54 protein-coding genes and 1 tRNA gene (1 of these 55 running past the window's edge) are annotated in these 57,671 nt (G+C 36.2%); 14 read left to right on the top strand and 41 right to left on the bottom strand.

What is annotated here, in order from left to right:
* Positions 1-1,884 carry the 3' portion of a DUF1430 domain-containing protein gene (locus tag HF969_RS07410; RefSeq protein WP_090290216.1) on the top strand. The gene continues 147 nt to the left of window position 1, outside the view, so 1,884 of the gene's 2,031 nt are visible here — the last part of the coding sequence; its start codon lies beyond the left edge, outside the window; the stop codon is at positions 1,882-1,884.
* 1 nt (position 1,885) lies between these two features.
* A complete protein-coding gene (locus tag HF969_RS07405; RefSeq protein WP_090290215.1) occupies positions 1,886-2,530 on the top strand; it encodes an ABC transporter ATP-binding protein in 645 nt (214 codons plus the stop codon).
* Between the two features lie 557 nt (positions 2,531-3,087).
* On the opposite strand, the gene HF969_RS07400 is transcribed toward HF969_RS07405, so the two are convergent.
* Complete coding sequence (locus HF969_RS07400) at positions 3,088-3,720, bottom strand: ATP-binding cassette domain-containing protein (protein WP_090290245.1); 633 nt, start codon at positions 3,718-3,720, stop codon at positions 3,088-3,090.
* A gap of 1,341 nt (positions 3,721-5,061) precedes the next feature.
* On the opposite strand from HF969_RS07400, the gene HF969_RS10065 reads away from it, so the two are divergent.
* Positions 5,062-6,471 carry an MATE family efflux transporter gene (locus tag HF969_RS10065; RefSeq protein ID WP_168427184.1) on the top strand — a complete coding sequence of 470 codons (1,410 nt, stop codon included), beginning with the start codon at positions 5,062-5,064 and terminating at the stop codon, positions 6,469-6,471.
* Between the two features lie 120 nt (positions 6,472-6,591).
* On the opposite strand, the gene merB is transcribed toward HF969_RS10065, so the two are convergent.
* From merB to pdhA, 5 genes are all read right to left on the bottom strand, one after another.
* Positions 6,592-7,155 (bottom strand): organomercurial lyase, encoded by a 564-nt coding sequence (merB, locus tag HF969_RS07385; protein ID WP_090290214.1) that lies wholly within the window; start codon positions 7,153-7,155, stop codon positions 6,592-6,594.
* A gap of 126 nt (positions 7,156-7,281) precedes the next feature.
* Complete coding sequence (gene lpdA / locus HF969_RS07380) at positions 7,282-8,688, bottom strand: dihydrolipoyl dehydrogenase (RefSeq protein ID WP_090290213.1); 1,407 nt, start codon at positions 8,686-8,688, stop codon at positions 7,282-7,284.
* Positions 8,689-8,695: 7 nt separating this feature from the next.
* A complete protein-coding gene (locus HF969_RS07375; RefSeq protein WP_090290212.1) occupies positions 8,696-10,405 on the bottom strand; it encodes a dihydrolipoyllysine-residue acetyltransferase in 1,710 nt (569 codons plus the stop codon).
* 73 nt (positions 10,406-10,478) lie between these two features.
* Positions 10,479-11,456, bottom strand: coding sequence for an alpha-ketoacid dehydrogenase subunit beta (locus HF969_RS07370; protein ID WP_090290211.1), 978 nt, complete (start codon positions 11,454-11,456; stop codon positions 10,479-10,481).
* Positions 11,457-11,458: 2 nt separating this feature from the next.
* The gene (pdhA, locus tag HF969_RS07365) at positions 11,459-12,568 is read right to left on the bottom strand and encodes a pyruvate dehydrogenase (acetyl-transferring) E1 component subunit alpha (RefSeq protein ID WP_090290210.1); all 1,110 of its coding nucleotides are present in this window, start codon (positions 12,566-12,568) and stop codon (positions 11,459-11,461) included.
* 291 nt (positions 12,569-12,859) lie between these two features.
* On the opposite strand from pdhA, the gene HF969_RS07360 reads away from it, so the two are divergent.
* Positions 12,860-12,933: transfer RNA gene (locus HF969_RS07360), tRNA-Arg, on the top strand.
* Positions 12,934-13,176: 243 nt separating this feature from the next.
* Positions 13,177-14,136: a sulfurtransferase gene (locus HF969_RS07355; protein WP_090290209.1), complete on the top strand. Its 960-nt coding sequence runs from the start codon at positions 13,177-13,179 to the stop codon at positions 14,134-14,136.
* A 136-nt stretch (positions 14,137-14,272) separates the two neighbouring features.
* On the opposite strand, the gene efp is transcribed toward HF969_RS07355, so the two are convergent.
* From efp to HF969_RS07280, 15 genes are all read right to left on the bottom strand, one after another.
* Positions 14,273-14,836, bottom strand: coding sequence for an elongation factor P (efp, locus tag HF969_RS07350; RefSeq protein ID WP_090290208.1), 564 nt, complete (start codon positions 14,834-14,836; stop codon positions 14,273-14,275).
* Positions 14,837-14,930: 94 nt separating this feature from the next.
* The gene (gene def, locus HF969_RS07345) at positions 14,931-15,497 is read right to left on the bottom strand and encodes a peptide deformylase (protein ID WP_090290207.1); all 567 of its coding nucleotides are present in this window, start codon (positions 15,495-15,497) and stop codon (positions 14,931-14,933) included.
* 12 nt (positions 15,498-15,509) lie between these two features.
* Positions 15,510-16,751, bottom strand: a complete 1,242-nt coding sequence (gene hflX, locus HF969_RS07340; protein WP_090290206.1) for a GTPase HflX — start codon at positions 16,749-16,751, stop codon at positions 15,510-15,512.
* Entirely contained in the window at positions 16,748-17,701 is a 954-nt protein-coding gene (gene miaA / locus HF969_RS07335) for a tRNA (adenosine(37)-N6)-dimethylallyltransferase MiaA (RefSeq protein ID WP_210727905.1), read from the bottom strand. Before miaA ends, hflX begins: the two co-directional genes overlap by 4 nt.
* 11 nt (positions 17,702-17,712) lie before the next feature.
* Positions 17,713-19,437 (bottom strand): DNA repair protein RecN, encoded by a 1,725-nt coding sequence (gene recN, locus HF969_RS07330; protein ID WP_090290204.1) that lies wholly within the window; start codon positions 19,435-19,437, stop codon positions 17,713-17,715.
* 20 nt (positions 19,438-19,457) lie between these two features.
* Positions 19,458-20,273, bottom strand: coding sequence for a TlyA family RNA methyltransferase (locus HF969_RS07325; protein WP_090290203.1), 816 nt, complete (start codon positions 20,271-20,273; stop codon positions 19,458-19,460).
* A gap of 10 nt (positions 20,274-20,283) precedes the next feature.
* Complete coding sequence (locus tag HF969_RS07320) at positions 20,284-21,165, bottom strand: polyprenyl synthetase family protein (protein WP_090290202.1); 882 nt, start codon at positions 21,163-21,165, stop codon at positions 20,284-20,286.
* The gene (locus tag HF969_RS07315; protein WP_090290201.1) at positions 21,162-21,407 is read right to left on the bottom strand and encodes an exodeoxyribonuclease VII small subunit; all 246 of its coding nucleotides are present in this window, start codon (positions 21,405-21,407) and stop codon (positions 21,162-21,164) included. Before HF969_RS07315 ends, HF969_RS07320 begins: the two co-directional genes overlap by 4 nt.
* A gap of 3 nt (positions 21,408-21,410) precedes the next feature.
* Complete coding sequence (xseA, locus tag HF969_RS07310; RefSeq protein WP_245694850.1) at positions 21,411-22,778, bottom strand: exodeoxyribonuclease VII large subunit; 1,368 nt, start codon at positions 22,776-22,778, stop codon at positions 21,411-21,413.
* A gap of 149 nt (positions 22,779-22,927) precedes the next feature.
* Positions 22,928-24,703 carry a DUF1002 domain-containing protein gene (locus HF969_RS07305; RefSeq protein WP_090290199.1) on the bottom strand — a complete coding sequence of 592 codons (1,776 nt, stop codon included), beginning with the start codon at positions 24,701-24,703 and terminating at the stop codon, positions 22,928-22,930.
* 158 nt (positions 24,704-24,861) lie between these two features.
* Positions 24,862-25,302 (bottom strand): transcription antitermination factor NusB, encoded by a 441-nt coding sequence (gene nusB / locus HF969_RS07300; RefSeq protein ID WP_090290198.1) that lies wholly within the window; start codon positions 25,300-25,302, stop codon positions 24,862-24,864.
* Position 25,303: 1 nt separating this feature from the next.
* On the bottom strand, positions 25,304-25,732 hold the full coding sequence (locus tag HF969_RS07295; RefSeq protein ID WP_090290197.1) for an Asp23/Gls24 family envelope stress response protein: 429 nt from the start codon (positions 25,730-25,732) through the stop codon (positions 25,304-25,306).
* A gap of 11 nt (positions 25,733-25,743) precedes the next feature.
* Positions 25,744-26,805, bottom strand: coding sequence for a M24 family metallopeptidase (locus HF969_RS07290; protein WP_090290196.1), 1,062 nt, complete (start codon positions 26,803-26,805; stop codon positions 25,744-25,746).
* Positions 26,806-26,817: 12 nt separating this feature from the next.
* Positions 26,818-28,542 carry a ribonuclease J1 gene (rnjA, locus tag HF969_RS07285; RefSeq protein WP_090290195.1) on the bottom strand — a complete coding sequence of 575 codons (1,725 nt, stop codon included), beginning with the start codon at positions 28,540-28,542 and terminating at the stop codon, positions 26,818-26,820.
* 1 nt (position 28,543) lies between these two features.
* Positions 28,544-28,756: a DNA-directed RNA polymerase subunit epsilon gene (locus HF969_RS07280; RefSeq protein ID WP_090290194.1), complete on the bottom strand. Its 213-nt coding sequence runs from the start codon at positions 28,754-28,756 to the stop codon at positions 28,544-28,546.
* A 164-nt stretch (positions 28,757-28,920) separates the two neighbouring features.
* Between HF969_RS07280 and comGA the strand changes: the two genes are divergently transcribed.
* The 7 genes from comGA (at position 28,921) to HF969_RS07245 (ending at position 33,336) form a co-directional block, all read left to right on the top strand.
* A complete protein-coding gene (gene comGA / locus HF969_RS07275) occupies positions 28,921-30,000 on the top strand; it encodes a competence type IV pilus ATPase ComGA (protein ID WP_455333756.1) in 1,080 nt (359 codons plus the stop codon).
* Positions 29,954-31,024: a competence type IV pilus assembly protein ComGB gene (gene comGB, locus HF969_RS07270; protein WP_090290192.1), complete on the top strand. Its 1,071-nt coding sequence runs from the start codon at positions 29,954-29,956 to the stop codon at positions 31,022-31,024. Before comGA ends, comGB begins: the two co-directional genes overlap by 47 nt.
* A 12-nt stretch (positions 31,025-31,036) precedes the next feature.
* The gene (gene comGC / locus HF969_RS07265) at positions 31,037-31,381 is read left to right on the top strand and encodes a competence type IV pilus major pilin ComGC (protein WP_090290191.1); all 345 of its coding nucleotides are present in this window, start codon (positions 31,037-31,039) and stop codon (positions 31,379-31,381) included.
* On the top strand, positions 31,381-31,836 hold the full coding sequence (gene comGD, locus HF969_RS10200; protein WP_090290190.1) for a competence type IV pilus minor pilin ComGD: 456 nt from the start codon (positions 31,381-31,383) through the stop codon (positions 31,834-31,836). The genes comGC and comGD overlap by 1 nt, the downstream gene beginning before the upstream one ends.
* On the top strand, positions 31,799-32,152 hold the full coding sequence (locus HF969_RS07255; RefSeq protein ID WP_090290189.1) for a hypothetical protein: 354 nt from the start codon (positions 31,799-31,801) through the stop codon (positions 32,150-32,152). Before comGD ends, HF969_RS07255 begins: the two co-directional genes overlap by 38 nt.
* Positions 32,153-32,216: 64 nt before the next feature.
* Complete coding sequence (locus HF969_RS07250) at positions 32,217-32,594, top strand: ComGF family competence protein (protein ID WP_090290188.1); 378 nt, start codon at positions 32,217-32,219, stop codon at positions 32,592-32,594.
* Positions 32,584-33,336, top strand: coding sequence for a hypothetical protein (locus HF969_RS07245; protein ID WP_143406565.1), 753 nt, complete (start codon positions 32,584-32,586; stop codon positions 33,334-33,336). Before HF969_RS07250 ends, HF969_RS07245 begins: the two co-directional genes overlap by 11 nt.
* A gap of 49 nt (positions 33,337-33,385) precedes the next feature.
* On the opposite strand, the gene smpB is transcribed toward HF969_RS07245, so the two are convergent.
* The 8 genes from smpB to HF969_RS07205 all read right to left on the bottom strand — a co-directional run bounded on the left by smpB (position 33,386) and on the right by HF969_RS07205 (position 41,966).
* Positions 33,386-33,853 (bottom strand): SsrA-binding protein SmpB, encoded by a 468-nt coding sequence (smpB, locus tag HF969_RS07240; protein ID WP_090290186.1) that lies wholly within the window; start codon positions 33,851-33,853, stop codon positions 33,386-33,388.
* A gap of 61 nt (positions 33,854-33,914) precedes the next feature.
* Positions 33,915-36,245, bottom strand: coding sequence for a ribonuclease R (gene rnr / locus HF969_RS07235; protein WP_090290185.1), 2,331 nt, complete (start codon positions 36,243-36,245; stop codon positions 33,915-33,917).
* A gap of 21 nt (positions 36,246-36,266) precedes the next feature.
* Positions 36,267-37,037 (bottom strand): alpha/beta hydrolase, encoded by a 771-nt coding sequence (locus HF969_RS07230; protein ID WP_245694849.1) that lies wholly within the window; start codon positions 37,035-37,037, stop codon positions 36,267-36,269.
* 127 nt (positions 37,038-37,164) lie between these two features.
* The gene (gene secG, locus HF969_RS07225) at positions 37,165-37,398 is read right to left on the bottom strand and encodes a preprotein translocase subunit SecG (RefSeq protein ID WP_090290184.1); all 234 of its coding nucleotides are present in this window, start codon (positions 37,396-37,398) and stop codon (positions 37,165-37,167) included.
* Positions 37,399-37,569: 171 nt separating this feature from the next.
* A complete protein-coding gene (rlmN, locus tag HF969_RS07220; protein WP_090290183.1) occupies positions 37,570-38,706 on the bottom strand; it encodes a dual-specificity RNA methyltransferase RlmN in 1,137 nt (378 codons plus the stop codon).
* 118 nt (positions 38,707-38,824) lie between these two features.
* Entirely contained in the window at positions 38,825-40,108 is a 1,284-nt protein-coding gene (locus HF969_RS07215) for a dihydroorotase (protein WP_090290182.1), read from the bottom strand.
* 8 nt (positions 40,109-40,116) lie between these two features.
* Complete coding sequence (locus HF969_RS07210; RefSeq protein ID WP_090290181.1) at positions 40,117-41,037, bottom strand: aspartate carbamoyltransferase catalytic subunit; 921 nt, start codon at positions 41,035-41,037, stop codon at positions 40,117-40,119.
* A 5-nt stretch (positions 41,038-41,042) separates the two neighbouring features.
* Positions 41,043-41,966, bottom strand: a complete 924-nt coding sequence (locus HF969_RS07205; protein WP_090290180.1) for a dihydroorotate oxidase — start codon at positions 41,964-41,966, stop codon at positions 41,043-41,045.
* A gap of 320 nt (positions 41,967-42,286) precedes the next feature.
* On the opposite strand from HF969_RS07205, the gene mnmH reads away from it, so the two are divergent.
* A complete protein-coding gene (gene mnmH / locus HF969_RS07200; protein ID WP_090290179.1) occupies positions 42,287-43,312 on the top strand; it encodes a tRNA 2-selenouridine(34) synthase MnmH in 1,026 nt (341 codons plus the stop codon).
* A 50-nt stretch (positions 43,313-43,362) separates the two neighbouring features.
* On the opposite strand, the gene HF969_RS07195 is transcribed toward mnmH, so the two are convergent.
* The 3 genes from HF969_RS07195 to pepI all read right to left on the bottom strand — a co-directional run bounded on the left by HF969_RS07195 (position 43,363) and on the right by pepI (position 45,803).
* A complete protein-coding gene (locus HF969_RS07195; protein WP_090290178.1) occupies positions 43,363-44,139 on the bottom strand; it encodes a nucleoside phosphorylase in 777 nt (258 codons plus the stop codon).
* Between the two features lie 224 nt (positions 44,140-44,363).
* Complete coding sequence (locus tag HF969_RS07190; RefSeq protein WP_090290177.1) at positions 44,364-44,915, bottom strand: histidine phosphatase family protein; 552 nt, start codon at positions 44,913-44,915, stop codon at positions 44,364-44,366.
* A gap of 6 nt (positions 44,916-44,921) precedes the next feature.
* Complete coding sequence (gene pepI, locus HF969_RS07185) at positions 44,922-45,803, bottom strand: proline iminopeptidase (RefSeq protein ID WP_090290176.1); 882 nt, start codon at positions 45,801-45,803, stop codon at positions 44,922-44,924.
* Positions 45,804-45,939: 136 nt separating this feature from the next.
* Between pepI and HF969_RS07180 the strand changes: the two genes are divergently transcribed.
* On the top strand, positions 45,940-46,245 hold the full coding sequence (locus HF969_RS07180; protein ID WP_090290175.1) for a DUF4298 domain-containing protein: 306 nt from the start codon (positions 45,940-45,942) through the stop codon (positions 46,243-46,245).
* A 53-nt stretch (positions 46,246-46,298) separates the two neighbouring features.
* Here HF969_RS07180 and HF969_RS07175 read toward each other — a convergent pair whose 3' ends face one another.
* The 9 genes from HF969_RS07175 to HF969_RS07135 form a co-directional block, all read right to left on the bottom strand.
* Positions 46,299-46,499, bottom strand: coding sequence for a cold-shock protein (locus HF969_RS07175; RefSeq protein ID WP_090290170.1), 201 nt, complete (start codon positions 46,497-46,499; stop codon positions 46,299-46,301).
* 394 nt (positions 46,500-46,893) lie between these two features.
* Positions 46,894-47,550, bottom strand: coding sequence for an ABC-2 transporter permease (locus HF969_RS07170; RefSeq protein ID WP_090290174.1), 657 nt, complete (start codon positions 47,548-47,550; stop codon positions 46,894-46,896).
* Between the two features lie 156 nt (positions 47,551-47,706).
* Positions 47,707-48,372, bottom strand: a complete 666-nt coding sequence (locus tag HF969_RS07165; RefSeq protein WP_090290173.1) for an ABC-2 transporter permease — start codon at positions 48,370-48,372, stop codon at positions 47,707-47,709.
* Positions 48,369-49,217: an ABC transporter ATP-binding protein gene (locus tag HF969_RS07160; RefSeq protein ID WP_090290172.1), complete on the bottom strand. Its 849-nt coding sequence runs from the start codon at positions 49,215-49,217 to the stop codon at positions 48,369-48,371. Before HF969_RS07160 ends, HF969_RS07165 begins: the two co-directional genes overlap by 4 nt.
* Entirely contained in the window at positions 49,204-49,590 is a 387-nt protein-coding gene (locus HF969_RS07155; RefSeq protein WP_090290171.1) for a GntR family transcriptional regulator, read from the bottom strand. The genes HF969_RS07160 and HF969_RS07155 overlap by 14 nt, the downstream gene beginning before the upstream one ends.
* Positions 49,591-49,702: 112 nt before the next feature.
* On the bottom strand, positions 49,703-49,903 hold the full coding sequence (locus tag HF969_RS07150; protein ID WP_090290170.1) for a cold-shock protein: 201 nt from the start codon (positions 49,901-49,903) through the stop codon (positions 49,703-49,705).
* 443 nt (positions 49,904-50,346) lie between these two features.
* Positions 50,347-55,590: a G5 domain-containing protein gene (locus HF969_RS07145; protein WP_168427183.1), complete on the bottom strand. Its 5,244-nt coding sequence runs from the start codon at positions 55,588-55,590 to the stop codon at positions 50,347-50,349.
* 487 nt (positions 55,591-56,077) lie between these two features.
* Complete coding sequence (locus tag HF969_RS07140; protein ID WP_090290170.1) at positions 56,078-56,278, bottom strand: cold-shock protein; 201 nt, start codon at positions 56,276-56,278, stop codon at positions 56,078-56,080.
* A 227-nt stretch (positions 56,279-56,505) separates the two neighbouring features.
* Entirely contained in the window at positions 56,506-57,369 is an 864-nt protein-coding gene (locus HF969_RS07135; RefSeq protein ID WP_090290534.1) for a GNAT family N-acetyltransferase, read from the bottom strand.
* Positions 57,370-57,671 lie beyond the last annotated feature (302 nt).

Below are 57,671 nucleotides of genomic sequence, written 5' to 3'. Positions count from 1 at the left end.
TTTGAGTCAGAATTACAGGATTTTGCATTACAACATGGAATTCTCATAGGTCGAAGAATAGTAGAACCTAATAAATCTGGTCAGACAAAATTTACTTATGCACTATACGGTAATAAAGAATTGCCCCATGAAATAATTAAAGCAAATAATGAAAGTATTCAAAATAGTGATTTAGCAGCGAGTTATTTAGTTTTTGAAGGGGCATCATCTCTATCCACACTAAAGGAATATTTTGAAGAATATGGAGCTAATGCAATCGTTATTCCTGCGACTAGTTCTTTTCAAAATGCAAAGAATTTGTACTTACATTCCTCTGTCATCATCACGCTAGCAATTCTGCTGTTAACTTATTTTTCACTGACTTTAATACAAATTATAAAAAAAGCAAAAGAAATAGCCATTAAAAGAATTTCAGGTGCAACTACAAAGAAAATCTATCACCAATTGATCTATCATGATATACGCTATGTTATCATTATGATATTTATTACAACCTGTCTTTCAGGCCTTTTGCTAAAAATAATAGAACATTCAACTTGGTATCTTTTTAGCATAACATTTTATTCTTTACTAATCTTTAATAGCATCATTTTGTTTTTAAATCTTTGTTTGAGTCTAATACTTTATATCTATACTGATCAATACAGGCTTTTTTCAATTATAAAAGGAAAATTACCTTATCGTTTTCTGCTAATTTTCATGCTATTCGGTCAAGTGTTTTCTGTATTTATTTTAGGCTATACGATCGATCAATCTTTAACCCTTGCGGATTCACTACATACTCTCCGGAAAGCTTCTAATAAATGGGAAGGTAATGCTGAGTTATTTGATATTAAATTTGGGCTAGCGCCGTTGATGAATTCTTCTAAACATAACAAACAATCCTTCAAAAAATGGTATTCTTTTACCCAAGAAGCATTAAATGAACAGGATGCTTTCTTTATAAAAGTACAAAATAATGGTTTGGAAGTAAATGAATTTTCTGATCCTGCTCCAATTCAAGATGCTAACCTATTTAATAAAGTAATTTTTGTAAGTCCGAATTATGTCAAGAGAGAAAAATTTGATTTATCTGAAGAAAGAATTGAAAGATTTAATCATTTAAGTCTAGGAGAATTTGGTCTTATTATTCCAAGAGAACTTCAAGATTCAAAAAATCAAATTGAAAATTACTTTATGGATTATTTAACAACGTTCAGTCGTGAAGGAGTCGAAAACGATTCTAAAATATTATATGATGTAAAGCCGATTACTTTTTTTTCTGATCGTTTGAATTCCGTGTTCTTGTACAATACAGAGAATTTTTCAAAAGAGACTGTTTCAAATCAACAGTATCTATCTCAGCCAATTATTGTTGTAATGTCACCTGAATCTACCGGTAGCACTTTGCCTTCATATATGCATTGGATGATTAATGCCGCTAAAAACATTAAGTATACAGGTTATGATGAAACAATTAGTCTTTTAAAAAAATATGATTTATATTCTAAAATATCTTATTTAGTTAATTCAAGACAAACATACTTGGAGAAAATGACTAATTATAAAACTAATTTAGTCACTCATTTGTTTGCTTCCTTTTTCGCATGTTTATCCTCATTATTACTTTTCATTTGTATGAATCAAGTTTATTTTAACCAGTTCCGTCGTGATATTTTAATAAAGAGAATCTCAGGATTAAACTTCTGGCAAAATCATCAAGTTTATCTTGCATTGCAATTAATGATTTTTATAATCGCTTTTGGTTTATCAATGATATTAGCTAAGCATAAAGTTAGTGTTTTAATCAATATAATCATCTTTTTGTTGATAGCTTTATTATCCCTAGTATTCCAAGTGAAAAAAGAAAACCGCCAGTCTTTAACCCTCTTGAAAGGAGCCTAGCATGATTCAAGTAACTAATCTTCATAAAAATTTCGGCCAACGTCCCCTATTTGCTGACTTGAATTTGAACTTTGAAGCTGGCAAATCCTATGCCCTAACCGGTCAAAGCGGGTCGGGGAAAACCACATTATTGAATATAATTGCCCATCTAGAAGTTTATGATCAAGGACAGATCCTATTCCAAGGCCAAGATCTCAAATCGATTAAAGACTTAGTCTTCTTTCGTGATTATTTAGGTTACCTCTTCCAAAATTTTGGCTTAATCGAGAATGAAACCGTTGAAACCAATCTAGATTTAGGTCTGATCGGAAAGAAGCTAAGTAAACAGGACAAAAAGACTCGAATGCATGAAATCTTGGACCAAGTGGGCTTAAATTATTTAAAGTTAGATCGCAAGGTTTTCGAGTTGTCGGGTGGAGAAGCCCAACGAGTCGCACTTGCTAAGGTAATCTTAAAAGACCCGCCTCTCATCCTTGCAGACGAACCGACTGCATCGATTGACATTGAAAACGCTAAGGCTATCATGAAAAAACTCCTCTCTCTCAACAATGATAATCGTGTTATCATCATTGCCACCCATGATCCTTTAGTTTGGCAAATGGTTGATCAAGTAGTGGATTTGAATGTGTTGCATCAGAAACATTAATACGAACAGTCACTTCTTTAATGTTTCTACCGCGAAAGCCAAATGAATTCTTCTCTGTAATGAATATGAACTATTTGAAATAATTATGTGATTATGAAATTTTTACTATTATGCGATAAGATTAACCTATGGTAATCACCGATTGCCAATAATTCTGGTACAAATCATGTCAGGCAAATTAATAGCATCGATCTACTTCTTTTTAAGTGAGTACTTATTTATTGCCAATGCACTTTTATCTCACACAACCATTTGCCTCACAAAGCTAGCAGTGTCGGATAATTCTTACGTGTGGCCGATTGCAACTTAATCTATATCTGTTCTACTGCTAGCTTCTCGATTGAAGAATTTCATCGCACTTTTTACTAAATCTGCTATTTTTTTAAAGACCAAGTATGATGTGACCCCCAAAAGTTAGTTTTTATCTCTAACTTTTGGGGGTCACATCAGTAACATTTGGTCTTCTCTAGCACTTAGCTTTGCCCTACCCTCTATAGTTGACAAAGAGCTAACTATTCAAACTAATTCACTAATCGTTATATTATTCTTCCCCAAAATTAATGAGAACTTATTGCCATTCCCAATCGATCCATGGAAACAATCTCATCAGCCATTGTCCAAATAGATGGATTATGCGTAGCAAGGATAATGAGTCTATTCTCATCTCTCAAGGAGAGCAAAATATCCATAATCGCTTTAGCTGTCTCAGGGTCAACGGATGCAGTAGGTTCATCCGCTAAGATAAGAGGAGAGTTTTTAAGAATAACCTTAGCTAAAGCAACACGCTGTGATTCTCCTCCTGATAATTCAAAATTTTTCTTATTGAGACTTAAATAAGAGAGACCAACACGCATTAAAGCTTCTTTTTCCTTCTTGTGTTGCTCAGTTTTACTAATTTTTTGACCAATTAGACAGAGTTTTAAGTTTTCTTCAATCGTCTGACTTTCTATGAGACCAAAATTTTGAAACAAATACCCCAACTCCTGACGGAAAAAATCACTCGATTTATACTTGCTCAACTCCTTATTCCGAAAGGAAATCGTTCCATCATAACTTTCAAGTTTCCCCATCCTATTCATAAGCGTTGATTTACCACTCCCACTTGAACCAATCAAGGCATAAACCTTATTGGCTCCAAAGGTTAAAAAGAAAATCAATAAGCCGATGAGTTGAAAGCCATTACTAAATATGGAGGCTAGAACGGTGACCCCAGAAGGAATAGCTGGAGAGAGTCTAGTCAATCTTGTATCCTTTAATGATGTTTTTAATAGATCTAGATCTAAATTTCCCTTAAAGATAAAATAGTTAGTCAGTACACTACTCGTTTTAGCTGCTTCCCTTGATTTTTCAGTGAGACCTTCTGGTAATTTTCCAGTTCCAAAAGTGGTATATGAAAAGACGGGCTTTCCGTCTGCTCCAGGTTCTTGGTGCTGAATGGAAATGAGACTATCTATTTCTTGTGCCAATAAGGTTAAATGTTCTGCCACCTTCTCAAAATCAGCCTCAGAAGCAGCATCAAATACCGAAACATTTGGATAATAATATGAAACATAAGTATCTCCCCAAATGTTAACCACCCATACCAAAAAGAGACCCACCAATAGATTTGATAGAATAATGAAAATCCGCTTCATATGCACCCCTCATTTTTAAAAAGCAGGACTCATCCCGCCCAAGCTGATTAATCATCAAAAAATGCTATGTAAAACTTGATAAAATTTTAAAATCCTATATTAAATGAAACTTTTTTCACCAAAGTTTGTTTTGATAAAAGCGTAAGAAGCTAACCCTGCATTATCATAGACGAAAACTTGATTATTCCGCCTTTTGCTTCCAAGATAAGACCAAGGCTATTTGTAATATTTGCCACATTAGTAAGCGTCCAACAAATATAAATTTCATTTTTAATTGTTCCAAATCTCAACAATCATTCAATATCACACTTTTAAATTGTATATCAACATTCAATTGAGGGTATGTCAGTTATTTATATGAATACTTGATTAATCAACTTTTTTATGTTTAATGTGTCATTATGTGAGCAATCTCCTCCCATGATCCGTTCATTACTAATTGACTCTTTACGACATAACTAGTCTTTCGCTAGGAAGAACCTAAATTATAAAGAGGCTGTGATGTCCGTCTCAATTACTCTTCATTCAATCGCTAGTGCTAAAAAATGATCAGAAATTAAAAAGATTGTTAATAAAGGAATTCCGACTATATACTTCCAAGATAAAAGAAGATCCACTAGGGTAATTCCTAGTGGATCTAGTCAAAAAATCGCAGGTTTGGATGACGGCCTCTTGCAACTGTTAATAATCGTCTTTTTTATTTTTCACAATCTCCAAAACTTTTGTGGCATCCTCTTATTTGTTAGACCCAATTACTTTAAATCAAAATAATCATTAACTAAATTTCGCAACTTATTTATGATCCATCCTTTTAATTTACCTCTAGGATGTTTTATGGTATACTGAAGAATCGATCCTACAACTTGCTTATAATTCGATAGGAAAGGAAGAAACTTTGTGACACAAACTAACCAATCGATTAAAACTCTCTACAAGCATAACCCTCTTGAAACTGAACCCGTCGCAAAGCTACTCAGACAATTTGCGATTCCCAGTATTATCGCCAACCTTGCCAACTCCCTTTATAATATAGTCGATCAAATCTTTATTGGACAAGGAGTCGGTTATTTGGGGAATGCGGCAACCAATATCGCTTTTCCGATCACAACTGTATGCTTAGCGATAGGACTGCTCACAGGAATCGGAGCCGCTGCTAATTTTAATTTAACTATCGGTCGAAAAGACTACACAACTGCCCGAAATACCCTTGGTACTGCTTTTGGATTTTTACTTTTATCAGGATTTACTCTAGCTCTTATAGTCTTTTGGCAAGCGGGGCCACTGATGGCATTTTTTGGAGCTACTGAAAAAGTTTATCCTCTGTCCGTTCAATATGTGCAAATCATTGCCTTAGGCATTCCTTTTTTTATGCTGGGCATTGGCGGGGCAAACCTCGTTAGAGCAGACGGTAGTGCAAAGTATTCTATGACAAGTATTCTCATAGGAGCAGCGATTAACATGGTATTAGATCCCCTTTTTATCTTTGTCTTTAATTGGGGCATTCGTGGAGCTGCTTGGGCAACCATCATTGGTCAAATAGCCTCCGGACTTTTTATACTTGCCTATTTACCTCGATTTAAACAAGTAGACCTTTCCTTTAGCGAAATTACTATTCAATTGAAAGAACTTTGGCAAATCTTTAAATTAGGCATTAACGCGTTGGTCTTTCAATTATCAAATACTATTGTTCAAATTGTACTCAATAATACTTTGAAGTTTGTCGGAGCTAGCTCTATCTATGGAGCAGATATCCCAATTGCAGCTGCTGGTATTACCATTAAGATTAATACCTTGTTCATAGGAGTTGTGATCGGAATTGTACAAGGTGCGCAACCTATATTAAGTGTCAATTATGGAGCGAAGAATTATCTGCGGGTGAGGGAGACCTTCAAATTAGAAATGAAAGTATTAGCTGTTTTTTCGTTGATAATGTTTATTATATTCCAGACCTTAACCCGCCCCTTAATAAGTATTTTTGGTAATGGTGATGAATTATATTTTACTTATTCGGTTCACTACCTACGTGTTTTCTTATTTATGACGGTTATTACAGGGTTACATATTGGAATGGCAAATTTTCTTTCAGCCATCGGTTATGGCTTTAAGAGCGCATTTTTAGCGCTCAGTAAACAAATCATCTTCCTGCTCCCTCTGATTCTCTTTTTAGGGCATACCTATGGGGTGGAACAAGTTCCTCTAGCAGCCCCTCTAGCTCATGGGATGGCTTTTGTTCTCGCCATCTATTTCATTTATCGACAGTTCAAATCGATGCCGTCAGAAAATATTGTAACGTTTACCGCAAAATAGAATTACAATTAGCATTTAAATTATAATTTATTCGAAAAATAAAAAACCCCCTGTTTATTTAACAGGGGGTTAAAAATTGCATTTTAGCTCTCCAAATTATACATGAAAGTAAAAACACTTTTAATTACTAATGAATAGCCTTTGTGCTACGGCGTTGGCCTCGTCTAAATCTAAAATTTGGAAAGAACATTTAAGACAGTTTTTATTCAAGTATCGAACGATATTATCTTCACTTACAAAAAAATGAATAAAAGGACAACATTCTTTATTGCAATCTTTCTTCTTACATACATTTTTATATAAAATAAAAACGGTTTGCTTATTATGATTAATTATTTTATCATTATTCATTTCTAATTTTATTTTTTCGCCCGTGAATTCATCTTCTCCTTCAATCATAATTTGGGATTCTATTGTGTGATATAGCCCGAGAGCATCGATTGCACACATTGCATGTACTGGTTTGTCACTCTTTTGAGTATATACTTTTTTATTGGTCTTCTTTAAGGATAGAGGATAGAGGGTTACCACTTCATCCTCTTCTAACACCATTACCTTTTTATCAATTAAAGGTTGGTATTTTGGCTCTCTAAACAGTCTTCGATCAGGATTTTTGCAAATCATATTTATTATTTCCAGCCTTAATTTTCTCTCTTCTTTAGTTAAAGTATTAGTAAAATTCATAAGAGTACCTTTCTATAAATAGTAAATATTACTATTTATTATACATAAAAATACTCCTTTTGAAAATGTTTTTGAATAAAAAAATAACCCTTGATAGATCAACATCTATCAAGGGTTATAAGGGTATTACATATGAATCGGCATACCAAGAGCTGCTTCAGCTGCATCCATTGTTGCTTCACTTAAAGTTGGGTGAGCATGAACGGTTAAAGCAATATCTTCTGCATTCATACCCGCTTCAATTGCGAGAGTGATTTCAGCTAATACATCGGATGCACTTGGACCTGCCACTTGTGCACCAATAATAACATCATCTTCTTTTCTTGTAACTAGACGCACAAAACCATTATAGTGATCTAAGGCTACTGCACGACCGTTTCCTCCAAATGGGAATTTGATTACGTTCACTTCAATACCCGCTTCTTTAGCCGAGTCCTTAGTGTGCCCTGCTGAAGCTAATTCAGTATCTGAATAACATACAGACGGCATAGCTTTATAATCTACAATATCTTTACCACCAGAAATTGCTGATGCAGCAACTTTTGCTTCAAATGAAGCTTTATGGGCTAACATTGCACCTGGAACAATATCACCAATGGCAAAAATATTAGGATTTGAAGTACGTCCTTGGTTATCAACTTTAACCAATCCACGCTCATCTAATTCAACACCCGCTTGTTCTAAACCGCAGTTATCAGTGTTTGGACGACGTCCAACAGTAACCATAACGTAATCTGCTTCAACTTGAACTTCTTTACCTTTGCGTTCATAAGTAACCACCACGCGGTCGCCTTTTTCTTCAGCCTTTTTAGCCATAGCATTCGTTACAATTTCAGCGCCTAGAGCTTTAAGGTCTTTTTCAACAAGGCGTGTCATATCTTTCTCAAAAGAAGGGATGAATTGTTTAGAGCCTTCTAAAATAGTAACTTTTGTTCCTAAGTTAGCATATACGCCACCTAACTCTGTCCCAATAATTCCTCCACCAATAACAACTAAATCTTTAGGAATTTCAGGTAAGTTTAATCCACCAGTCGAATCAATCACACGGCCTTTAAATTCAAATCCTGGAATTTGAATTGGACGTGATCCAGTTGCTACAATTGCATTTTTGAAAATATATGTTTGAGCTTCTTCACCGTTGACAACACGAAGTGTATCTTTATCAGAGAAGAATGCTTCCCCTTTGATAATCTCAACTTTATTCTTCTTAAGAAGCATTTCAACTCCAGAAGTCATTTTAGCTACGACTTCATTTTGCTTCCAATCTTGAGTTTTCTTCCAGTCAATCTCTACATTTGAAGTAGAAATACCAAATGTTTCACCATGTTTTGATTGGTGATATACGTGACCTGCTTGGATTAAAGCTTTTGAAGGAATACAACCAACGTTTAAACAAACGCCTCCAAAGTATTCTTTTTCTATAATAGCCACTTTTTGGCCTAACTGAGCAGCACGAATTGCAGCTACGTACCCTCCGGGTCCAGCTCCAATAACGACTGTATCTAACTCCATTGCGAAATCTCCAACTACCATTTAATCACTATCCTTCCATTAATAATAGTTCAGGGTCTGCTAGGAAGCGTTTCACTTCATTAAGCGCACGCTGTGCAGTTGCTCCATCAACAATACGGTGGTCAAAGCTTAGTGATAACTTACATACACGTCCCACAGCTAATTCGCCTGCTTCATTGACAACTGGTTGTTGAACAATGGAACCGAAGCCTAAAATTGCTACTTCAGGATGATTAATGATTGGGCTGAACCATTTACCCCCAGCTGAACCAATATTTGAAATAGTAATCGTTCCTTCTGTCATTTCTGACATAGGTAATGAACCTTCGTGAGCTTTATTTGACAGCTCAACAATCTCACTAGCGATTTGGAACATATTTTTAGTATTAGCTTCTTTAATGTTTGGAACGTATAGTCCACGATCTGTATCAGTCGCAATACCTACATTATAATAGTTTTTGTAAACAATTTCACTAGAAACATCATCAATTGAAGCATTTATTACTGGATACTTCTTGGCAGCTGCGATTAATGCCTTAACAACATATGGTAAAAAGGTTAGTTTAACGTCTTTTTCCGTCGCAATGGCTTTGTATTTCTTACGATGTTCCCAAAGTTTAGAAACTTCAACTTCATCAAATAAGGTCACATGAGGCGCAGTATGTTTCGATTCAACCATCGCTTTAGCAATAGCATTACGAGTTCCAGATAAAGCTACTCTTTCTTCACGTTCTGTTTGGCTAGAGCTAAAGGCTTTAGGTTCACTCGCATGCACAATTGGTGAAGTAGTTTCAGATGAAATAGGTGATTTTTCCGCTGGAGCAGCTTGATTATCACTTTCAGAACTTGTAGATACTTGAGCATTTGGATTAAAGTTTTGAATATCCTCAGCTGTTATTCGGCCATTTTTACCTGAGCCTGGCACACGCGTGATATCAATTCCTTTATCACGAGCAAGTTTACGAACAGAAGGCATTGCTAATACACGACGATTAGTAGCTTCTTCATCCGATAAGCCATTAACCTGAGGTGCATTTTCAACTACAGAGGTTTCAATTGAAGGATTCTTTTCTGCGGGAGCAGCAGCATCGTCATACGAATTAGCAATTGCTTCTCCTTGTTCTTCTGCAGAACCTGTCTCTTCTTCTTGGCCATTATGTTCTGGGGAATCGATTTCCACAAGCACTTGTCCTAACTGAGCAAGTTGGCCTGCTTGAACATGGATTTTTTTAATTGTCCCTGTTACTGGTGAAGGTAATTCCTCAACCGATTTATCATTTTGAACTTCGACTAAAGTGTCATCTTCTTTAATAGTGTCACCTTCTTTAACAGACCAAGAAACGATTTCTCCTTCCATAATTCCCTCTCCTAAAGCTGGTAACTTGAATTTAAAGAATGATCCGTTAGAAGCTCCGGCCGTATTTGATTTAGTAACTGATTTTTGTTCAGCCGGTTCAGCAGGAGTTTCCTCAACTTCTGGAGCTGTTTCCTTTTCGTATCCAGGTGCATCAATTTCAACAATAACTTGACCTAATTGAGCAATTTGTCCTGCTTCAACATGAATTTTTTTGATTGTTCCAGCTACTGGAGAAGGTAATTCTTCGACAGACTTATCATTTTGAATCTCAACAAGCGTATCGTCTTCTTTGATGGTGTCGCCTTCTTTTACAGCCCATGAGACAATTTCACCTTCCATAATCCCTTCGCCTAAAGCTGGTAATTTAAATTGGAATGCCATATATTTATATCTCCTTTTCTTCACTTAACTAGAAAGCAAGCAGATGAATCATCTGCTTGAACTCTTTTATAGCCTAAAAGTCTTCTAATTCTTTTGCCTTCGCTACAATATCTTCTGCGTTTGGTAACCAGTCTCTTTCAGCCATTCCGAATGGGAAGACAGTATCAGGGGCAGCTACAAATCCAATAGGTGCTTTAAGAGAAAGTACCGCACGTTCAGAAATTTCTGCGATCACTTTACTTCCTACACCGGCTTGGCGTTGAGCTTCTTGAACCATAATCACTTTACCTGTTTTTTCAACAGATGCGACAATCGTTTCAATATCTAATGGTTGAACGGTTCTTAAGTCAATCACTTCAACATTAACACCTTCTTTGGACAATGCTTCTGCTGCTTTAACTGATTCTTGAACCATTGCTCCGTATGCAATTAGAGTTAGATCTGTTCCCTCTTTAACTACCTTTGCTTTGCCTAAAGGTACTGTGTATTCTTCTTCAGGTACTTCTTCACGGAAAGAACGGTACAACTTCATATGTTCTAAGAAATAAACAGGATCATTGTCGCGGATCGCTGAAATCAGTAAACCTTTAGCATCATATGGATTAGACGGAATAACCACTTTAAGACCTGGTGATTGTGCTAACAATCCTTCTAGTGAATCTGCATGAAGTTCAGGTGTGTGGACGCCTCCTCCGAACGGAGAGCGGAAAGTGATTGGTAAGTGACGTGATGCTCCCATACGATAGCGAGTACGTGCTGCTTGAGCAACAACTGAGTCCATTGTTTCAAAAACAAATCCATTAAATTGAATTTCAGGAATAGGACGAAACCCTTCAAGAGCAAGTCCAATCGCCATACCACTGATACCTGATTCAGCTAATGGTGTATCCATTACACGATCTTCGCCGAATTCTTCTTGTAATCCTTGGGTAGCTCGGAATACACCACCGTTTTTACCGACATCCTCGCCGAAGACAAGAGTACGATCATCAGTGCGTAATTCATTGGCTAAAGCGTCAGTAATAGCCTCAATCATTGTTAATTTAGCCATAATTATTTATTCTCCTTTGCTTCAAATTTACTGATTTGTTCTTGAGTAACATAATCTGGTGTTGCATACATATTTTTCAAGAAGTCAGATATTTTTTGTCTTGGTTCTTGATCTGCTAGTTTTATAGCTTCCTTAACTTCATCTTTCGTTTTTTGAATAACTTCTTGTTCCTTTTCTTCTGACCATAATCCTTTAGCTGTTAGATATTTACGCATGCGTACTAATGGATCTTTAGCGCGCCATTCCTCTTGAGCACCTTCAGGTTGGTAACGTTTTGGATCATCTCCTGAAAGAGTATGCGGCCCAAAACGGTAGCAAATCGTTTCAATTAAAACAGGACCATTTCCAGCAATTGCATATTCACGGGCTGCTTTTGTAACAGCGTAAACAGAAAGAATGTCCATCCCATCCACTTGAATACCTGGAATACCTGCGGCCACTGCTTTTTGAGCTAAAGTCGGAGCTGCAGTTTGCACACTACGTGGAGTAGAAATTGCCCAGCCATTATTTTGAACAACAAAGACAGCAGGGGCTTTGAAGGCACCAGCAAAGTTAATTCCTTCATAGAAATCACCTTGTGAAGAACCACCGTCACCTGTCCAAGTCATTGCAATGGCTTGACGATTATTCTTTTTAATTCCTAATGCCACACCAGCTGTTTGAACATACTGAGCGCCAATGATAATTTGTGGTGGATAGGCTTTTAAATCCTCATCAAAAGTCGATCCAGCCACGTGCCCTTTAGACCAAAGAAAGGCTTTATGTAGAGGAAGACCATGCTTAATTAATTGTGGTACATCTCGATATCCTGGTAAAAGAAAATCTTCCTTCTCAGTCGCTAATACCGTACCTAATTGAGACGCTTCTTGACCTGAAGTTGGAGCATAAAAACCTAAACGACCTTGACGGTTTAAGGCAGTCGAACGCTCAAACAATTCACGTGCCCAAACCATTTCTTCCATAAATTGAACCATCTCTTCATCAGTAATATCGCCTAATAGTTCTGGATTGACGATAGTCCCCTCTTCATCCATTATTTGAACCATTGAAAAATCAAAATTATCTGGTTTCAATAGTTCTTCCATTGTCACTTTCGCTTTTGCTCGTGCCATTGTTTCACATTCCTCTCATTTTTTGACTTCATAACAGTTGAAATAAAACTGTAGCAATATTTGCTCACATTAAACGATACCATCTTAATTAATCAATTGCAAGGGAAAGATAGTGAGTGGGTGCGATTACAATTATTTACTAGCTTTATAATGGAAAGTTTGAGAAATTATGCACAAAATTAACTGTCACATCTGTTATAGTTAATTGTGAGAAACTGTAGCAGTTGTGCCTATTTTTAAAATTTGACTTGACAAATTTTAAAAAAGAACTTATAATAATGTAGTTGTTATGTGCTAGTAGCTCAGCTGGATAGAGCAACGGTCTTCTAAACCGTAGGTCGCAGGTTCGAATCCTGCCTGGCATATCTAATATAACTATAACACTACTTAAGGGTTAACTGATAAAATCAGATTTCTCTAAGTAGTGTTTTTTTGAACACAAAATTTCTATTTAACAACACTAATTATTTTTTTGATCTTGAATTTTCAAAATAATTGATGACTTTGGCTACTATACTGATAAATAGCTAGTGTTTATTAAAAACACTCATGAATAGCGACTATCATTTCGTTTTTAAAAAGACTAGAATATTCTCAGGAGGGATATTATGAAAAAATTCACAAATTCAGTCATATTCTTTTTTCTATCTTGTATTTTGATTTCCACTAATCCGTTTATTGTTAATGCGACTAATACAATACATGATGAAGTAACAGCTGTTGAAGAAGCCGCAATTGATTCGAAACAATTTTCGGGTGACTTTATTGTTGATGTTGACTACTTAGCATCAAAAATTTATGACCCTAGCACGATCATAATTGATACCCGAGGAACGAAAGAAGCTAGTAAAGGCCATGTGCCAGGTGCTCTTGCTATGACTTGGCAAGATTTAGCGGATGTTGAAGATAAAAAACCCGGCGAAGAAGGTTGGGGACATATCCTAGCTAAGAAAGATCTTGCAAAAAAATTAGGCGAATTAGGAATTGATCCTGCCAAAGAAATTATTCTCTATTCTGTTGCTAATGCAGGCTGGGGGGATGACGGTCGTATCCTTTGGGTCCTTAAAGCGGCTGGCTATCAAAAGCTAAAAATGGTTGACGGCGGTTTCCAAGCCATTTCAAAATCAGAAATAGAGCTAGATAAAGGAAACATTGATTTCAAGCCGGTTGAAGTATCAATTGATGAAATTAGTCGTGATGCAATTATTGATACACAGGAGTTAACAGAATCCCTGGCAGATTATAAAATTATTGACACCCGTGAAAAAGATGAATATGAAGGTGCAACATATTATGGGGAAGCAAAAGGTGGCCATATTCCCGGCGCAATAAATATCCCATACACCGCTTTATATAATGAAAATGATTTATTGAAATCTAACAAAGAATTAGAAGCTCTTTTTCTAGATGAGGGATTAAATAAAGAGGATGCTATAGTTACTTATTGTACAGGAGGTATTCGTTCAGCTTATATGCAATTAATAATGGAAATGCTAGGCTTTAAAAAGGTCAAAAACTATGAAGGATCTTATTATAACTGGGCGACTATCAATGAAGTAGAAAAATAACATTTAGAACCTTGTTGGGTAATTATCTCAACAAGGTTCTTTTTAATAACAGTTAATATATTAATAATTGAGCTCCTATGAAAGTAACGATTATTTTTAAGCATAAAAAAACTCAGCCAAAGCTGAGTTTTTTTTATTATTTATTAGCTCTACCTTTGTATGAACCATCAGATGTTCCAATTTCTAGGGATTCGCCAGCTTCAATAAAGTCAGGAACATTGACAACGAGACCTGTTTCCATTGTAGCAGGTTTACCGGATCCTGTTACTGTTGCACCCTTGATCGAAGGTTGAGTTTCAGAAACGGTCAATACTACTGTGCCTGGCAATTCAACCCCAATTACTTCTTGACCAAAGAATTGTATTTTACAATGCATATTATCTAACAAATATAGCAATTCATTTTCAATAGTATCCGCAGGTAACTCATACTGTTCGTATGTCTCAAGATCCATGAAGACAGCCATTCCATCCATCTTATAAAGATATTGGACTTCTTTCGTATCTAAGTAGGCACGTTCAAATTTTTCATCAGGTCGAAAAGTAGTATCGTATGTTGCCCCTGTACGCACATTACGAAGTTTCATACGCATAACAGTGTTACCCTTACCTGGTTTGTGGTGGCTTGCTTCTAATACCTTAATTAAGTTCCCATTATCCACAAAAGTCATACCGGCTTTTAAATCGGTTGCTGAAATCATCTTATCTTCTCCTAACTTCTTTCAAATTACTCATGTATTATACCATAGAAATTTCACTTCAAACAATGCCAAAACATATTTGTTTATTGAGGAATCAAATGAGGTGTAAATCTTCTTTAGCGTACCACGGAGCTTGCTCATTAATATGATCATAAAACATGATACCATGCAAATGATCAATTTCATGCTGAGCTACCACAGCTTGATAATTCCTTAATTTTAAACTATGTTCATTCCCTTCCAGATCTTGATACTTGAGTGTTATTCTTTGTGGACGAGGCACATAACCTTCTACTTCACGATCCACTGATAAGCACCCTTCACCTTCACTTAAAGCGACTTCCTGAACAGAGTGTCTCGTAATCACTGGGTTAACGAAAATTTGACTCATTTCTTCACCAGAAATGTTGCCTTCATCATCAAATTGATAAATATGCATAGCAAATATCTGTTTGCTTATATTTATTTGAGGAGCCGCTAAACCTACTCCTGGTCTTAATCCATATTTTTCTGCTTTTTCCTTATCTTGACTATTCTTTAGGAATTCTAACATTTCCATGGCTTTTTGTTTTAACGAAGGATCCATTGGGAAAGTTACCTTTTTTGCTTTTAACCGCAAGGTTGGGTGACCTTCTTTAATAATATCTTTCATCGTTAACATTTTTTTCCTCCTTTATATGTCATTTTTATCGTTCTGCTTGCGACGGTAACCACTCACACGGTAATATTGATTTTCTTCATCAAATTCCAAGCTTTTAACAAGCGTTTTTTGCTGATACAGCGATAAGAGATCTGCTTCTTCTGGAAGTACTTTTACAGAATAGGCCTCTGCTGACTGAATACAAAGATTCCAAATTGCTTCTTTTAGTTCTTCAATATCCTTATTGTTTAGAGCAGAAATCGTAATATTGGGCTTTTGTATAGCCACAAAGGACTCATCAATCATATCTTTCTTATTATAGACAGTTAAAACTGGAATGTGATCTGCTTCAATGTCTTTTAAAATGCGGTTAACTGTTTCTTCATGCATAAGATGGGCAGGATTTGAGGCATCTACCACATGCAATAAGACATCCATGTATCGTATTTCTTCTAAGGTTGACTTAAATGATTCGATCAATTGAGTCGGTAATTCTTCAATGAACCCGACTGTGTCTGTTAAGGTAAACATTGGGTGTCCGTGAATCGAAAACTGTCGAGTAAGTGGGTCAAGTGTTGCAAATAATTGGTTCTGTACAAAAGTTTCACTTTCTGTTATTCGACTTAAAATAGTCGACTTTCCGGCGTTAGTATACCCGACAAGACCGATATTAAATTCACGACCATTATAGCGGTTTTCTCGTGTACGTTTACGGTGTTGAGCAACTTCTTTTAACTCTTTTTTGATCTGGTTAATCCGTGAACGGATATGGCGTCGATCGGTTTCTAATTGAGTTTCACCAGGCCCTCTCGTTCCAATGCCTCCTCCTAAACGTGAAAGAGATTTTCCCTGTCCGCCAATTCTTGGCAATAGGTATTGATATTGAGCCAACCCAACCTGTAGTTTCCCTTCTCGGCTTTTAGCTCGCATTGCAAATATATCTAGAATGAGTTGTACACGGTCAATCACCTTAACACCTAGTTCAGCTTCAATCACCTTATTCATACTAGGTGAAAGTGAGTTAAAGAAAATGACTAAGTCAATAGCATCACTTTCTACATACAATCTGATTTCTTCCAATTTACCTGATCCTACAGCAGAATGGTGATTAAGCCTTGGTAGTTTTTGAATAATTGTTTTTATAACAATCCCTTCTGCCGTTTGGGTTAAGGATTCCATTTCTGAAATCAACTCTATGAAGCGATCATCTTGGTATGCTTCTGTTTGAATTCCTACTATTAGGACCCGTTCTGGGCCTTTACTGGTTTCGATCATTGTTTCTCCTTTTTAATTTCATCTAGAAATTCTGATATTAAAGCTTCTGCTTGATTTTCATAATCCGGTTTACTTAAATCAATCCAATGTTGATTTTTCATTCGATTACGATACCAAGTCAATTGTCTTTTTGCATAACGCCGACTATTTTGTTGGATATTTGCAACGGTGTCTTCATATGATTGTTGTTCTTCGAAATAAGGTAACCATTCTTTGTAACCGATGCCCTTCATACTGGAAAAATTAACATTTTCTTTACCTTGAAAAAGATGGCGGGCTTCAGTTTCCAGCCCCTGCTTAAGCATCATCTCCACCCTCCGATTAATCCGGTCATACAGTTCTTCACGGGGACGATTTAAGATGATTAAAAGTTCTTTAAACCGAGACTGACGATTAGTTATTTCTGATTGGCTTGAAAAAAGTTTTCCTGTCTGATTAATTACTTCTAAGGCTCGGATGATTCGCCTTCCATTTTGTATAGGGATCTTTTTTGCTGCTAATGGATCGATAGCATTCAATTCTTGCCAAAGAATCGATGCACCTTCTCTTTCCAACCTTGCCTCTAAGCTTTGACGATATTGGGGGTCCATTGAGCGCTCTCCACCAAAAGAAAGATCGTAGAGTAAGCCTTCTAAATAAAGGCCTGTGCCACCAACAAGAAATGGTAAGCCCCCTTCCTCATAAATTTTCTTAATTACTTGGCTAGCATCTTTTTGAAATTGACTGGCATCATAGTTTTCTTCAGGATGACAAATATCTAAAAGATGATGTTCGACACCTTCCATTTCTTCAAGGGTAATCTTGCCGGTTCCGATATCCAAGCCACGGTATACTTGCATCGAATCGGCATTAATAACCTGTCCATTAAAGCGTTTAGCCATTTTAACGGATAGTGCCGTTTTACCAACCCCTGTAGGTCCAGCAATGACTACTATCGGTAGTTTATTCAAGATAAAACCTCCTAGTTATTTTGATAGGATGTAAGCAGATCTTGAGCTACTTGCAGACTTGAATCAGACTGCACTTCACCGGACATCATGCTAGCAATCATGGCCACTCTTTCTTCTTCAGTTAAATAATCAACTTGTGTGATTGTACGTTCTTGGTTAATTTCTTTACTAATAATTAATTGCTGGTTTGCAGCAGCAGCTACTTGGGCTAAATGTGTGATACATAGCACTTGTTTGGTTTGGCCAATCTTAGCCATCTTACTCGCTATCGCACTCGCAACTCGACCAGAAACGCCTGTATCAATTTCATCAAAGATCAAAGTCTCAACAGCTTGATTTCGAGCGAAAATCGTTTTCAAAGCTAACATAAATCGAGAAAGTTCCCCACCTGACGCAATTCTAGCCAGCGGTTGACTTTCTTCACCTAAGTTTGTCACTGCATAAAATTCGACTTGGTCAAGGCCTGTTTCATTTAAACGTAAGAGTGTTTCGGGAAAGAAAGATCGCATACTAGAGTCCTCTTCGACCTGACTGATTTTTACTTGAAATTCAGTATAAGGCATATAGAGTTCTTTTAACTGATCTTCCACTTCTGAAGTAATTTTTTTAGCTGCTTCTTGGCGAAGAACACTTATTTTATGTGCTAAATAGTAGGTTTCTTGATAGGCTTTTAAAAAAGCGTCTTGTGTTTGTTTTTGATAGTTTTCAAAGTTTTTAATTTGATCGATTTCCTTTGCCAACTCAAGCTGATAGCTTATCAAATCTTCAATTGTGCGTCCATATTTTTTTTGTACTTTTTCTAGTTGACTCAATCTCTTTTGAATCGCATCAATAACTTGGTCATCATAATCCGGAATATCAAGAGAAAATGCAATTTCACGACTTAACTCTTTCAAATCTATTTGAAAACCACTTAAGCGCTCTGCAAAAGATAAATATTGATCCTCAAGCCTACCTAACGTTTGCAGCAAATAGAGTACACGTTCTATTTGTTGGTCGACACTTCCTTCTTGATCGGTCATTAACTGGTTAATTTCGCTCAGATGTTGGTTCATAACTTGAGCATTTTGCATCTTCTTACTCTGCTGGAGTAATTCTTGATCCTCATCAGCGACTAAATCTAAACTATTTAGTTCTTCAAACTGAAATTCGAGAAAATTTAAGCGCTGGAGTGCTTCTTGTTCATCAAACTTTTTACTCAATAAGGTCTGTCTTAGATCACGATAAAGAGCAAAAGAAACCTGATATTCCTCCTTAATCACTTCTAATGACTCTGTAGCATATAGGTCTAATAATTCAAGATGTCTTGACGAATCTAAGAGCGCTTGATGCTCATTTTGACCATGGATATCAACTAAATAACGTCCAATTTGTTTTAGCATGGTAACATTGACAGGTCTTTGATTAACTTTAATGACATTGCGTCCGCTCTTGTGAATTTCTCTTTGAATGAGAAGAGCATCTTCTGGATCTTCGATCTTGATCCCTATTTCTTCCAATTGCAATAAGAGTTTCTCATTTTTCTGCAGACTGAATAGCCCTTCAATAAAAAGGTTTTGACTCCCTTTACGAATAAAATCAGTCGATCCCCTACCCCCACATAAAATACCAATCGCATCAATAATTATTGATTTACCGGCACCAGTTTCTCCGGAAAGAACCGTCATTCTTTCACTAAAATCGATAGAAACTTGGTCAATAATGGCAAAGTTTTCAATTCTTAAACTAATTAACATAAGACACCTCTTTACTGATTTTATTCAAAAGTTTGATGGCTCTCTTCCACGACTTTTGCAATATCAATGGTTAAATGACTGAGGTTTCCAGGTTGATCTTCATGAAGTAAGTGCACCAAATACTCGATATTACCTTCTCCACCTGTTATTGGTGAATAAGTTAGGTCTTTCACAATAAAACCAATATCGGTAATAAATGCCATCACTTCTTCTAACACCTCTTGATGAACAACCGGGTCTTTTATAACACCTTTTTTCCCTATACGACTAGGTCCTGCTTCAAACTGAGGTTTGATTAAGGCAATCACTGAAGCACCTTTTTTCAATATTGCCTGTAAAGGGGGTAATATTAATGAGAGTGAAATAAAAGAAACATCTATTGAAGCGATGGTTGGTTGTCCTTTTGTAAAATCCTCTAAGCGAGAGTAACGGAAATTTTGACGCTCCATTACGACTACTCGTGGGTCTTGACGGAGTGAATAGGCTAATTGATTATATCCCACATCTAAGGCATAAGATAAACGAGCGCCTTTTTGCAAAGCAACATCAGTAAAACCTCCCGTTGAAGCCCCGATATCTAAAAGAATATGGTCAGTGATATCAATTTTAAAAAAGTCGAGCGCTTTTTCTAATTTTAGTCCACCACGAGAGACATATGGGAAGGGTTTCCCTTTGAGATAAAGCTCACGATCGGTAGGTATTTTTTCGCCAGGTTTGTCATAGCGTTGATCATTTTGATCATAAATTTTACCTGACATGATTAAACGACGTGCTTGTTCCCGTGAGTGGGTTATTCCTGCTTGAACAACTAATTTATCGACACGTTCCTTTTTCATTATTAACTCCTTAAAGGTATTTCTCAAGCGGTATGAGAAAATTATCTAGCGCTTGAAAAGATTTATGACATACTGTTTCTAAACTTTCCAACGCTACTCGCGCTAATCGGATTTCCTCAATTAAGCTTTCCTTTGCAGCTTGAATTCCTAAAAGACTTGGATAGGTTGACTTCTGATTAATAATATCTGAATAAGCTAAACTATCAACTTCCTCGTTCAAATCGACCACATCTTTTAAGTCATTATGAATTTGATATGCCACCCCATAATGCTGACCAAATTTTGTCATTAAATTAGCTACTTCCTGATCAACTTCAACAATGATTGACGCTGCTTTCATTGCAAAAATAAACAATAAACCGGTCTTCATCAAATGGATTTGCTGCAATTTGTCAAACTCGATGTTTTTATTTTCAGCTTGAATGTCATACAATTGTCCTGCCACCATACCTGAAGAACCTGCTGCATGAGCCAATTCTGTTAGGAGAGCGACTTTTTGATGGTCTTGTAAACTTTCATCTTGAGCAAGAATCGCAAAAGCATCCGCTTGAAGAGCATCTCCTGCTAAAATGGCAGTCGCTTCATCAAATTTAACGTGAGAGGTTGGTTGCCCTCTTCGCACTTCGTCATCATCCATGGCAGGCAGATCATCATGAATTAAGGAATAAGTATGAATAAATTCAAGAGCAATGGCAGTAGAAATAGCCTTATCCACCTTTTCCTTATTTAAAATAGCAACCACCGTTAATAAAAGTAAGGGCCTTAATCTTTTCCCACCACTATTTAAAGAATATACCATGGGTTTGACCATTTCTAGAGGGGAATGCATAGAAACAACCTGATCTTGTAAAGCTTGTTCGAATTGTGTACGTAAGGGGCCGCCGAGTATCATTCTGTTTTAATCTCCTCATCTAGTGGTTGTAATCCTGATTCTGTCATTATTTTTGTGACGGTAGCCTCAGCTTCGGTTAATTCTTTTTGACAATACTGGCTCAAAGAAACACCTTTTTGAAAGGCTTGCAAGGCTTCTTGTAAAGGCAAAGTGCCTCTTTCTAATTTTTGTACAATCTCTTCGAGCTCTTGCAAAGCTTGTTCAAAAGTAATAGATGGATCTACTATTTGGTTTTCTGTCATTTTCTATTCCTCCTTTTTAATAATCGCTTCGTCATCTGTCGATTCAACTAAAACATTTGCACACCCTTCATATAACTGAATTTTCAAATGATCCCCTTTAGCTAATTCCTGACTGGATATTATCTGATGACCTTCTTTCTCAACCAATGAATATCCGCGCGCCATTATTCTAAGTGGGCTATATGCGTCTAAGAGTGAACTGGCTTTTACATGCTGGTCTTCTTTTCTTCTCAAATAATCAAATAAAGTACGTTGCATACTTGTTCGAGTGGTTTTTAATGTTTCTTGACGATAGGCAATTTGCTGGTGAGGGTTATATGCGTACACGGCTTGTTTTAACTGAGTAATCTTTTGTTTCTGACTAGAGAAATATTGTTCTTGACGCATTTGTAAACGATCGCTTAAATAAAGTGCATTTTGTAAATAAGATTGGTAAAGCCTCTCAGGTTGCGTTAATACATAGGAATGACTTGACCTTACTAGACGCTCACTCGCCCATTCTATCCGCCCCCGAAAGGCGTTAAACAAACGCGCTTGCTTTTGACTGATTGCTATTAAAACTTCTTGTAAGACAGGAACAGACAGTTCTGCCGCAGCAGTAGGCGTTGGAGCCCTTAAATCAGCCACTAAATCAGCAATGGTTGTATCTGTTTCATGACCAATTGAAGAAATGACCGGTATCGGACATTCTAGAATAGCATGTGCTACGGCTTCATCATTAAAACACCAAAGATCTTCAATCGAACCGCCGCCACGTGCCAAAATAACACCATCAAACGTTAAAGGAGCACTCTGTAACAGCTTAAAAGATGCCACGATTTCTTTTGCAGCATCTTTGCCCTGTACTTTAGTAGGAAAGACTACTATTTCTACAATCGGATACCGCCGTTGGATAGTTGTCATGATGTCACGAATAACCGATCCTGATGGGCTCGTAATAACAGCTATACGTTTTGGGAATTTAGATAAACTTTTTTTAGGGCGATCAAAAAGGCCTTGCGCTTTCATCTTTTCTTTTAATTGCTCTAGCGCCAAATAGAGGGAGCCAATTCCATCAGGTTCAATGCTTTCCACGTACAGTTGGTATCTTCCGCCTCCTTCATACACCCCGACTCTTGCCGTTACAAAAACTTTCATTCCTTCTTCTAATTGAAATTTTAAGCGATGAAATTGATTTTTAAACATGATAGCGTTAATTTGAACCTTATCTTCTTTTAAAGAAAAGTACTGATGAGAGTTTGGTCGATGGCGATAATTTGAAATTTCCCCTAAAATCCTAATCCGTTGTAAATGAGGATCACGATCAAATTTCTGACTAATATATTTTGATAAAGCACCGACTGTTATATAATTCTTTGTTTCTTTCTTCACTGTCTCACCTCTTTTCAAATATCATTCTTTTCTATTTTATCACAATCTAATTGACAGGACTAGAAATCAAAAAAGAACCAGATTTAAATTTGCTTTATCTGGTTCTTTATAGATCGTATTAAAATTTTTTAACTTTTTTAACCTTAAGGTTAATTTCCGGAATCTGTTTCTTCAGATGGAGCCGCTTCGGTTGTCTGTTCGTTTGAAGTTGGCGTTTCTGTTTCGGGTACTTCTTCAGACGGTTGGACCTCTTCAGAAGGTTGTTCCTCTTCTGGATTAGTTGGTGCTTCTGTCATCTCTTGCGGTTCCTCCTCAAGAGTTGTTTCTTCTTCGGTCGTTTCAACTGAGGTATAACCAGGAATCGTGTAATCCACAGGAACTTCAGCTGCTACATAATGGTTCTCAACATTCACACCATAGATAGCATTAAAATCAAATGTCGCTTGGTTTAAAGGCACAGCTTCCATTGAAACAGGATCTATTTCACTAATAACACCTGTTTCTAAATCATATTGGAATCGCGCTAACGTTGTCATTTTAGTTGGTGTGTCTTCAGCTACCGTTAAGCTAATTACTTTATCCGTTTGTTCAATATCAGTATAAGTATATACCTCTGGTGCAAATCCAGTCGCATTTGCAATTAATTGAATAATTTCTGCTAATGGTGCATCAGATGCTTTTAAATTCTGAGCGGATTGTAGTTGTGTAAGCCATTGGTCTTTGATTGGTAAAAATTCGTATCCTTCGCCTTCCGCAGTAGCTTTTAAATCACCTTCGAAAGTAGCGGTATATTGGTAAAGCAATTCTCTAAAATTATCTAATTCTGCTTTTGTTTCGACTGTAAGCTCTGGTTGGATGGCTTCAATGATAAAGGTATGGGCATAGATATCATCTACACGGATCCCCTGATCGACTGCTTGCTTGAAACGATTATATAAGGCAGGTAAAATTTCATGGTATTTTTCAGTATCAGAAAAATCAGGTGTTTCTACTGCTTTAATTTCATCAATAGTCATTTTAGGCTCTAGTTGAGCAAGAATATTGTCCCATTTTTTGTCTTCGATCGACGCATCTAATTGTTGAACAGTGTCTTCATTAGCAGCAGCATCGGTCTGGGCAAAATCATTGGCATATTGCTCTAATTCTTGCTTCGTTTGATTAGAAATCTCTACATCGGTAGCAACTGAATTATCGACAACATTGCCATCGCCTTCAATATTAGTGTTATTAATAACATTATTTACAACTGTGTTTACAATTTCAGTCGAGTTTACTTGACCATTATTTTGAACTTGAGCAGCAACTTCTTTCTTAATTTCAGCAATAATTACGTTTACTTGTTCATCGGTTAACCCTGTTTCAGTCTTAACATTATTTACGACAGAAATTTCTTTTTGTGCCGTTTGCATATCGTGTTGTTTTACTACGACACCTTGTGATTCTAGCAAAGCATAAAGGCCAGTTAGAGCTCCTTCGCCTGTTACAGGTAGAATTGTACCAATTCTTAATAAGGCATTCTTGGCTCCCGCTGTTATAGCTGCATTTTGATAGGTTGTAGCTGAAACAGCAGTGATATTTTCAGGCGTTACAATTTGAACTTTAATTCCTGTACCAGGTGCTTGAGGCTTAATATATACGGACGAGTATACATCTGTTGAAGCATCTGATCCAATGTTTAAATAGCGATCAATCATCACACCGTCAACATAAATTGTATTCTCAGGAGTTACCTGATTTGCGCCTAATAATTGAATGGTTTGTTGGGCTTGTTGTGAATTTAAAGTCGCTCCTAAAGCTAATTTTTCTACTTGCAAAGTTTGCTCAGCCTGTTCAACTGCCATAGCTGATTGAGTAATTAAAGGCATACTTGCTGGAAAAGCAGTCAAAGCAGCTAAAGCAAGTAATAATACTTTTTGTTTTTTCATAATTAAGATTCTCCTTTTACTAATTGATGCTCTTTATGACACTTTGATTATATCGGTCAAAATGTATATATACAAGCTAAACCCCTTTGTTTAACAAAATATTATAAGAAAAAAACCAGAAAAAGAATAGTTTCTTCACATTCTTTTTCTGGACGCATTTAATTTTGCTTAGCTAATAGTTTAGCTAGAACACCTGAGATAAACTTTCTTGATCGATCGTCTGAAAAAGTTTTGGCCAACTCAATCGCCTCATCGACAGCTACTTTGGCTGGAACTTGTTCTTCATCAATAAAAAGCACTTCAAAAAAAGCTAAACGCAAAATCGTCAAATCAATACTGGCTATTCTATCAAGTGTCCATGCTTGACTGAGATACTGTTTAATCAGATCATCTAAGGCATGTTGATTATCCCTGACTCCTCTGACAAGAGTAATTAAATAAGGATCAATTGTTCCTAAAAATCCTTGATCAGGATCATTACCAGCTTCTAAGGCAAATTCTACAGCAGTCTCACTTTGAAATTGCTCGCGATCAATGACCAATTGATATAAGCTCTGAACTGCCTTTTCTCTTAGCTGATGACGTGATAATTTTTCCATCCTATTCTCCGATTTCTAATTCGTTTTCCTTATGCTCTACAGAAGACCCTATTTGTGTTTGTGGCTCTGTATCGATCGCTTGCACGTGAACATTCACTTGACTAACAACTAAATCCGTCATATATAAAATTTGTTCTTTAACACGTTCCTGAATAGCTGCAGCAATAATAGGAACTGTCTTGCCATAAGCTATACGCACATTAATATCAATAGTAATTCGATCTTCGATTTGACGCATTTTCGCATTTACGCCTGAACCTTGAATACGCAAGAATTTTCCGGCTTCTTTTTTCTGAGAGGAACTAAGCACACCATCAATTTCAGAAGCTGCTTTCGCCGCAATATCCTCGAGGACACCCATCGTAATATTAATTTCTCCCAAATATTGTTTGCTTAGAGATTCAAATGAGACAGTTTGTTTATTTGACATCTTTTAGCCTCCTATAAAATTATTAATTCTTTTGGACTGCGGTTAATTGGAACTACGCGATCTTCTTGCACGATTAAATCATCTTCAATCCGAACACCACCAATACCTGGTATATAAATGCCGGGCTCATCAGTAATTACCATATTAGAAACCACTACATCTTCAGAACGACTAGAAACAGCCGGCATTTCATGAACGTTCAAACCAACGCCGTGGCCTGTAGAATGACCAAAGTATTCGCCATAACCTTTTTCAGTGATATAATCCCGAGCTATCGCATCAATTTCCTTACCAGTCATTCCAGCTTTCGCCTCTTGGATAACACGTTGATGTGCTTCAAGCACAATTTCATAAATCTCTTTCAATTTGTCAGAAATCGATCCCACAGCTATGGTACGTGTCATATCTGAAGAATAGCCATTGTAATAGCAACCAAAATCTAAAGTCACAATATCTCCATCTTCAATCACTTTTTCACTGGCAACCCCATGAGGCATTGCAGAACGTTCACCGGAAGCAACAATAGTGTCAAATGACATGCCCGTTGATCCTTTATCCTTAAGAAAAGCTTCTAATTCGTTTGCAACTTGAATTTCAGTTACTCCTGGTTTTATAAAGGTTAGAATATGTTCAAACGCTTGGTCTGTAATTTCGCAAGCTTGACGGATCGTTGCCAATTCCGATTCATCTTTAATCAAACGAATCTTTTCGATTAATCCTTGACTAGCTTTAATATCAACTTCAAAGAGTTCTTGAATTCTCAAATAATGACTAACATTCATATTATCCGCTTCAATTGCTAGGGTTTTAATCTTTTCTTGATCAATTAGATTTTTTATTTCTTGATCAACTCCGTTTTGATGAATAACAACAGATGCAGACTTCACTTGTTGATTCGCTTGTGTATTATAGCGGAAGTCTGTAATAAAGAATGCTTTATCTTGGGTCACAAAAACAACCCCGGTGGAACCAGTAAAACCAGTTAAATATCGAACATTCAACAAGTCTGTGACATATATAGCATCAAATTGATTTTCTTTTAGCACCTGACGTAATTTGTTTATTCTCTCCATTTGATTACTCCTTTACTTTCCTTCATTTTGTTTAGTCTGATGGGGTCTTACCCCTTTGTTAATATCTAATAAGATAGGCATGATCATTGGATTTCTTTGCGTTTTCTGATAAATTGCCGGCTCTAATTGACTGAGTAATAAATCGCGTACACTTCGTTCACTCACATTTGGGCCAGACTCATTTAAACCACGATTAATGATCGATCTTGCCTTATTTTGAATATCATTAATGAGATCAGCGGATTCACGCATATAAATAAAGCCACGTGACATGATATCTGGTCCTGAAATTAATTGTTTAGCTGCAAAATCAATGGTAGCAGAAACGATAATTAATCCTTCTTCTGATAGTGCTTTTCGGTCTTTAAGAACAATACTACCAATATCTCCGATACCATTTCCATCAACATAAACATCCTGTGCAGGGAATCGTCCAGCTATCCGTGCTGAATCAGCTGTTAATGCTAAGACATCCCCGTTAGACATGATAAAACAATTATCCTTAGGTATTCCTGTCATTTGAGCTAATTCTGATTGGATTTTTAGCATCCGATATTCACCATGGACGGGCATAAAATATTTAGGTTTCATCAACCGATGCATCAATAACTGTTCTTGCTGTCCACCGTGACCTGAAGTATGAATATTATTAACTTTACCATGGATCACTTTAGCACCTTGCTCACTCAACTGATTAATTACCCGGTTAACGCTCATTGTATTGCCTGGAATAGGAGAGGAAGAGAATATAACCGTATCATTAGGTTGTAAGGAAATTTGACGGTGAGTTCCATTGGCAATTCGACTTAAAGCCGCCATTGGCTCACCTTGCGATCCTGTACAAAGAATCAAGATTTTATTGGCCGGATATTTATTTATATCACGTGATTCAATAAAGATATCTTCACCCTTATCATCAACATAGCCCAGCTCTCTAGCAGTTTTAATCGATGACTCCATAGAGCGACCAAAAACAACTATCTTGCGTCCAGTTTCATAAGCTGTCATTACCACTTGCTGTAAGCGAGAAACGTTAGAAGCAAAGGTTGCAAAAATAACCCGTCCCTCTTCTTTTTGAATAATATTCCGAATCGATATGCCTACAATTTTCTCTGAATTAGTAAAAGTTGGAACCTCTGCATTGGTTGAATCACCTAAAAGAAGTAATACACCCTCTTCTCCAATTCGCGCCATTTTATGTAAATCAGCCGGCTTTCCTACAGGTGTAAAGTCAAATTTATAATCACCTGTAAACACAATATTACCTGGAGGTGTCTTAACCACAATACCATATGCTTCAGGAATTGAGTGGGTCGTTAAATAAAAGCTAACACTTGTTTTACGGAAGCGGATCACTGAATCTTCGTCGATTTCGTGAATTTCTGCATCTCTTAATAAACCGCGTTCTTGTAATTTATTACGGATTAAAGCAGAAGCTAATTTACCAGCATAAATCGGCACGTTTATTTCTCGCAATAGAAAAGGAATCCCACCTATGTGGTCTTCGTGACCGTGTGATATAATAACTGCTTTAATCTTATTCCTATTTTGAAGGAGGTATTGATAGTCAGGAATAACATAGTCAATTCCTAACAATTCATCTTCTGGAAACATGACTCCTGAGTCCATAATGATGATTTCATCTTGAAATTGGACACCATACATATTCTTTCCAACTTCATTCAGGCCACCTAAGGCAAAAACACCAACCTCATTATTCTTAATATTTACTGACATTTTAGAACTCCACCAACTTAAAGTCTTCTTGCTCTTTCTCATATGCCAAATGAGCTTCATCTAGCTCTTGGACATATTGAATATTGTATGGTGTATTCTTTGTCACTTTATCAATCGCTTCTACTCGATCTCTAGCTTCAAGATATAGGGATTGAGTCATTTCTCTGGTAGGAACTTGTTCTTTACTTTCTTGGTACATTACTTTAAAAATCATGTATAAATAACTCCTTATTTTTTTATTTCAACTGATGGATGAGCTATACACTCGTTGTCACTTTATTCTATCATACTTTGATAAGTAGGTATAGTTTGATACAAAGGCTCTTATTTAGACTTAAAAAAAATTAGCGCCATTTCTCGTCTGATTGCGTATTTAATATTCAGACTAGTCAAAAAGGTGATCAAATGATAGAAGTTATTTCTAAATCAGTAATTGCGGAGGCCATCAATCAATTAGCCTCTGATATTCATTTTATGCCCCATGTAGATAGCTATCAAATCTTCTTGAGAATTAATGGTCAACTCCATTTCTATAAAAATTTCCCTCTATCCGTTGGGAAACAAGTCATTGCCCATTATAAATTTCTAGCCAATATGGATGTTGGTGAAAAGAGACGACCTCAATCCGGGGCTTGTCAATTTTTTGTGAATGAAAATCAGAGAGTTGAACTAAGACTCTCAACGATAACAGACGTTAATCTAATCGAATCCTTAGTCATCCGGGTTATCTTTAGTACCATCCATCAAGCTCAACAAATAAACGCTTATTTTCCAAAACAAGTGGATCTCATCCGAACTTTAATAAGAAAAAAAGCCGGGTTAATACTGCTTTCAGGACCCGTTAATTCAGGTAAAACAACTACCATTTATCAACTCTTACGTGAGAGAGTAAAAGAAGAAAAATTGCAAGTGATCACAATGGAAGATCCCGTAGAAATTAAAGAATCTTCCTTCCTACAAACGCAGGTTAATGAAAAAATCGGCATTTCTTATGACCTTTTAATTAAGTCCTCACTGAGGCACCATCCAGATATTTTGTTTATCGGAGAAATCCGTGATGAAGAAACGGCACGGATGACGCTTAGAGGAGCCTTGACCGGACACCTTATGATCGCGACCATTCATGCTAAAGATTCATTAGGAGTCATTGCTCGATTAAACGAATTAAAAATCAGTCAGGAACAACTAAAACAGTCCCTCATTGGCGTTGTTTCGCAACGACTGATTCCGCGCTTTTGCCCTCTTTGCCAAAGCAAGGTTCAGTTATCTTGTCCACATATTCCCAAGGCCTTTCAAAGAGCAGCTCTCTTTGAAATATTATATGGCAAAGCTTTAAAAAACTACCTGGGTCAACTTAATTTATTACCTTGTTTTTCTCCAATTAATAGTCAGTTAAGAAAGGCGTGGGCATATGGATACATCTGTCAAAAAGACTATGAGCATTTTGAAATACTTTAAAAGCCGCCAATTAGTCTTTAATCAAGTAGAAAGAATCTATTTTCTACAAGTATTAGGGGAGATGATTCAACAAGGTTTTTCAATTAATCAAAGTCTTCAGTTTATGAAAATTTTATTAGCAAAAAGAGTGGTAATTATTGATCAAATACTGCAAAAATTGAGTAGCGGGCAAAGTTTCGATCAAACGATTATAGCTTATGGGTATTCCTCTCGCATTGCCGCTCAATTGTTTTTTGCTCAAAAACAAGGACGATTTACTCAGGCTCTATTTGAAATAGTAGATCATTTAAAAACTATTCATGATTATCAAAAAAAATTAATCAAAACACTGATCTATCCTTGTTTTTTAATGGTGTTTTTAACTTGCTTATTATTTGCCATGCGTCATTGGATGCTTCCTCATATTCTCTCCTTTATTAATGAAGATATTTTAAACACACACGTTTTTGCACGATACCTCCTGATTCTATTTACTTTTCTCCCTCAAATATCGATTGCCCTTCTATCCATTTGTTTAATCTTTTATTTGATCATTGATTTTTATCTAATGCAGATGCCAGTATTAAAAAGATTTCAGTTATTAGCTAAAACCCCTTTAATAGATCAAGCGATTAAAAAATATGCTTCTTATCGTTTAGCAGATGAACTTTCTTATTTTTATGCAGGTGGGTTTTCTATGCAAGAAACACTGGACTTACTAATTATGTATCCAATCGATCCTTTTCTAAGTGAATTAGCCAATTATTTACATCAGCAATTTTTAGCAGGAAGGGATTTAAGAGACTCCTTAAATCATATAGGCATTTTCACACAGACTCTTAGTCTGGTTATCTACCAAGGAGAACTAACTAGTCAAACTGGCCAAAAGTGTAAACTCTATGCTGAAAAGATTTTTGAGGAGGTGGTCGAAGATTTAAATAAAAAATTAAGTTTTATTCAGCCGATACTTTTCATAGTTATCGCCGTTATTGTAATGGCTATGTACCTTGTTCTTATGTTACCGATGTTGACAATGGAGATATGAAAAGGAGTATTTATGAAAAAAAGAGTTCTTAAGAAAATTAAGCTTCCTAATTTTTTTAAAAACCAAGGAGCTTTTACGCTCTTAGAAATGCTTATTGTGCTTATCATTGTTTCGCTATTAATGGCTATTATCATTCCAAATGTATCAGGGCAAAAAGATCGTATTGATCAACAGGCAGTAGAAAATATAACAGAAATTGTTGAAACGCAAGCTGATGCTTATTATCTAGTCGAAGATCGTACAGAGTCATTGACGCTAGAGCAGTTAGTAAATGAAGGCTATCTTACCCAAAAACAAGCGGATGAAGCAAAAGAACGAATTGATCAAACTGTTCTCAATCAAATTTTATCTCCCTAATGCCGGAAAATTCTAAATCAGCTTTTACACTTATTGAGACTCTTTGTGTTTTATCAATTCTCTGCTTGTTATTAATTCTCCTATCTTTTTTCCCTTATCAAAAAATTAAAGATAGTTACCAAATAAAGGTTTTTACTGATCAACTGAAAAGCCAGTTGTATTATGCTCAAGATAGAGCCATTATTCGTCAAGCTCCAGTTCAAGTCGTATTTAGCAAAACGGGAACCATTTTCTTTTGGCAGATAGATTCTCGCGAAATGATTAGTCAACTTAGAGCCCCTAGTAATTTGTCCATCCTCTCGTCTTTTTCTTTTTACTACCTTAAAGATGGTCGAATTAATGATTTTGAAACGGTTTTTTTCTTGGATGATGATGGAAACTATTTTGAACTTATTTTTCAGCTAGGAAGTGGTCAGTTTGATTTTAGGAAACAAACAAGGGACCAGTCTCATTGAAGCACTTGTTGGTCTCATAATTTTTTCATGGCTTTTAAGTTTTTATTTACCTGGACTGACTCAAGAACTGCGGACTTTCAAACAACTAAAAACCGAATCCCAAGAATGGCATCTTTTTTATCAGTTAGTGGATATTCAACTTTCCACTTTAGATATAGAGCAAAAAGAAGCTTTACTCAGTTCAACTATAGAAACGAATCAATTGTTATATTCGATTGAAGTTGAAGCTTTTTCTTGTGATGCAACTTCATGCCAAATAGAATTTAAGAGAGGGAGTAACTATCATATTTCACTTCAAGATATTCAGGAAATTTAAACAAGCAAGATCTGCTTTCACTTTAATCGAGTGCTTATTAACTCTATGTATCGTAGCATTTATTATGCATACACTGATGATTAGTATTAAACATTATCAAAAAATTGATCAAAATTTACGCCACGATCGTACATTTGATTGGCAACATTTTACTTTAATAATGGAAAGCGAGTTTGAGCATTTTTTGATCGAAAGGGTTACTCAGCAAGAAATCCATCTTTGTTTGAAAAGCAATGTTTATGAAAAAAGTTCTATTGTTTTAAAAAACAAAAAAATTTATCGCCGACCCGGCCACCATCCCTATTTATACCATGTAAAATCCTGGGATTTAGTCCAAAATGAACCTTTTATCACCATTTCCGTCCAGCTAACGAATGATCAAGTGTTTGCTCATACCTTCCATACTAATTTTGATGGGGTTGATGAATGGAATGAAAAATAAACGTGGTCTGATCATTCCGATGATTCTATGTTTTATGTTGCTTAGTCACATCATCTACATGGGTATCATCCATCTTAATGCCCTCCATCGACAAAGAATTCAGCAGTCAAATCATTATTATCAATTACAAATTCAAAGTCTTTTGAGTCATTTTATTTTATACTCTTTTATCACCGACCAATGGTCAGTTAGTCTTGAAGAGACAATTCTTGATGATTGTCATCTTCTTCAAAAAGAAACCTTTAATGCATATAAGTTGCATTCAAACGATTTACTACATCCAACACTCAACATCATTAAGGTTGAGGATTCAAATTCGGAAGCTTTCCTTCTCTTACACAAAATGCATATTTATCTACAACCTTCATTAAATTTTCAACCAGCTTTTACTAGGATTGAACCTGATGGAGAATGGTTAAATAAACAACAAATTATGCCTTATGCCGCTGAAGTAAATGAGTTTTCATTTGAAACCATTACTCAAGAACTTGTTTCTCAAGGATATAATATATTCCAGCAAATAGAAACAAGTAAAGAAGCTCAGTGGGTGGGAACATTATCTAACGATTATCAATTTGAATTTAATAGCGGTACTACTTTTATAACTAGCGATACAGAGGAATTATGTTTTTCGTCAACACTCCCTAGTGGAGATTGTTTTGAAAAACGATGGCGATCCTCTGAAATAAATTACCTCCTCCAATGGCAAGGGAATCTTTATCAGGAAACCCATGCTAATTAACGATAAAACAGCAAGCATCCTTTTATCCTCCAGAATGCTTGCTGTTTTTTTATCTTACCTTGAGTGCTCGATCAATATCGCGTTTTGCTTGTTGTTCTTTTAGAGCTTGACGCTTATCATAATGGTGTTTGCCCCGAGCAACTCCAATTAAAATTTTAGCACGTCCTCTTACTAAATAGACTTTTAATGGAACAATGGTCATCCCTTTTTGACGAGTCGCTTGATCAATATCCAAGGTTTCTTTCCGATGTAAAAGTAATTTGCGATCCCGCAAAGGATCATGATTAAATAAATTGCCATGATCATAAGGACTTATATGAACATTTTTTAACCACGCTTCCCCATTATAAATCGAAATGAACCCATCTTGAATATTGATTTTCCCCGCTCTGATTGATTTAATCTCTGTTCCTTTGAGAACCAAGCCTGCTTCATAAGTATCCACAATTTCATAATCATGTCTCGCCTTACGATTTTGGGCTAAAGGTTTGTCCTGTTTCATCTTATTATTTGCCATAAAATCTCCTCGCTATTGCTAGGAGCTTGCATAGCATTCTCTGCTTGAAGACAGATAACTCCTAGTATTTCTTTCTTTTAGTCTTTTTTGTTCTCTTTGATTTGCTTTTTGCAACTACCTTTTTACCTGCTAAATTTTTATCCATTTTAGTTGAGGTTTTTCTTGGTTTGCCTTTTTTCTTATTTTGAGTGGAAAATTGTATCACTTTAGGATCGATACCTTCCACGGGCTCAGCTTCAATCAGCTTAAAGTCAATTTGTCTATCTTCAACACTTACACTTGAAACTTGAATTTTGACCCGCTGTCCAATTCTAAAGATCTTATGTGTTCTTTCACCAATTAGAAGCATGTGGTCTGGATTAAAATGATAATAGTCATCCTCTAAATTTTGGATCGAAATGAGACCTTCTACCGTATTTGGCAAGGCGACAAAGACTCCGAAAGAAGTGACTGAGGAAATTGTTCCCCAAAAACTCTCGCCAACCTTATCCATCATAAATTCTGCCTTTTTAAGTGCATCTGTTTCTCGTTCTGCATCCACCGCCCGACGTTCCATCTTAGACGAATGAATTGCAATTCCTGGTAACTGGTCTTCTAACTTTGAAATCTCTTTATTAGAAGGCTTTCCAGCTAAGTATAGACTGATTAACCGATGGACCATCAGATCGGGATAACGTCGTATAGGAGAAGTAAAATGAGTATAGTCATCTGCTGCTAATCCAAAGTGTCCGGCTGGTTCTTCAGAGTATTTTGCTTGTTGCATGGATCGCAACATCATAGTAGAAACAGCTTGTTCATAATCCTCACCTTTAACTTTTTTTAGAGCTTCTTGCAAGGCTCTTGGAGCCATATCTTCCGTATTTCCTCTTAAAACCACTCCAAAACTTGAGATGAACTCGGCAAATCGATCCATCTTATTTGAATCAGGCTGTTCGTGAATCCGATATAAGAAAGGTAATTGTTTTCCCAAATAGTCTTTAGCGACTGTCTCATTAGCGGCTAACATAAAAGACTCGATTAAGCGTTCGCTCGTAAATCTTTCTCGTAAAACAATCTCAGTTGGATGTCCTTTTTCATCCACTAAAATCTTAGCTTCCGGTGCGTCAAAATCTAAAGCTCCTCTTTGACGACGCATCTGGTAAAGAATATCATGCAGTTCAGCCATTTCTTCTAACATAGGAACAATCTCTTGATAGTCTTGTCTTAAAGTAGGATCACCATCTAGTATGGCATTTACATCTGAATAAGTCATTCGATAGGATGAATGGATAACTGATTTATAAATTTGGTGTTTAACCACTTGTCCTTGATTGTTAATCACCATCTCACACGTAAGACTTAAACGATCTTCCTTTGGATTAAGTGAACAAATCCCGTTAGATAATCTTTGTGGTAACATCGGCACCACACGGTCTGTTAGATAGACAGATGTTCCACGCTCATAGGCTTCACGGTCAATGGCCGATCCCGGTATCACATAATGAGAAACATCAGCGATATGAACTCCTAAATGATATTCTTTATCAGAAATTTTCTGCAGACTAATCGCATCATCTAGATCTTTAGCATCGGCTCCATCAATGGTAATGATTAATTGATCCCGTAAATCTTTACGACCTTGAATTTCTTCTGGCTGAATCGTTTGCTCTACTGCTTCAGATTCTTTTAGTACTTCCTTGGGGAATTCATGCGGAATACCGAATTGGAAAAGCACAGCTAAAATATCTACTCCCGGAGCATCTTTATGGCCAATTTCTTTTGTAACTAGTCCAACCATCTCATTCGGCTTGTGGCCATCTGGATATTCGGCTATTTCAACAATACAAATGGTATGGTTGGCCGGATGAATACCATCCGGTCGAATAAATATTTTTGTTTCATCCGGAAATTCTCCTTGCGGTTTAATATATCCTACATAACCTGTAGACTGACGTTCGTCTTGGTTAAAGGTATAGAATTCTCCGACTAATTGACTTGCTTTACGGTCTATTACTTCAACCACTTGTGCTTCTGACCCTTTACCGGTTGCTGGGTTAACGTGTTTTACAATCCTAACTCGGACCGTATCTCCTTCCATTGCTCCTCCATTTTTGCCTCTCGGAACAAAAAAGTCGCTTTCTGCATCTTCATAAGAAACGAAACCAAACCCTTTTTCATTTGCTCGATATATTCCTACTACCTCTTCATTAGAAGAAAAGGCCTTAAAGTGTCCCTCGGGTGTTAGCTGTATCTCTCCAATTCTTTCTAAAAAAGCAAGGGCCTTAATCAATTTCTTATAGTTTTTAGTTCCTCGATAATTAAAAATTTGAGAAAGTTGATCTACCGAAAAGGATTCCTCCTTATTTCCTTGTAAAAAAACAATAATATCTTTTTCTAATCTAGATAAACTCAAGTTTTATTCTCCTCTCTCACCTTATAAAGGTTGGGTCACTTGTTTTACAAAATCTAAGACAGATCGATCAAATTCTTTACGATCACGATTGGTCGGTATTGAATGGGTATTATGGGGGAAATAGTGAAAATCAATGCGTGCGTTGACTAAGTAATCTTGCAAGAGATAACTATCTTCTGGATCAATTAATTCATCTTCGCCGGATTGAGCAATATAGAAAGGGACATGAATATTCGTTAATTTTGATGCGATTTCTCGCTTTATTATTTCTAGTTCTTTCATCTGTTGCCAATGCTCTTCCAAGATATCATCAAATTCTTCCATAAAAGTCTCAGTATCATGTCGCTGACTAGCCAAAAACTTGCCTAAATGCATAAATGAATTTGATATATCAATAGGCTCTTCCGTCACGACTGGCGCATTAAAAATCCCACCGCCACTTCCTTTAAAATCTTTTTGTGAGATAATGTCAGTCGCCATTACCCCGCCCATTGAAAGACCAAAAACCAAGAGGTGGTCATAATCTTGTAATAGCATCCAATGATAGGCTTCATGTGCTTCCTGACGCCAAATGTTTGGCGAATACTCTAATACCGTTTTTATATTTTGCGTATCATGCCCACTAAATTGTGGAACTAAAACGGTATAGCCTTGTCGATTTAATAAGCGCGCTAAAAGGTTCATATCACGAGTTGAACCTGTATAGGCATGGAAAAGAAGAACTCCTACCCTTTTATCGTCACCTTCTAAATAAACAGCCTTATCAAATGGAACATTAATCACTATTTTCACTCCTAACCTCTTACTAGTATTGTATCTAAACCTTGTAAGAAACAAAAGAAATTCCTCTGATTCTAAAAAAATACGCACATGTGGCAGTAGAAGGCCAGCATGTGCGTCTATTCGTAATATTAATCTACTATTTAGCTGATAAATAGGCTAACGCTAAGGCAATAACAAAAAACAGCACGCCCAAAACAGTTGTTGCACGAATTAAGAAAGCCTCGAAACCACGTGCTTTAGATTTAACAGAACCATCATCTCCTCCACCTGTAAGAGTTGATGCTGCATTACTCTTAGACGGTTGCATAATAACTAATAATATAATCAAAATTGATACCACAATTAACGAAATCATTAAAGCGTTATACATAGTTGCCCTCCTTTATATGGACTATCTAAGAAATTATATCACACTTTATTAAATATGTAATAGCCATTCTTGAGATCTTTTTAAATTACCGGAAGAAGCCCTTAAGCGCTTGACCCATGGTCCAATTGTAATAGGGCTTTATTAAATTTAAAGATAAGCTTCGATTCGCCTTTAATTTGTTTGTGCAGAAATTTTAGCAGCTTTACGCTCTTGGGATAACTGACGAATTTCTTCTTTAGTCTTCTTAGCCGTCTTATTTTTTCTTTTTCGCTCATATTGAGATCGTAATTGCCCACAGGCTGCTTCTATTTCAGTTCCATGCTCCTTGCGAACAACACAATTGACATTATTTTTCATTAAAATATCAAAAAATCTGGCAATATTATCCGCTTTTGATCGTTGGAATGGATTTTCAGCGACCGGATTGTAGGGAATCAAATTGACATACGCTAGTTTTAACATTGGCTTTAACAAAGCCGCTAATTCTTTAGCGTGTTGAGGGGTATCGTTGACCCCATCAATCATAATGTATTCAAAAGTAACCCGTCGATTAGTTCGTTCAATATATTCATAAATCGCATCAAATAATTCTTCAATCGGATATTCACGATTAATTTTCATAATCGAAGACCGCGTTTCATTATTCGGCGCATGGAGGGACACAGCAAGGTTCACCTGCAACCCTTCACGAGCAAATTCACGAATTTTGGGCGCCAGTCCGGAAGTTGAGACGGTGATATGACGCGCCCCAATGGCTAATCCCTTGTCTGAGTTAACGATTCTTAAGAATTTCATCACATTATCATAGTTATCAAAAGGTTCTCCGATACCCATCACAACAATATGCGAAACTTTTTCACCTTGACCCAATTGATCTAAATGACGTTGCACATACATAATTTGAGCAACAATTTCACCCGCTTCTAAATCGCGAACTTTGGGAATCAAGCCTGATGCACAAAATTTACAACCGATGTTACACCCGATTTGAGTGGTTACACACACAGAAATACCATAATGGTGATACATCAGAACCGTTTCAATCATTGAATGATCATGTAATTCAAATAAAAATTTAGTTGTTTTGTCTTGAGCCTTTTGGACAATCTCAGTGCGTAAAGGCGAAAAAACAAATTCCTCAGATAAAGGCTCAAGTATTTTTTTAGGAATGTTAGTCATTTCCTCATAAGAAGCCACATGGTGCCGGTAAAGCCATTGCCAAATTTGATCTGCCCGATAAGGCTTTTCGCCCCTTTGAGCCAACCATTCGGTTAAATCGGCTAAAGTTAAACTATATATTGATCTCACTAATAAAAACCCCTCTACTCATTCAAAACTTCATGTTAAGTTTAGCACAAACTACCTAACATGTCTTTATTTTGTTAGTGAGTCCTTAAAAACAAATAAAGCTTTTTGTTTTTTTAACTTAATCTTGATAAACAAGATGGCCTTGGTAAATCGTTGCGAGTGTCCTTCCTTTAACTTGCCAACCTACAAAAGGAGTATTACTTGCTTTAGAGGCGAATTCACTCGGATCAATCGGAAAGTCTTGATTAATGTCGAAAATAGCTAAGTCGGCAACTGACCCCACTTCAAGAGCGGAAGACTGTAAATTGAAAAGCTTCGCCGGTGCCCACGACATCCAATGGATCAACTGTTGAAGAGAGCAAATTCCACGCTCAACTAAATAGGTATACAGTAAAGCGAAAGCTGTTTCTGAACCCACAATGCCAAAAGGTGCTTTGAGCATACTTTGATTTTTTTCTTCTGCCATATGCGGGGCATGATCAGTCGCAATACAATCAATCGTTCCATCGAGCAAGCCTTGAATTAAAGCTGCTTGATCAAATCGGCTTCTCAAAGGTGGGTTCATTTTCCAATTGCCCTCATCTTGTGGAATGTCTTCATCACATAATAAGAGGTGGTGAGGGCATACTTCACAAGTCACACGAACACCTTCCGCCTTAGCAGCCCGGATAACTGCAACGCTTTCCTTAGTAGATACATGGCATACATGGTAATGACAGTCAGCTTCTTTGGCTAAAATACAATCTCTAGCAATTTGACTCGATTCTGTCGCCGAAAAGATTCCCGGTAAACCTAGCCGCTCACTCGCCTTACCCTTATGCATGACTCCACCAAAAAGCAGAGAATTATCCTCAGTGTGAGCCACAATCGGGCGGTCTAGTTGCTGGGCAATTTGCATGGCTTGTAGCATTAAACCAGCAGTTTGTACCCCTTTTCCATCATTGGTAAAAGCCACCGCTCCCGCCTTTGTTAGAGCAGAAAAATTAACCAGTTCTTCTTCTGAAGTAATTCCTAAAGAAATAGGCGCATATTGATGTACTTTAATGCAAGCTTCTTGCTGATTTAATTTTATTAAATCAGTAAAATCTTCCAAGTTATCGGGTACCGGATTTAAATTAGGCATGGCACAGACTTGCGTGAACCCACCTCGCGCCGCTGCTTGAGTGCCAGTTTGAATGGTCTCTTTCCCTTCAAAACCCGGTTGACGAAAATGAACATGCAAGTCAACCAGTCCAGGAGTAATCAAACCTCCTTGACCATCAAAAATTTTAAGTTCTTCATGAGATAACTCATTTAATAGGTCGATGCCAATAGCACAAATACGTTGCTCCTTAATCAAAATTTCAACAGGCTGAAATCCTCCTTGATGATTCAACATCCGCACGTTCTTGATTAATAACATGTTCTCTCCTACTTTCCATTCATAACTGCTTCGATAATCGACATTCGCATAAAAACACCATTTTTCATTTGTTCAGCGATTACCGATTGGTCTGACATCACTAATTCATCTGCTATCTCAACGCCCCGGTTGACAGGTGCGGGGTGCATAATAATCGCATGCTTTTGCAAACGACTTGCTCTTTCCTTGTTCAAACCGTATAAGCGATGATAGGTTTCTGCATCGAATCGATCCGGTTGGTCATGGCGTTCTAATTGAACACGCAAGAGCATTAATACATCAACCTCTTCAATTAACTCATCCATTGGTAAATAACGACCAAAGTGATCAAAAGTTTCATCGTACCATTCTCTTGGACCTGAAAAATAGAGTTCTGCGCCTAAACGTGATAATATTTCAGCATTCGAATGGGCAACACGTGAATGACTTAAATCACCTACAATGGCTATCTTTAATCCAATAAATTGATTGAACTTCTCATAGATCGTCATTAGGTCTAACATACATTGAGTAGGGTGTTGAGAAGCCCCATCACCCCCATTGATAATTGACAAACTTAAATACGGTGACTCCATTAAGGATTCGTAATAATTTTCCTCCCGCGTACGCACTACTACCGTATCGACACCCAATGATTCTAAGGTAATCAAGGTGTCCAATAGGGTTTCACCTTTGGAAATGGATGATGATTTAGCATCAAAAGAAATAACTGGCATACCCAATTTCTTTTCAGCCATTTCAAATGATAAGTGTGTTCGTGTCGAGTTTTCGAGGAAAACATTGCATACAAAGTGACCTGGATACTGAGGTAAGAGAGATCGGTCTAAATTTTTAAATTCAATGGCCCGATGAATCAACTTCATAACCATCCCAGAGTTTAATTTTTTAGTTGAGACAAAGTGTTTGAATACTAAATTGTGATTGCTCATTATTTTTACTCCTCAATATATCTTAATTGACCGCGGAAATCCTTTAGATTATGGTAGCCGTAGGAAGTCATTATTTCACTGAGTTCTTGATCTAAACGTTCAAAAATTTGAGGTCCTTCCGTCATTAGAGCCGTTCCTACTTGGACCATCGAAGCCCCACAAAGAATATGTTCAAAGGCATCACGGCCAGTAGCTACACCGCCCGTTCCGATAATAGCTATCGAATCATTTAAGCGTTGATAAAAGGCATGAACATTAGCCAATGCTGTTGCTTTAATTGCAGCTCCTCCGATTCCGCCAAAACCTTGTTTTGGTTTAATCGCTACTGATTGATCGTTAATCCATAAACCGTTACCAATTGAATTGACGGAGTTGACGAAAGATAGGGGGAATTGATTTAAAATACCTGCTACTTGATCAAAATGTACCAAGTCAAAATATGGCGGTAATTTTACACCTAAAGGCTTATCCACAAAATTAAAAACTTCAGCTAAAATTTCATCCATTAAATCAAAATCATAAGCTGTTTGTGGCTTACCCACAACATTAGGACAAGAAAGATTTAATTCAATTAAACCGTCGAAGCTTGATTCTTGAACTTTATGCAAAACTTGATAAATTTCTTCTTTAGAAAGACCTGTCACAGATAGAAAAACATCTGAGCGATCAATTTCCTTCAAATATTCTAAGTAGTAATCAATCCCTAGATTGGGTAGCCCCATCGAATTAATGGAACCATGAAGATGTCCTACATAGCGAGGTTCTGGGTTGCCATTGCGCGCATGACTAGTAGCGGTTTTGGTAACAAAAGTAGCAGCTTGAGAATTTAAAATATCATCTAACTCATCACTTGTTTGACAGTGGACACCGGCGGCATTCATTAAACAAGACTTGAAGGAACGGCTAGCTATTTGGGTATTAAGCGTCATTTCATACTTCCTTTCATAAGTTGAATTCGCTTAGTTTTAACCAAAAAAGAGGTCAGTAACTATAAACCGTTACTGACCTGCTTGCGCACATAAAAGGATAGTCAATGAAGAGAGTAATCTTCACTGATCTATTTATATAAATCTTTCATGTATCTCGTACACGGTTAAAGACTAATAAAATTTCATTCATTATAGCTTGATAAACTGAAAAGATCAAGGTTTATTTGCAGAAAAATAATCTTCTCTTTCCTTTTGTGATCATAAGATGTAAAATTTTAATATTAGACTGATAATAAAAGTAAATAAAAGTGGGTGAGAATTTGAAAAATATAATCGACTATGCAGAGGCTCATTCTTTGTCTAATCCTCTTTGGATTGATGTGAGGAGTCCTAAGGAATTTGCTCAAGGCCATCTCCCACATGCCACAAACCTTCCTGTGATGGATGATCAAACGCGGCATGACGTTGGAACACTTTATAAGCAAGGACAGATTGACGAGGCTAAACAAGTGGGTATAAATTTTATGAGTAGTATTTTACCGAATTATTTTCGTCATATTTTAGCAGCTAACCAAAAGCACTCTTTAATTTTCTATTGTAAAAGTGGCGGCTTTCGTTCTTCTTCAATTGTTGGTTTATTAGATGGACTAGGTTTGACAATTTATCAATTAGCTGGAGGGTATCAAGCATATCGCCAACGTGTATTAGATCGATTAGAAGTACTCCCTCATCAATTTCAATTCGTATCTTTAGACGGTATGACCGGAACAGGCAAAACCTTAATTTTAAAACACATCGAAGCAATGGGTGCTCAGGTATTAGATTTAGAAGGTTTAGCGAATCACCGAGGTTCGCATTTTGGTCAAATTGGATTAGGTCAACAACCTAGCCAAGCTAATTACGAAGCGGCCTTAATTAGCAAACTTGAATCATTCCAACCGGGCATTGTTTTCATTGAAGGAGAAAGTGCCAGTATTGGCAAAGTTCATACACCCCACACGCTTTATCAAGTTTATAAACAATCCCCCCATCAAGTCTATATTGATTCACCATTAGATTTAAGAATTCAGCGAATAGAAGATGAATATATAAATGATTCTGATCAGAAAAATTTAATAGAGATCAAAGAAACCTTAAATCGAATGGATAAGATGAACCCGCAGCGCAAGGCTATTCATTTAGAATCCCTTAATCAAGGTGACTATGCCTCAGTGATCAAAGATCTCATCATTTCCTATTATGATCAGCATTACACACTGAAAAATAAAAATTTTGAGTATCGGATCATTAATTATTCTTCGTATGATACTGCACGTGCTTTAATCGACCTTTATGAAGTTTTATAGTAAAAAAGCAGCGACAAACTGTCGCTGCTTTTTGTTTATATAGGATGTATCTACTTCCACACCAAGGCAAAACCAATTGCTATTTGAGCAATGAAAGCTTTAGAATCTAAGGCAACATGATCGGATAAAGAACGACTGTCCCAAGCTTCCTCACTTAAATGATCGGCAGCATAAAAGAAGTGACACACTTCAACTGATCGTAATTGAGCCCACGCGGCTACGGCTGAACATTCCATATCGACACAGATACAGCCTTGCTCTTTTCGCTTTTTATACCGATCGATCGTTTCCCTAAAAATAGCATCCGTTGTCCAAACCTTACCGATACGCGATGAAATCTCTTTCTGGTTGAGATATGATTGAAAGTCTTCTAAGCTCCTTGAATTTACGTCTAGTTCATAGCTTGGTTTAAGATAGTGGAACGATGTTCCTTCATCCCGCACCGCTCGATTTGGAATAATAATTGCTATATCTTCAATACTAGAATCCAGAACACCACAGGTTCCAAATAAAATAAGGCGTTTCATACCCATTGCCCATAAGTGCTCCAGAACGCCTACACAAGCCGGACTTCCTACTTGAGAATTGAAAGCAGCAATTGTTTGTTTTCCAATTTGTAGCCGATAAATGGGAATTTCACCGTGGGCAGTAGAAGTGGAAGCAATCACTTCATGTGGATAATCATTAATCATTCTTTGGAAGGTTGAGCGGGCAAAGCAAGAAACTACTGTGTCTGGAAAATTATCTACTTTCTCTGTGACTTCTTTAGGGTTAATAATGGCTCGGGGGTTATGATCATATTCATGTAAAGGTAAGTGGCTATTCATATCGTTCCTCCCAATTATTTTTACTATTTTACTAAATTCTCTAGTTGTTCACAAGAGAAAGACAATTTTTATTATTTTTAATGAGGGAACGTAGAAATTAAAACCTTTAATGATTCTTACATGATCCATTAATAATGCCCTACGATACATTGATTAATATCTTAACTTGAGGATCCCTTCTTCATTAGAAATTCGATGTCCAGTAGAATAAATCTCTTCATGAACTAATGAATTTGAATTTTTTTCCACTCTTCAACTTGTCTTTTAGAATACTTTAATTCATAAACTTGGGGTTGTTTCATACTTAAGAAATCTTGATAGGAAAACTGTTTTTTTGTCAGGGCATTCATTAATACGGACAAAGCTGTGCCATGACTAGCAATAATGATATTTCCTTGTGAGAGCTCTGCTATTTCCTCAAAACAAGATAAGACTCGATGAGACACTTCATTTAGTGACTCCCCATTCGGTAACTTATAATTAAAATTATCCCATTGATTTTGCGCAAAAGTTTGAAAATCTTCCACCCATTCCCCAATCCTACGCTCTCGTAAATCTTTCTGGTAAATAATTTTTAAATTTAATCGTTCAGCTGTAGGTTCAATGGTTTGTTTGACACGAAGATAGGGACTCGCATAAATAGCACTGATTTCTTTATCTTCAAAAAAATTTGCCAACTCCTCAGCTAATTTTTTTCCTTCAACCGTTAAAGGTGCTTGTTCGTTTTTAACGGTGAGATCTCGTATTGAATGTCTAACTAAATAGATCCTCCTCATATTTAATCAATCCTTTCGATTTAACCAATCGATTAAGACATTGATGTACTTTTCCGTTTCATCAATGTAACACATGTGTCGACTATACTGGAATAACTCCCATTCAGCATTGGGAAGATTATCATACATCGTTTTAGCAATGTATGGAGAAGAAAGATCCATCGCTCCACTGATCACTAAGGATGGTTGTGCGATTTCCCTTAAGTGATCCGTATATTCAAAGCCAGACAAAGTGCCAGTCGGTGTAAACTCATTAGGCCCCCACCCTACCATATAAGCTTCTGAACCAGCTGATTTTTCTCTTTTTAGACAAGCAGGTGAATCTTCAGTGACTGGACCACAACAATATCTTTCCATGAACACATTAAGTGCTTCAAGGTAATCAGATGATTGGTAATTGCCACTTTCTTCAGCTTTTAGAATAGCTTGACGATGGACTGCTGGCATTAGATTCACTCGGCGCATCCCTTCTTCGCGCCAAAGTTTGGCTGACGAGAGGGTTGAAGAAAAAATATACGACTTCACGCCTGTAGGTTGCTCTTCAATTTGATATATTTGTTGCAACATTCCTCCCCAAGATTGTCCTAAAATATGAACTTGATCTAATTTCAAATAATCTCTTAGAGCCATTAATTCTTCTTTCCATACCTGTGCAGTAAATAATTCTGGTTGTCCTGTAACCATAGATAAGCCACACCCAATTTGATCATACATAACCAATGGACGATCATCTAATTCAGCAAGAGGGTCTAAAACTTCCAAGTAATTGTGAGTAGACCCTGGCCCACCATGAAGTAGGAGTAAAGGTGTTTTACTGCCTGCCGGATTTACAATGCGGTAATAGGTCTCATGCCCTTTAAAAGGCATTTTTCCTTCAATAATCTTCATATTCATATCTCCTTTTATTTTCTTTTTCTATTATCACCTAAATAGAATCTCGATGCCACTTTCGCTTCATCTTTTTTATCGCAAGTCCAATTTATTAATGATAAAATAATAAAAAATTGATTTAGGGGGGTATAAATTGAATAAGATTGATCACTTTATTGGAATGGAAAAAAACTATTTATCGGTTGACCAATCCGTTAATCAATTAATGGAACAACTCGATGCCTTTCAAGCCCAGCAGGAAAAAATTGCAAAACTGATCAACTATTATGGTAGTCCGGAATGGTATGAACATCTAGAAATGGAAAAAGAAGAATTGTTACCTAATGATTCTACACGAGCAGTTCTTGGCGAAGATTATGCTTATGAAACACTGGGTAATCTCAGACAATGTGCAATCCAAATGTTAGAGCTGAGTACCCACATTTTTAAAATTTATTAGAAAAAACTTCAAATAAAAAAAGCCCACCAGCAAAGCTGGTGGGCTATAATTTATTATAGTTTTACGATGTTTGCGGCTTGATCGCCACGATCGCCTGAAACAACGTCGTAAGACACTGCTTGGCCTTCATCTAATGATTTGAAGCCGTCTCCAGAGATAGCTGAGAAATGTGCAAAAACATCTTTCCCGTCTTGTCCCTCGATAAAACCAAAACCTTTATCTGCATTAAACCATTTCACTGTACCTGTATTCATATATAAATCCTCCTGTGTGCATTTTATGCACTTTGTATTGCAATAACTAAATAATTAAAAAGAAGATTTACATTTGTTGGATGAAAATGACTTAATTAACTTATTTCTTTACTACTTACCTAGTATAGTTGAAAAATATTGATTTGTCAACTTTTATTTGAAAAAATGACGTTTTAATATAGGTTACGCTAGGAAAGCAAGTAGCTCTATGATAGCTAGCCAAATTCATTTTATAAAATCTTATTATAAGATCTTATTATAAGATCTTATAAGTCATAATGTGAGATGAATTGATTAAGGCCCAAACTATCAACTTTATATCGAATTATATACCTTCGTGAATTCAATAATAGAACTCTTAGGTAGAAATAACTGAGGTTCATTATTTGTATACTTAAAATTCACGTCTTTGCATAATTCTCAAACTTATAGTTAAAGAAATAAAATAGGTAATACCCATCGCTAGAATTGAGGTGATGAGTCGGTTCCATTTATTTGAAAATAAACCTTTCAACATCTTGGATACGTCTATCCAAATAAAAGGATAAGTTAAAAATAAGAATGTTGCTCCGATCATGCAAAAAATGATTAAACTGAAGATTATTAACTGCGTCTTTTCAGCCCCAAACTTTAATTGAATGGGTAGTAAAATCCAAAGTGTGATAGAAGTAGCAGCTAAAATCATTAGTATATTTAAGGAATTATCCATAAAATTAAAAGTTTGTACATTTTGAAATAAAGCCACTACTGAAGTTAGACACTCTTGAAACACGAATAAAAGAACGATTATTATGATTGAAGATAGATATTTTGCGCACACGTAATCTTGGCGAGTATATGGCAAGGCTGAAAGCATTGACATCCCATTATCACTGTCATCATAAGTGATGGTCGGAAGTATAGAAATCAAAACTGTCATTGAAATGATACTCATTAAAACGATCTCGCCAGACTTTATGTACAAAAAAATGTAAATCATGATCAATGGTAATAAAATACGCAGCTTCGTTTTACGAATGAATAACCAATCCTTATAAAGTAATCCTTTCATTTGTCACCACCTCATTTATTTAATCAAGTCATAAGCTGAACCCGTTCAAACTTTTTAAGTGAAATTTTAATAGCAAGCTTTGCATTAGTATGGCCAAATTAAAAGTGAAAAATTAAGTGAATACTTATTAGCTGAATAATGTCTTATAGCTCCAATTTAATATTCACGCTTTTGCATGATTCTGCTGCTTATATAATAGGAGATGCCCATCATTCCTACTATCACTAGTATCAATAAAAAGAAAACATTCCAATCATTTGCTAAGAAATTTTGCAAGAATTGTATTTGATCCAATGAAATTAACTTAAACTCCCTAATAAGATATAGAACTCCCATTATTCCTCCAAATAATAGTCCTCCTACTACCACCATGGCAATCATTGCTTTTTTAACACCGTATTTTAAATAAATGGGAAGTAAAATCCAACACATAGCAGAAGATACCACTAAAGTACTCAATATTTCAAAAAAATTGTCAGTAAAAGAAAATTCTTCAATATTTTTGAAGATAGCCATACCGGAGATCAAGCCCACTTCAAAAATCAATAAAGTAATGATGGTTATAACTGCAAACAAATATTTTGAACGCACATAGTCTTGCCGTGTATACGGTAGCGATAAAAGCAAGGGCATACCATTATCATACTCATCATAAGAAATAGTCGAAACAATGGAGAATATCCCTACCATCGAGGTGTAAGTCATAAAAAATAATTTATCGTTCCCACTATAAAGAACAATGATTCCTACCACTACTGGTATCAGAAATCGCAGACCCATCTTCCGAATTAGTAGCCAATCTTTATAAAGTAATCCTTTCATTTTTGCCCACCTACCATTAATTTAATTAAGTCATCCACTGAAGCTTTTTCGATAATTACTTGCGGATAATTTTCTAAATAAAACTGTCTTTGATTGGTTAAGCAGCAATAACCATAATTTGTTTGATCAATCTTTATGATATGCGTTTGATCGATCTGATCCAGTTCTTCTTGACGAAACTTTAAAATACCATAGCTAGATAAAAGTTGATCCATTTCCTCGTACATAATTATTTTACCTCGATCGATGAGGTAGAAATCATCGCAAATCCCTTCCAAATCTGTGGCAATATGGGAAGAAATTAAAATGCTAGTTTGCGGATACTCATCTAAATATTCACGCAAAAGATCCAATATTTCTTCACGCGCCACCACATCCAATCCTGAGGTCGGCTCATCCATTATTAAAAATTGAGCCTTATGCGAGATAGCCGTAATTACTTTCAGTTTTGCTTGCATACCTGTCGAAAAATTTTCAAACTTTTTATCCCAAGTTAACCCTTGCTGATCTACAAAATGTCTAAACATGGGCTCATCAAAGTTTCGGTAGCTACGTTTTAAGATAGCTAAAACATCTTTACAATTCATCACTCGACTAAAGCTGGAATCCGACAAAACGACCCCCAACTTCTCCTTATCATGACCAGTTAACTGATTAATCGGACGCCCAAGAAATTCAATTTCCCCTTGATCAGGAAAGATCAGACCGAGAATCGCCTTGATCGTCGTTGTTTTTCCTGATCCGTTTCTACCCAAAAAGCCGGTTATCATTCCTTCTTTAACTTGCAAACTGCAATCGAGCTGAAAAGAACCGTAATTTTTCTTTAAATTATTAACTTTTAACATCCCAATCCCCCATTAATAAATCAAATATGGACTGCATTTCTTCTTTACTTAAGTGAAAAAGTTGTGCTTTTTCAATCGCTTGAGCCATAATAGTTTCCACTTGCATCAACTGTTCATTGCGTAAAAGTTCTTGATTGGCTTCTAAAACATAAGATCCTTTACCATGAACTGTCTCAATAAACCCTTCTCTCTCCAATTGGTCATAGGCCTTTTTGACCGTTAGCGCACTGATCTTCAATTCCTTAGAAAGGGATCTCACGGAAGGAAGCGCACTTGAAGCCGGTATTTCTCCTGCTAGAATCATTGCGGTTATCTGATCTACAATTTGTTCATAAAGAGGAGTCATACTTGTATTATCGATAATTATTTGCATGCATTTTGCCCCTTTCGCAAACAGTATATAACAGCATATAACACTTGTCAATCAGTTTATAATAAACTACACAAAAAAAGCCCACCAGCAAAGCTGGTGGGTCTAAATTTTATTAAAGTTTTACGATGTTTGCGGCTTGGTCGCCACGATCGCCAGAAACAACGTCGTAAGACACTGCTTGACCTTCATCTAATGATTTGAAGCCGTCTCCAGAGATGGCTGAGAAATGTGCAAAAACATCTTTCCCGTCTTGTCCCTCGATAAAACCAAAACCTTTATCTGCATTAAACCATTTCACTGTACCTGTATTCATATATAAATCCTCCTGTGTGCATCTTATGCACTTTGTATTGCAATAACTAAATAATTAAAAAGAAGATTTACATTTGTTGGATGAAAATGACTTAATTAACTTATTTCTTTACTACTCACTTAGTATAGTTCAAAAATATTGATCTGTCAAACTTTATTTGAAAGTAAATGATGCTTTCATACCGATCTAAGCTGCTTTACTTTTCATCTTCATTAAAGGTCTTCTCATTTAATTCAGCTGCAATCTATTCTGCGTTCTGTCCAATCCATACAGGCTATCTATCAATTCGGCTTAAACAAAAAAATGGTTCATCTTAACAAAAATATTCATCGGAAATTCAGAAATAAATTTTTATAAAAATCAGAATCTCCCTCGGAAAAATATAATCCAGAGAAATTCTGATTCATTTAAATTTCTAAACTAATTCTGAAATTTGAATTTAATTATTCTTGATTTTCTTTCTTTTTGGGCACTGCAAGAAATAGTCCCCCTAAAATTGAAAGGACTGCTCCTGAGAATAAAGCAAATGATCTTGTGTCTCCTGTATTTGGCAATGCTCCCGCTCTAGAAAGCTCAGACTCTTCTGATCCTTCTGAAATTTTCGAGCTTACTAAGCTCTCTTCTTTATCCTCCGTAACCTCCGAATTAGATTCTACTGGGTTTTCTGAACCCACTTCATCCAAAGGTGTCTCAGGAAGCGACTGCGGTTTCTCAGGAACTTTACCGGTTCCGACTTCGATAATTGCTTTCACCGGCGCCTGGATCACTTCTTCCGTCACAATTGGTTCGCCGCTCGGCTCACCATTTAACGTAGGAGTGACCGTTTTAATCACTTTCATTCCCTCTTTACCTTTTTGAATAACTTTTTCTTCCCCTTTTGCAAGGTTAGCATTCTCTACGCGCTCGGTTTCAAACGGAATCGTTTGCTCTTCCTCTGTAACAAGGGTATCAACAACTCCGGTTCCGACTTCGATAATTGCTTTCACCGGTGCCTGGATCACTTCTTCCGTCACAATTGGTTCGCCACTCGGCTCACCGTTTAACGTAGGAGTGACCGTTTTAATCACTTTCATTCCCTCTTTACCTTTTTGAATAACTTTTTCTTCCCCTTTTGCAAGGTTAGCATTCTCTACCCGCTCGGTTTCAAACGGAATCGTTTGCTCTTCCTCTGTGACAAGGGTATCAACAACTCCGGTTCCGACTTCGATAATTGCTTTCACCGGTGCCTGGATCACTTCTTCCGTCACAATTGGTTCGCCACTCGGCTCACCGTTTAACGTAGGAGTGACCGTTTTAATCACTTTCATTCCCTCTTTACCTTCTTGAATAACTTTTTCTTCCCCTTTTGGAAGGTTAGCATTCTCTACGCGCTCGGTTTCAAACGGAATCGTTTGCTCTTCGACTTCGACTTTTTCACCGTGCTTGATGTAAGTTACAACTTCGACTATATTTTCATCATCAGCCATCAAAGTTACACTTGTCACTTCAAGTTTATCCGCTGTATAACCAGACAATAATGGACTTTCAACTGCTCCTAAAGTATTACTGTCACTCTTCCAAGTTCCAAATTCTTTTTCCCCTGTTACCTTATTTTCAGTAACCTCACGCTTAAATGTAATCGTCTGTATTTTGTTTGGCGCGGCTTGTGACTGGTCTTCTTTAAATACATACTTAATAGTACGACTAATATCCTTAGATTCTTCACTTGTTTGTGTTCCATGTACTAGCACATATATAAATTCGTCTATATCACTTATAACAGAAGTGTATTTTTGTTTGGAATCATAGGATGGGCTTGTTTTTACTTCATACCCTTTCGCAAGATAGCTATCGATTTCTGTTTGAATATCGTGACCTATTGCTTCTCCTGTTAGGCCTGACAAATCTTTACGATACAACTCTTTATTAGCAGTCTCATCTTTAATAATGAAACGTGCTTTTTGAGTCACAGATAATGGCGCAAGCAAATCGCTCACTTCAATCTTATCATATCCTACTAAATCTCCTATTTTAAAATCTGTATTTCCTGATAAGTTGATAAAGTATTTATCATCAATAGATGTCAATCGATTTGGAGAAGCATTGGTTGCGGAAACGTTCTTTGGCATAACTACTTGAACACGGTAAGTTCCAGAATCGAGATTATCAAATTTAAAGTTCCCCTTTATAGGATCATTAGAAGTGATTGCTTTAGTTGTCTTTTCAAACTTTCCGTCCTTATTTTGTTGCCACAGAACTAAGGTTACATCAATAATTCCATTATCACCCTTTGTGAAAGAGTTAGATAAATCATCATCAGAGAAGACTTGGCCTGATAAAATCATATTCTGTTTCGATAATATACTAAAGATAGAATCTGGAGCAGCTACAACTAATTTATTGTTAGCGTTACTTGCTTGAACAATGGTTTTAGTGATTGCTTTTTCGCCATCACGTAGATCCTTTTCTGCTTTCAATTGGTAATTAATGCCGATAAGGTCATTAGCAGATAGAGGAGAATCAAATATAACTTTAAAGGCTGTCACTGCATCAATATCAGTATAACTATCGGACCAATCATTTGTACCTAACTCTACATAGTGCTCATTCACATATTGAGGTTCTAAACTATTAGAATATAACAATTTGTATGCTACGTCTTGTCCATTTAGGCTAACATCTAAACTTTTGTCAATTAAAAGTGATGTTAAATCAGATCCAGCAACATCTCCCACTTTCGGAATAAAAGTAACAACTTCTACATTTTCGATGCCCCAATTTGGTCCTACTTTCAATGTGAAATTTTTATCCACTTTTTCGGTTGGTTTAATGACTAGCTCTTCTACAGGTTCATAGGTAATCTCGCTATCCTTTTTCTGTTTTGAGTTTGTAGCAATCTGACTCAAGTCAGTCAGTGTATAACTACGTTTTAAGGCATAGGCCTGATCAATATTCATTCCCAATCCAGATAAAGTTTTAATAACCTGATCTTCAGTGTACTCAGTCATTTTTCCGGAAGCTCCCCCATCATAAGGAGCGGTAATCGTATATCCCGTCACAATATCAGAATATTTCCCGGGAAGATAATCATGAAGTTCATGAGTATTAATGCTTATTCCGAAATGATCTGTACTATAAATAGTATTAAAAGTTAAATCAGTAAGAATGTATGTTGTATAATGCAAATATTTCCCATCTGCCAGTTTCTCAGTACCATTATTTGTTTTATAACTTTGAAGATTTGATACAGTTGAGGCCATTAAATCTATGTTTCCATTCGAAAAATTATCTATTTGGAAGAAGGTGACCTCTCCAGCTTGATCAAAGTCCGATGACGTTATATCCCAAATTTGCGAATTAATAGTATCTTCCGATGAAATTGGACTATAACTTGGCAGTTCAAAAGTAATTGGTTTTTCTCCTAGTATCATCTCAAAATAACTAGTACGACGTCCATCTACTCCTGTATCTATACGTTGACGTTTTTCATCAAAAACATTAGCCGTCAACTCTACAGTTCCTCCTGACTTTTGCTTAAAGTAAACATAAAAACTTTCATAAGATGATATCGCTTTCTTTCTAATCGTTTCTAGAATCAATTTCTTAACTGGTTTAATTTTCAATAGCTCATTCAATTCATTCAATGTCTTAGCTTCCAGAGTTGATCCGTCCGCATAGATTAACTTAGTTAAAGTGTTTTCATTCATTTCACTTGAATAAGAGCCAATAAGCTTCACTAGCTCTATACCATCTGGAATATTAAACACATGCTGAACCTGACTACCCATTGGCATTTGTGATTTAAAATATGTTTTAGCAGTAACTCCTTCGTCGACGGTTATAGTTTCTTTATCTATTTTCTCCGATACACCAGTAAAATGTTCGATCATCGTCAGCTTGTATAAATAGCTCGCTTCGGCTAACCCCATAAGGCGTCTTTCCCCATTTTTTTCGACATAATAATTGACAGGAATTGAAGCTTTTTCATTAGGATTTAAGTTCTTAGGATTGTAATAAACTAAATTAGTATAATCAAAGTCTCCTCTTGAACGTAATTTGCCCTCAGTCAACATTTTAGAAGTAACATCTAAAGTCTTTAAATCTTCTTCGGATGAAAAACTAGCATCTGTTACTTTGGAGTCAATTTCTAAAATAAATCTTGTTTCTTCTCCCAAAAGATGAACATTTTCATTATCATTAAATAAAATTCTCCCTCTCATACCTGAAGAACCCCCATCTGAAACTTTTACATAAGAAGTAGGCTTTTCAGATACTTCATCAATTTCATTAGGTCCAGAAGCATCCATAAAGGCTGCTACAATTTCATCGATTGTTTTTTCAGTGGGTGCTGTCATATTTAGATTTATGAAGTTTCCAGAACTAATTATTGAACTTCCTTGAATCATTCTCAGTCCTTCGTCAGAATCCACAAAAGACTTACTCAACTGAATAATAGCATATCTAACATCTTCATTGTAGCTTACTTCAGGCTTTGGATTTCTAAAATCAAATTGAATCTCGGAATTAACTTGTATTGAAGTATTAGCGGCCAAATTATCAATACCTATTATAGAAAAAAAAATTTTTTCTGAAATATTTCCTAAATTTCTTGATTCAGAAACACGTATATATTTTTCAAAATATTTACTAGGGAAAACTACCAGAGCAAGATTAGACAAATCTTGGGAGGAATTGTTTGAAATAGAAGTAGTTAACAAAGTCTCATAGTTTTTATAATCTTCACTGTCCAAAGCTTCTGGGTTAGTCACAGAAATGATTGGGCCATTTATTTGAGGAAGACTCTCCTTTGATAATATAACATCCTCTCGCATGAAATCCCACTTTGAAGTGATGTCATTATATAATTCTATATCAAAAATCTTTAGCTCATCTAATTCGGATTCAGCATTAATATATTTGTCTGGATTTGTATTTCTATCATTTAAATAGGCTTCATAATTAATTTGACTACCAAAAAAGAATACATTCCGTTCTAATTCAGAAGTGAAGTATTTAAAATAGTCTTCTAAAATTGGAGCCGAATCATTTACTAACTCTGTCACAACCGTTTCAGTGGGTAACTCAGATGTAGACATCACTTGACTAGCGAGGGCATCCACTTGATTGTCCTCTTCTTCAATTGGCTTGTCAGACACAATCATTTGATCTTTTAATTCTGATTCGTTTCCTAATTTTGAATTTGAACCTTCTAAATCAAACTGGTCCTCATTATCTGAACCCACTTCTGAAAACTTTGTAACTTCTTCATTATTCATTGATTGATCTTCTGCTTTTTCTTTAGAAACAGTTCCTTCTTCCGAAACATTTTCAAACGAAACATCCTCTTTAGTGGATGTTTTTCCTTCAAGAAAAGTATCCTCGTTTGTTGGCAATTCAGTTAGAGTTTGAGTTCCTGTTATTTTATCCGAATCTGGCGTTGTGACAGTGTTCACTTCATCTGTAGGAATATTGCTTACAGCTTCCGCATCTTCATCTCTTGACGCCATAGATGAAGATGCATTAGTAGAACTATTAAGCTGACCTATAACTGCGTCTTGATTATCATTGGCGCCATTAGCCTCTTGGGCATACACTGTTGTGCTAACCGTTAATAAAGCAACTGTAGCTGTCCCTAAAAGGATTGATTGTGCGCCATACGCTTTAAATTTACGTATAGAGAAAATTTGCTTTTTGTTTAAAAAATTCAATATTTTGTTCCTCCTAAAAAAATGGGTAAAAGAATTTTAAAAATATCCTGATCCCTCATATAACTATTCGATTATATTTTTAGTATCGAATCGTCCTCACATCATTTTATATTATATAAATTGTAAATCATTAGTCTTTTAATCATCTATCAATTCTCTATTGACTGAATCTCTATGATTAAACATCCTTAAATTCTAAAATCACTTAGTATCTTTACTTTCTGTCAGATTTTTTATTTAGTACTTTTAGTAAGAAAGAAATAAGGAGAAAATTTTACCGGATTCAAAAAATTAACTTGAAGTTTGTATATTTTTATGCTCTTTAATCAGTAACTCACGATTAAGACTCTGCCTATACGGCAAAAAGCTAGGATAGCGTGCCAGCGATATGTTAAAGATAATCACTAATATTTTTTAAGTCTATAGGAATTTAAAAACTAATTGAAAAAAATAAACTCACCAGCAAAGCTGGTGAGTTTAAATTTTATTAAAGTTTTACGATGTTTGCGGCTTGGTCGCCACGATCGCCTGAAACAACGTCGTAAGACACTGCTTGGCCTTCATCTAATGATTTGAAGCCGTCTCCAGAGATGGCTGAGAAATGTGCAAAAACATCTTTCCCGTCTTGTCCCTCGATAAAACCAAAACCTTTATCTGCATTAAACCATTTCACTGTACCTGTATTCATATATAAATCCTCCTGTGTGCATCTTATGCACTTTGTATTGCAATAACTAAATAATTAAAAAGAAGATTTACATTTGTTGGATGAAAATGACTTAATTAACTTATTTCTTTACTACTCACTTAGTATAGTTCAAAAATATTGATCTGTCAAACTTTATTTGAAAGTAAAATGCGTTTTCAAACAATAAAGACCAGAAAACCTGTAGCACGAGTGGTTTGAAAATTAATTTATGCTATGAAATCTAAATAAACAATTCGGGTCAGTTGTGAAAATCCTAGTTTTTGATAGAGACCAAGAGCGGGTAGATTACCCACTTCAACTGCTAAATGAAACACTTTGTCCGAATGGACCATTAAGTCATTCATTGTCTTCTTCATTAAGTAACTGGCTATACCTTGACCTTGAAATAAGGGATCTACTGCAATAGCAAATAAGTAATTGACATCTGTATTTTGATCGACTGAAACAGAAGCGACCACTTTTTCATCTTTTATGGCGAGATAAATAGGACTTTCAGGATTTGCCACCGTTTCCTTCGCATACCTTAAGCTCAGTTCATAGTCATTCTCGAAGCTTTCCGCTTGAAAGCGTGCGATAGATTCCGTATGAACCATGGCAGCTCGCTTGACATTAATATCTAAACGCTCTCCAATGACATAGGGCATTCGATCACGTCCCATCAAAATTTCCTCTTCAGTTATTTCTAACCCCCAATGACTTATCAGCTGAGGATGTTCATCTAAGAAAACCCGCTCAGATTTAAAAGTAACTGATTCAATCCCAAAAGGTGCTGTTTCTACTTTGAAATTTTGATAAAGTTTGTGTCCGATCCTGTTTAAACGGTGTTCCGGATCCACCATGAGTGTTATTTCCACTTCTGGGTCATCTGCATACACAGCCAATAAACCAACCATTGTTTCTCCATGAAACGCTGTAAAGAAACTTGGCATCGATCGATCAAAATTATAGCGATTAAAGAGATAGGGATCAGAATATGTTTGATCCTCTTGGTGACAATGAGCAATAAGACGTCTTGCAGCTTGACGTTCTTCACTTGATAGACTTTGTTGAGACCGGTATTTAATTTTCATAATGTTTCCTCGCTTTAAAATTTGATATGAAAGAATTATTTCTCCATGATAGAAAATTCAGCATCCTATTCTCGTATTCTTGAATAAATAGAGTATTAAGTAACCTTTTCTTCTATATTACATTAAAGTAAAAGTAGTTGCTATTTGAAGACTTGTATAGCATATTATAAATAACGGCTCTATGTCAAATAGGGTTGATGCCCTTATGGAGACTAAGCAACGAATAGTTGCTTGGTCTCTTTTTCTTTTCTTCCTGACACATACAATCTTGATATTAAAAGTATTCTATTTTTAAAATGAGA

This window comes from Facklamia miroungae (assembly GCF_012396555.1).
In the GTDB taxonomy this organism is placed as follows: domain Bacteria; phylum Bacillota; class Bacilli; order Lactobacillales; family Aerococcaceae; genus Facklamia; species Facklamia miroungae.
The sequence above is the reverse complement of the archived record's forward strand: the minus strand, read 5'-3'. Positions and strand labels throughout refer to the sequence as shown.

Bases quoted from the DNA above. Each gene is read 5' to 3' on its own strand.
- HF969_RS07405 (WP_090290215.1), top strand. From the start codon at position 1,886: ATGATTCAAGTAACTAATCTTCATAAAAATTTCGGCCAACGTCCCCTA.
- merB (WP_090290214.1), bottom strand. From the start codon at position 7,155: ATGAATTTTACTAATACTTTAACTAAAGAAGAGAGAAAATTAAGGCTG.
- lpdA (WP_090290213.1), bottom strand. From the start codon at position 8,688: ATGGTAGTTGGAGATTTCGCAATGGAGTTAGATACAGTCGTTATTGGA.
- HF969_RS07375 (WP_090290212.1), bottom strand. From the start codon at position 10,405: ATGGCATTCCAATTTAAATTACCAGCTTTAGGCGAAGGGATTATGGAA.
- HF969_RS07370 (WP_090290211.1), bottom strand. From the start codon at position 11,456: ATGGCTAAATTAACAATGATTGAGGCTATTACTGACGCTTTAGCCAAT.
- pdhA (WP_090290210.1), bottom strand. From the start codon at position 12,568: ATGGCACGAGCAAAAGCGAAAGTGACAATGGAAGAACTATTGAAACCA.
- HF969_RS07355 (WP_090290209.1), top strand. From the start codon at position 13,177: ATGAAAAAATTCACAAATTCAGTCATATTCTTTTTTCTATCTTGTATT.
- efp (WP_090290208.1), bottom strand. From the start codon at position 14,836: ATGATTTCAGCAACCGATTTAAAAGCCGGTATGACTTTTGTGGATAAT.
- def (WP_090290207.1), bottom strand. From the start codon at position 15,497: ATGTTAACGATGAAAGATATTATTAAAGAAGGTCACCCAACCTTGCGG.
- hflX (WP_090290206.1), bottom strand. From the start codon at position 16,751: ATGATCGAAACCAGTAAAGGCCCAGAACGGGTCCTAATAGTAGGAATT.
- recN (WP_090290204.1), bottom strand. From the start codon at position 19,437: ATGTTAATTAGTTTAAGAATTGAAAACTTTGCCATTATTGACCAAGTT.
- HF969_RS07325 (WP_090290203.1), bottom strand. From the start codon at position 20,273: ATGAAAAAGGAACGTGTCGATAAATTAGTTGTTCAAGCAGGAATAACC.
- HF969_RS07320 (WP_090290202.1), bottom strand. From the start codon at position 21,165: ATGATACTCGGCGGCCCCTTACGTACACAATTCGAACAAGCTTTACAA.
- HF969_RS07315 (WP_090290201.1), bottom strand. From the start codon at position 21,407: ATGACAGAAAACCAAATAGTAGATCCATCTATTACTTTTGAACAAGCT.
- HF969_RS07305 (WP_090290199.1), bottom strand. From the start codon at position 24,703: ATGAAAAAACAAAAAGTATTATTACTTGCTTTAGCTGCTTTGACTGCT.
- nusB (WP_090290198.1), bottom strand. From the start codon at position 25,302: ATGGAAAAATTATCACGTCATCAGCTAAGAGAAAAGGCAGTTCAGAGC.
- HF969_RS07295 (WP_090290197.1), bottom strand. From the start codon at position 25,732: ATGTCAAATAAACAAACTGTCTCATTTGAATCTCTAAGCAAACAATAT.
- HF969_RS07290 (WP_090290196.1), bottom strand. From the start codon at position 26,805: ATGGAGAGAATAAACAAATTACGTCAGGTGCTAAAAGAAAATCAATTT.
- rnjA (WP_090290195.1), bottom strand. From the start codon at position 28,542: ATGTCAGTAAATATTAAGAATAATGAGGTTGGTGTTTTTGCCTTAGGT.
- HF969_RS07280 (WP_090290194.1), bottom strand. From the start codon at position 28,756: ATGATTTTTAAAGTAATGTACCAAGAAAGTAAAGAACAAGTTCCTACC.
- comGB (WP_090290192.1), top strand. From the start codon at position 29,954: ATGGATACATCTGTCAAAAAGACTATGAGCATTTTGAAATACTTTAAA.
- comGC (WP_090290191.1), top strand. From the start codon at position 31,037: ATGAAAAAAAGAGTTCTTAAGAAAATTAAGCTTCCTAATTTTTTTAAA.
- comGD (WP_090290190.1), top strand. From the start codon at position 31,381: ATGCCGGAAAATTCTAAATCAGCTTTTACACTTATTGAGACTCTTTGT.
- HF969_RS07250 (WP_090290188.1), top strand. From the start codon at position 32,217: ATGCATACACTGATGATTAGTATTAAACATTATCAAAAAATTGATCAA.
- HF969_RS07245 (WP_143406565.1), top strand. From the start codon at position 32,584: ATGAAAAATAAACGTGGTCTGATCATTCCGATGATTCTATGTTTTATG.
- smpB (WP_090290186.1), bottom strand. From the start codon at position 33,853: ATGGCAAATAATAAGATGAAACAGGACAAACCTTTAGCCCAAAATCGT.
- secG (WP_090290184.1), bottom strand. From the start codon at position 37,398: ATGTATAACGCTTTAATGATTTCGTTAATTGTGGTATCAATTTTGATT.
- HF969_RS07215 (WP_090290182.1), bottom strand. From the start codon at position 40,108: ATGTTATTAATCAAGAACGTGCGGATGTTGAATCATCAAGGAGGATTT.
- HF969_RS07210 (WP_090290181.1), bottom strand. From the start codon at position 41,037: ATGAGCAATCACAATTTAGTATTCAAACACTTTGTCTCAACTAAAAAA.
- HF969_RS07205 (WP_090290180.1), bottom strand. From the start codon at position 41,966: ATGACGCTTAATACCCAAATAGCTAGCCGTTCCTTCAAGTCTTGTTTA.
- HF969_RS07195 (WP_090290178.1), bottom strand. From the start codon at position 44,139: ATGAATAGCCACTTACCTTTACATGAATATGATCATAACCCCCGAGCC.
- HF969_RS07190 (WP_090290177.1), bottom strand. From the start codon at position 44,915: ATGAGGAGGATCTATTTAGTTAGACATTCAATACGAGATCTCACCGTT.
- pepI (WP_090290176.1), bottom strand. From the start codon at position 45,803: ATGAAGATTATTGAAGGAAAAATGCCTTTTAAAGGGCATGAGACCTAT.
- HF969_RS07175 (WP_090290170.1), bottom strand. From the start codon at position 46,499: ATGAATACAGGTACAGTGAAATGGTTTAATGCAGATAAAGGTTTTGGT.
- HF969_RS07170 (WP_090290174.1), bottom strand. From the start codon at position 47,550: ATGAAAGGATTACTTTATAAGGATTGGTTATTCATTCGTAAAACGAAG.
- HF969_RS07165 (WP_090290173.1), bottom strand. From the start codon at position 48,372: ATGAAAGGATTACTTTATAAAGATTGGCTACTAATTCGGAAGATGGGT.
- HF969_RS07160 (WP_090290172.1), bottom strand. From the start codon at position 49,217: ATGTTAAAAGTTAATAATTTAAAGAAAAATTACGGTTCTTTTCAGCTC.
- HF969_RS07155 (WP_090290171.1), bottom strand. From the start codon at position 49,590: ATGCAAATAATTATCGATAATACAAGTATGACTCCTCTTTATGAACAA.
- HF969_RS07150 (WP_090290170.1), bottom strand. From the start codon at position 49,903: ATGAATACAGGTACAGTGAAATGGTTTAATGCAGATAAAGGTTTTGGT.
- HF969_RS07140 (WP_090290170.1), bottom strand. From the start codon at position 56,278: ATGAATACAGGTACAGTGAAATGGTTTAATGCAGATAAAGGTTTTGGT.
- HF969_RS07135 (WP_090290534.1), bottom strand. From the start codon at position 57,369: ATGAAAATTAAATACCGGTCTCAACAAAGTCTATCAAGTGAAGAACGT.